The 57,545-nt window shown below is 71.8% G+C and carries 51 protein-coding genes, 1 tRNA gene and 1 pseudogene (2 of these 53 running past the window's edge); 14 read left to right on the forward strand and 39 right to left on the reverse strand.

Features of this window, described 5'->3' with window-relative positions; all coding sequences use genetic code 11:
* The 8 genes from rpmF to ABID81_RS01115 form a co-directional block, all read right to left on the reverse strand.
* Positions 1-119, reverse strand: the 5' portion of a protein-coding gene (gene rpmF / locus ABID81_RS01080) for a 50S ribosomal protein L32 (protein ID WP_043593937.1). It extends 85 nt beyond the left edge of the window; only the first 119 of its 204 coding nucleotides appear in the window; its start codon is at positions 117-119; its stop codon lies beyond the left edge, outside the window.
* 71 nt (positions 120-190) lie between these two features.
* Entirely contained in the window at positions 191-712 is a 522-nt protein-coding gene (locus tag ABID81_RS01085) for a YceD family protein (protein ID WP_488628691.1), read from the reverse strand.
* 77 nt (positions 713-789) lie between these two features.
* Positions 790-3,105, reverse strand: a complete 2,316-nt coding sequence (locus tag ABID81_RS01090) for a transglutaminase TgpA family protein (RefSeq protein ID WP_354593004.1) — start codon at positions 3,103-3,105, stop codon at positions 790-792.
* Positions 3,098-4,381, reverse strand: a complete 1,284-nt coding sequence (locus tag ABID81_RS01095) for a DUF58 domain-containing protein (protein WP_354593005.1) — start codon at positions 4,379-4,381, stop codon at positions 3,098-3,100. The genes ABID81_RS01090 and ABID81_RS01095 overlap by 8 nt, the downstream gene beginning before the upstream one ends.
* 47 nt (positions 4,382-4,428) lie before the next feature.
* Positions 4,429-5,448 carry an AAA family ATPase gene (locus ABID81_RS01100; RefSeq protein WP_488627419.1) on the reverse strand — a complete coding sequence of 340 codons (1,020 nt, stop codon included), beginning with the start codon at positions 5,446-5,448 and terminating at the stop codon, positions 4,429-4,431.
* Between the two features lie 29 nt (positions 5,449-5,477).
* Positions 5,478-5,960 carry a pantetheine-phosphate adenylyltransferase gene (gene coaD, locus ABID81_RS01105; RefSeq protein WP_056257317.1) on the reverse strand — a complete coding sequence of 161 codons (483 nt, stop codon included), beginning with the start codon at positions 5,958-5,960 and terminating at the stop codon, positions 5,478-5,480.
* Between the two features lie 82 nt (positions 5,961-6,042).
* A complete protein-coding gene (locus ABID81_RS01110; protein WP_354593006.1) occupies positions 6,043-8,253 on the reverse strand; it encodes an ATP-dependent DNA helicase RecG in 2,211 nt (736 codons plus the stop codon).
* A gap of 58 nt (positions 8,254-8,311) precedes the next feature.
* Positions 8,312-10,018, reverse strand: a complete 1,707-nt coding sequence (locus ABID81_RS01115; RefSeq protein WP_354593007.1) for an acyl-CoA dehydrogenase family protein — start codon at positions 10,016-10,018, stop codon at positions 8,312-8,314.
* Positions 10,019-10,177: 159 nt separating this feature from the next.
* On the opposite strand from ABID81_RS01115, the gene rsmD reads away from it, so the two are divergent.
* Complete coding sequence (rsmD, locus tag ABID81_RS01120; RefSeq protein WP_354593008.1) at positions 10,178-10,753, forward strand: 16S rRNA (guanine(966)-N(2))-methyltransferase RsmD; 576 nt, start codon at positions 10,178-10,180, stop codon at positions 10,751-10,753.
* A gap of 68 nt (positions 10,754-10,821) precedes the next feature.
* Here the strand turns inward: rsmD and thiL are convergent, their stop codons facing one another.
* On the reverse strand, positions 10,822-11,883 hold the full coding sequence (gene thiL, locus ABID81_RS01125; RefSeq protein WP_354593009.1) for a thiamine-phosphate kinase: 1,062 nt from the start codon (positions 11,881-11,883) through the stop codon (positions 10,822-10,824).
* 24 nt (positions 11,884-11,907) lie between these two features.
* Here thiL and ABID81_RS01130 point away from each other — a divergent pair, with 24 nt between their 5' ends.
* Entirely contained in the window at positions 11,908-12,471 is a 564-nt protein-coding gene (locus tag ABID81_RS01130) for a DUF3515 family protein (protein WP_354593010.1), read from the forward strand.
* 161 nt (positions 12,472-12,632) lie between these two features.
* On the opposite strand, the gene ABID81_RS01135 is transcribed toward ABID81_RS01130, so the two are convergent.
* From ABID81_RS01135 to leuC, 6 genes are all read right to left on the reverse strand, one after another.
* Positions 12,633-13,787, reverse strand: coding sequence for a D-alanine--D-alanine ligase family protein (locus tag ABID81_RS01135; protein WP_354593011.1), 1,155 nt, complete (start codon positions 13,785-13,787; stop codon positions 12,633-12,635).
* A 91-nt stretch (positions 13,788-13,878) separates the two neighbouring features.
* Positions 13,879-14,892 (reverse strand): NAD(P)H-dependent glycerol-3-phosphate dehydrogenase, encoded by a 1,014-nt coding sequence (locus tag ABID81_RS01140; protein WP_354593311.1) that lies wholly within the window; start codon positions 14,890-14,892, stop codon positions 13,879-13,881.
* Between the two features lie 73 nt (positions 14,893-14,965).
* A complete protein-coding gene (locus tag ABID81_RS01145; RefSeq protein WP_354593012.1) occupies positions 14,966-15,748 on the reverse strand; it encodes a lysophospholipid acyltransferase family protein in 783 nt (260 codons plus the stop codon).
* Positions 15,749-15,755: 7 nt separating this feature from the next.
* Positions 15,756-17,123, reverse strand: coding sequence for a UDP-N-acetylglucosamine 1-carboxyvinyltransferase (murA, locus tag ABID81_RS01150; RefSeq protein ID WP_354593013.1), 1,368 nt, complete (start codon positions 17,121-17,123; stop codon positions 15,756-15,758).
* A complete protein-coding gene (gene leuD, locus ABID81_RS01155; RefSeq protein WP_354593014.1) occupies positions 17,124-17,720 on the reverse strand; it encodes a 3-isopropylmalate dehydratase small subunit in 597 nt (198 codons plus the stop codon).
* On the reverse strand, positions 17,720-19,207 hold the full coding sequence (gene leuC / locus ABID81_RS01160; protein ID WP_354593015.1) for a 3-isopropylmalate dehydratase large subunit: 1,488 nt from the start codon (positions 19,205-19,207) through the stop codon (positions 17,720-17,722). The genes leuD and leuC overlap by 1 nt, the downstream gene beginning before the upstream one ends.
* A gap of 220 nt (positions 19,208-19,427) precedes the next feature.
* Between leuC and ABID81_RS01165 the strand changes: the two genes are divergently transcribed.
* From ABID81_RS01165 to ABID81_RS01195, 7 genes are all read left to right on the forward strand, one after another.
* On the forward strand, positions 19,428-20,927 hold the full coding sequence (locus ABID81_RS01165; RefSeq protein WP_354593016.1) for an outer membrane protein assembly factor BamB family protein: 1,500 nt from the start codon (positions 19,428-19,430) through the stop codon (positions 20,925-20,927).
* A complete protein-coding gene (locus ABID81_RS01170; RefSeq protein ID WP_354593017.1) occupies positions 20,924-22,369 on the forward strand; it encodes a PQQ-binding-like beta-propeller repeat protein in 1,446 nt (481 codons plus the stop codon). Before ABID81_RS01165 ends, ABID81_RS01170 begins: the two co-directional genes overlap by 4 nt.
* A gap of 51 nt (positions 22,370-22,420) precedes the next feature.
* Positions 22,421-23,065, forward strand: coding sequence for an alpha-ketoglutarate-dependent dioxygenase AlkB (locus tag ABID81_RS01175; protein ID WP_354593018.1), 645 nt, complete (start codon positions 22,421-22,423; stop codon positions 23,063-23,065).
* An 89-nt stretch (positions 23,066-23,154) separates the two neighbouring features.
* Positions 23,155-24,186 (forward strand): LacI family DNA-binding transcriptional regulator, encoded by a 1,032-nt coding sequence (locus ABID81_RS01180; protein WP_354593019.1) that lies wholly within the window; start codon positions 23,155-23,157, stop codon positions 24,184-24,186.
* A 128-nt stretch (positions 24,187-24,314) separates the two neighbouring features.
* Positions 24,315-25,673, forward strand: a complete 1,359-nt coding sequence (locus ABID81_RS01185; protein ID WP_354593020.1) for an ABC transporter substrate-binding protein — start codon at positions 24,315-24,317, stop codon at positions 25,671-25,673.
* Between the two features lie 116 nt (positions 25,674-25,789).
* On the forward strand, positions 25,790-26,929 hold the full coding sequence (locus tag ABID81_RS01190; protein ID WP_354593021.1) for a carbohydrate ABC transporter permease: 1,140 nt from the start codon (positions 25,790-25,792) through the stop codon (positions 26,927-26,929).
* On the forward strand, positions 26,926-27,909 hold the full coding sequence (locus ABID81_RS01195) for a carbohydrate ABC transporter permease (RefSeq protein WP_354593022.1): 984 nt from the start codon (positions 26,926-26,928) through the stop codon (positions 27,907-27,909). The genes ABID81_RS01190 and ABID81_RS01195 overlap by 4 nt, the downstream gene beginning before the upstream one ends.
* Before the next feature lie 171 nt (positions 27,910-28,080).
* Here ABID81_RS01195 and ABID81_RS01200 read toward each other — a convergent pair.
* Positions 28,081-28,156, reverse strand: a tRNA-Glu gene (locus tag ABID81_RS01200).
* A 103-nt stretch (positions 28,157-28,259) separates the two neighbouring features.
* Between ABID81_RS01200 and ABID81_RS01205 the strand changes: the two genes are divergently transcribed.
* Positions 28,260-28,895: an MBL fold metallo-hydrolase gene (locus ABID81_RS01205; RefSeq protein ID WP_354593023.1), complete on the forward strand. Its 636-nt coding sequence runs from the start codon at positions 28,260-28,262 to the stop codon at positions 28,893-28,895.
* 89 nt (positions 28,896-28,984) lie between these two features.
* Here the strand turns inward: ABID81_RS01205 and serA are convergent, their stop codons facing one another.
* The 17 genes from serA to ABID81_RS01290 form a co-directional block, all read right to left on the reverse strand.
* Positions 28,985-30,574 carry a phosphoglycerate dehydrogenase gene (serA, locus tag ABID81_RS01210; RefSeq protein WP_354593024.1) on the reverse strand — a complete coding sequence of 530 codons (1,590 nt, stop codon included), beginning with the start codon at positions 30,572-30,574 and terminating at the stop codon, positions 28,985-28,987.
* Positions 30,575-30,734: 160 nt separating this feature from the next.
* Complete coding sequence (locus ABID81_RS01215) at positions 30,735-31,160, reverse strand: hypothetical protein (RefSeq protein WP_354593025.1); 426 nt, start codon at positions 31,158-31,160, stop codon at positions 30,735-30,737.
* On the reverse strand, positions 31,157-31,657 hold the full coding sequence (locus ABID81_RS01220) for a hypothetical protein (protein WP_354593026.1): 501 nt from the start codon (positions 31,655-31,657) through the stop codon (positions 31,157-31,159). The genes ABID81_RS01215 and ABID81_RS01220 overlap by 4 nt, the downstream gene beginning before the upstream one ends.
* Complete coding sequence (locus ABID81_RS01225; protein WP_354593027.1) at positions 31,654-32,793, reverse strand: mannitol-1-phosphate 5-dehydrogenase; 1,140 nt, start codon at positions 32,791-32,793, stop codon at positions 31,654-31,656. Before ABID81_RS01225 ends, ABID81_RS01220 begins: the two co-directional genes overlap by 4 nt.
* 175 nt (positions 32,794-32,968) lie before the next feature.
* The gene (gene ilvC, locus ABID81_RS01230; RefSeq protein WP_354593028.1) at positions 32,969-33,994 is read right to left on the reverse strand and encodes a ketol-acid reductoisomerase; all 1,026 of its coding nucleotides are present in this window, start codon (positions 33,992-33,994) and stop codon (positions 32,969-32,971) included.
* 73 nt (positions 33,995-34,067) lie between these two features.
* A complete protein-coding gene (ilvN, locus tag ABID81_RS01235; RefSeq protein ID WP_043593980.1) occupies positions 34,068-34,574 on the reverse strand; it encodes an acetolactate synthase small subunit in 507 nt (168 codons plus the stop codon).
* Entirely contained in the window at positions 34,571-36,463 is a 1,893-nt protein-coding gene (locus tag ABID81_RS01240; RefSeq protein WP_194594207.1) for an acetolactate synthase large subunit, read from the reverse strand. The genes ilvN and ABID81_RS01240 overlap by 4 nt, the downstream gene beginning before the upstream one ends.
* A gap of 95 nt (positions 36,464-36,558) precedes the next feature.
* Positions 36,559-38,271 carry a dihydroxy-acid dehydratase gene (ilvD, locus tag ABID81_RS01245; protein ID WP_354593029.1) on the reverse strand — a complete coding sequence of 571 codons (1,713 nt, stop codon included), beginning with the start codon at positions 38,269-38,271 and terminating at the stop codon, positions 36,559-36,561.
* 53 nt (positions 38,272-38,324) lie between these two features.
* The gene (mnhG, locus tag ABID81_RS01250; RefSeq protein ID WP_354593030.1) at positions 38,325-38,885 is read right to left on the reverse strand and encodes a monovalent cation/H(+) antiporter subunit G; all 561 of its coding nucleotides are present in this window, start codon (positions 38,883-38,885) and stop codon (positions 38,325-38,327) included.
* Positions 38,882-39,145, reverse strand: a complete 264-nt coding sequence (locus ABID81_RS01255) for an MrpF/PhaF family protein (RefSeq protein ID WP_054145652.1) — start codon at positions 39,143-39,145, stop codon at positions 38,882-38,884. Before ABID81_RS01255 ends, mnhG begins: the two co-directional genes overlap by 4 nt.
* Positions 39,142-39,762: a Na+/H+ antiporter subunit E gene (locus ABID81_RS01260; RefSeq protein WP_354593031.1), complete on the reverse strand. Its 621-nt coding sequence runs from the start codon at positions 39,760-39,762 to the stop codon at positions 39,142-39,144. The genes ABID81_RS01255 and ABID81_RS01260 overlap by 4 nt, the downstream gene beginning before the upstream one ends.
* On the reverse strand, positions 39,759-41,396 hold the full coding sequence (locus tag ABID81_RS01265) for a Na+/H+ antiporter subunit D (RefSeq protein ID WP_354593032.1): 1,638 nt from the start codon (positions 41,394-41,396) through the stop codon (positions 39,759-39,761). Before ABID81_RS01265 ends, ABID81_RS01260 begins: the two co-directional genes overlap by 4 nt.
* Positions 41,393-41,905 carry a Na(+)/H(+) antiporter subunit C gene (locus tag ABID81_RS01270; RefSeq protein ID WP_354593033.1) on the reverse strand — a complete coding sequence of 171 codons (513 nt, stop codon included), beginning with the start codon at positions 41,903-41,905 and terminating at the stop codon, positions 41,393-41,395. The genes ABID81_RS01265 and ABID81_RS01270 overlap by 4 nt, the downstream gene beginning before the upstream one ends.
* A complete protein-coding gene (locus ABID81_RS01275) occupies positions 41,902-44,904 on the reverse strand; it encodes a Na+/H+ antiporter subunit A (protein WP_354593034.1) in 3,003 nt (1,000 codons plus the stop codon). The genes ABID81_RS01270 and ABID81_RS01275 overlap by 4 nt, the downstream gene beginning before the upstream one ends.
* 141 nt (positions 44,905-45,045) lie before the next feature.
* Complete coding sequence (otsB, locus tag ABID81_RS01280; protein WP_354593035.1) at positions 45,046-45,822, reverse strand: trehalose-phosphatase; 777 nt, start codon at positions 45,820-45,822, stop codon at positions 45,046-45,048.
* Entirely contained in the window at positions 45,819-47,318 is a 1,500-nt protein-coding gene (otsA, locus tag ABID81_RS01285; protein ID WP_354593036.1) for an alpha,alpha-trehalose-phosphate synthase (UDP-forming), read from the reverse strand. The genes otsB and otsA overlap by 4 nt, the downstream gene beginning before the upstream one ends.
* Positions 47,319-47,425: 107 nt before the next feature.
* On the reverse strand, positions 47,426-48,196 hold the full coding sequence (locus ABID81_RS01290; protein ID WP_354593037.1) for a fructosamine kinase family protein: 771 nt from the start codon (positions 48,194-48,196) through the stop codon (positions 47,426-47,428).
* A gap of 18 nt (positions 48,197-48,214) precedes the next feature.
* Between ABID81_RS01290 and ABID81_RS01295 the strand changes: the two genes are divergently transcribed.
* Positions 48,215-49,255, forward strand: coding sequence for a magnesium transporter CorA family protein (locus ABID81_RS01295; RefSeq protein WP_354593038.1), 1,041 nt, complete (start codon positions 48,215-48,217; stop codon positions 49,253-49,255).
* Positions 49,256-49,338: 83 nt separating this feature from the next.
* A pseudogene (locus tag ABID81_RS01300) lies at positions 49,339-50,046 on the forward strand (sugar phosphate isomerase/epimerase family protein); the annotation flags it as partial.
* A gap of 113 nt (positions 50,047-50,159) precedes the next feature.
* Here ABID81_RS01300 and ABID81_RS01305 read toward each other — a convergent pair.
* Positions 50,160-51,314, reverse strand: coding sequence for an SLC13 family permease (locus ABID81_RS01305; RefSeq protein ID WP_354593039.1), 1,155 nt, complete (start codon positions 51,312-51,314; stop codon positions 50,160-50,162).
* A 122-nt stretch (positions 51,315-51,436) separates the two neighbouring features.
* Here ABID81_RS01305 and ABID81_RS01310 point away from each other — a divergent pair, with 122 nt between their 5' ends.
* Positions 51,437-51,616, forward strand: coding sequence for a hypothetical protein (locus ABID81_RS01310; RefSeq protein ID WP_194594218.1), 180 nt, complete (start codon positions 51,437-51,439; stop codon positions 51,614-51,616).
* An 84-nt stretch (positions 51,617-51,700) separates the two neighbouring features.
* Here the strand turns inward: ABID81_RS01310 and ABID81_RS01315 are convergent, their stop codons facing one another.
* The 5 genes from ABID81_RS01315 to ABID81_RS01335 form a co-directional block, all read right to left on the reverse strand.
* Positions 51,701-52,993 (reverse strand): mechanosensitive ion channel family protein, encoded by a 1,293-nt coding sequence (locus tag ABID81_RS01315; protein ID WP_354593040.1) that lies wholly within the window; start codon positions 52,991-52,993, stop codon positions 51,701-51,703.
* 118 nt (positions 52,994-53,111) lie between these two features.
* Entirely contained in the window at positions 53,112-53,351 is a 240-nt protein-coding gene (locus tag ABID81_RS01320) for a hypothetical protein (RefSeq protein WP_143048533.1), read from the reverse strand.
* 232 nt (positions 53,352-53,583) lie between these two features.
* A complete protein-coding gene (locus ABID81_RS01325) occupies positions 53,584-54,498 on the reverse strand; it encodes a glycine betaine ABC transporter substrate-binding protein (protein ID WP_354593041.1) in 915 nt (304 codons plus the stop codon).
* Positions 54,499-54,573: 75 nt separating this feature from the next.
* A complete protein-coding gene (locus ABID81_RS01330) occupies positions 54,574-55,530 on the reverse strand; it encodes an ABC transporter permease (RefSeq protein ID WP_354593042.1) in 957 nt (318 codons plus the stop codon).
* Positions 55,527-56,798: a quaternary amine ABC transporter ATP-binding protein gene (locus tag ABID81_RS01335; RefSeq protein ID WP_354593043.1), complete on the reverse strand. Its 1,272-nt coding sequence runs from the start codon at positions 56,796-56,798 to the stop codon at positions 55,527-55,529. The genes ABID81_RS01330 and ABID81_RS01335 overlap by 4 nt, the downstream gene beginning before the upstream one ends.
* Before the next feature lie 480 nt (positions 56,799-57,278).
* Here ABID81_RS01335 and ABID81_RS01340 point away from each other — a divergent pair, with 480 nt between their 5' ends.
* On the forward strand, positions 57,279-57,545 hold the start of the coding sequence (locus tag ABID81_RS01340) for an amino acid permease (RefSeq protein WP_354593044.1). It continues 1,272 nt past the right edge of the window; only the first 267 of its 1,539 coding nucleotides appear in the window; its start codon is at positions 57,279-57,281; its stop codon lies beyond the right edge, outside the window.

Below are 57,545 nucleotides of genomic sequence, written 5' to 3' on the forward strand. Positions count from 1 at the left end.
AGGCTGTAGGTGACCTTGCCGTTCTCGATCGTCTTGACGAGCTGGACCGGCGTGGCCTTCCACTGCGAACGACGAGCGTGCGTGTTCGAGCGTGACTGTTTGCGCTTCGGGACGGCCATGGGTTTCTCTTCTCTCTGTCGGCGCCCTCACGGGTGCCTGGGTCTGACGGTGGTGGGTGACGCGGTGGTGTTCAGTGCTGCGCGTCGGGCGAGTGCGGGTCGTCTCGACCTGCGCTCTGTGACGTGCCGTCGGCGGGTGCCGATTCAGCCTGGAACCCTGCCAGGGCCGACCAGCGGGGGTCGACGATCTCGCGGGGCTGGTAGTCGGGGATGTCGTCCACGCGCTCGCCCGTTTCGGGGTCGAGGCCCGGACAATCCGGCCGACAGACCGGCTGGAAGGGCAGTGACAGAACCACTGCGTCTCTGACCACTGGTTCAAGATCCACGTGATCGTCTTGAACCTGATAGTCAAAAGCTTCGTCGACATCGTACGCGAAAAGCTCGGCGAAATCGACTTCGACCGGCTCGGCGATGTCGCGCAGGCAGCGGCTGCACTCGCCGACGGCCGTGCCCGACACGTGGGCGGACACCAGGATGCCGTCGTGCAGCCCCTCGAGCTTGACGTCGAGCTCGAGCTCGGCACCCTTCGGCACCGCGATCTGGCCCTCGCCGAGCTTCTCGGGCACGACGACCTCGAGTTGGTGCTCGCGCATCTCGCCCGGACGGTGCACGAGGTCGAACACCGGCACGGTGTAAGGGGTCTTGGTGAAATGAGGCACGGAGAGGGAGTTTACGCCGTCGAACCGGACGTCGCCTCCGTGCCGCCGACGAGCGACCGGGGGGCGATCGTCGCCGCGACCCGCTCCCCGAGGGACGAGGAGGCGCGGAGCCCGTCGATCACGCGACGCGCGTCCACCTGCACCCGGCGCGCCGCCGGCTCGGCCCCGAAGCGCTCCGCCTGCAGGGCGTCCAGCAGCGCGGTCGTCGCGACCCGCGCCTCCTGCGCCCTCGACGCCCGGCCGGACGCCGGTGCCGCAGCGGCGTCGCCCGCCGGGGCGGCGTCGACCTGCCCCAGCCGTCGGAGCAGCAGGTCGGCGACGGCCGGCGGCGTGAGCCCCGACGTCACGGGCACGCCGAGGTCTCGGGCCGTGTCGACCACCTCGTGCCAGGCGTGCAGCGCCAGGTCGGGAGGCGCGGCGGACAGCCGTCGGCGTCGGCGACCGGCACGCAGGCCGGAGGGCACGACCAGGCCCGCGAGCAGCAGGGCGGCGAGCACCGAGAGCCCGACGGCCGGGACCGGCCCGACGCCGGCACCCGAGCCGGCGGCCCCCGACGTCGGGGTGGCGCTCGTGCCGGGGGCCGCCGTCGTCGGGGCCGTCGTCGCCGAGGGACCCGTGCTGGCGTCGGGAGCCGTGCTGGCGTCGTCCGAGGGGACGTCGCTCGGCTCGACGCCGGTCTGCTGGAGGTACTGCTGGGGGGCGCCGAGCCCCACGGTCGGCTCGAACGGCACCCAGCCGAGGCCGGCGAAGTACAGCTCGGGCCAGGTGTGCAGGTCGTCGCTGCTGACCTGGAAGGCCGCGTCGTCGCCGACCCCCTGGAGGTCCCCGGGCAGGAACCCGACGGCCACGCGCGACGGGATGCCGAGCGTGCGCGCCATCACGGCCATGGCCGAGGCGAAGTGCACGCAGTAGCCGCTCTTCACCTGCAGGAAGGTCTCGATCGCGTCGAGACCGCTGCCGTCGTAGCCGCGGTCGACGGGCGTGTCCTCGGAATAGGTGAAGTCGCCGTCACGGAAGTAGTCCTGCAGCTCGACGGCGGCGTCGAACGGGTTGGCGGCACCCGTGGTCACCTGGGCGGCGAGGTCGGTGACGGCCTGCGGGACCTCGTCGACCGAGAGGTAGGCCGACATGTCGGGCCCGGAGTCGTCGAGCGAGGCGACGACCTGCTCGGGGCTGGGGTCGACCGGACGACTCGTCACCTGGTACTCGAGCCCCTGGGTGCCCTCGGAGTCGCTGCGGACCGTGACGCCGCTCTCGTCGACGAACCGCCACTGGTCGTCCAGGCCCTCGATGCTCGTGGGCGGGACGGGCACCGGCAGGTACGGGCTGCGCAGCGCCCCGACGGTCACGTCGGTGGTGACCTCCCGTCGGGCGGTGCCCGGGTCGATGCCCGGGGCGTCCGGCAGGGCGTCGAGGGTGTTCAACGGATCGAGCTGGACGTCGGCGGGGCTCCAGGACCGGCCCGAGAAGTCGACGAGGTCGACGAGCTTCAGGTACTGGCCCTGCGCGTCGTCGGTGCGGTACGACAGGACCGTTACCGGCGCGCCACGCCGGAGGTCGTCGCCGAGGTCGATGATCGGGTTCACCCCGGTGGCGAGGCCCGTGCCGGTGCCCGACCCGGTCAGCGGCGCCACGCCCGACAGCGGGACGACCGCGGTCAGCAGGCCGGCGACCGCCACCGACGCCGCGGCGCCGACGAGGCCCGCCCGCGACGGCCGTCGACCGGTCGACACCATCAGCAGCACCAGGTAGGCCAGCACCGTCGCGACGACCCACGGCCAGCTCGTGGCGACGTTCGGCACGAAGGTCGGCACGGCCAGCACCAGCGCCGGGAACAGCCCGGTCGTCACGGTCAACTGGCCGACGCTCGACAGCAGGTCGGTGACCACGGCGACGACGAGGACCGAGACGGCCACGGTGACGAGCAGGCCGTCGTTCACCTCGACCGGCGCCGACCCGTCGACGATCGCGGCGTTCGCCTGAGCCGACAGCTCGGGGAGGCGCGCGAAGGTCGCCCCCGTCGGCACGACGCCCAGCAGGGCCGTGCCCCCCGAGGCGAAGGCCGTCGTGACGAGGGCCCCCGCGACGGCGCCGACGACGACGCCCACCCAGGACGCGGCCCCCAGGGACCGCAGGGTCAGCGACGCACCGAGGACGACACCCGAGACGACGGCACCGGCCACCCACCAGCCGACCCCGACGAACACGGGGTGCAGGCTGGCCAGCGAGAGGACGAGCACGAGCCAGAGCAGCACCGAGGTCTGCCACCGCGTCGTGGCCCCCGGCTCCGCCCCGAAGAAGCCCACGCGAGGCGTCGGGTCAGTCATCGAGCACCCCCGCGCCGGCGATCAGTCGCCCGACGTCGTCACTCGAGTCGGCTTCGACGACCCGCCACCCGGCGTCCACCAGGGCACCGGCCACCTCGTCGGGGCCCAGGACGCGACCGTCCGCCCGGTCGGTGCCCTCGACGTCCCGCGCGGGACGGGAGGTGAGACCGGCACCGAGCGGCAGGGCGGGTGTCACGACGACGGCCACGGCCGACGACCCGACGGCCCGCGAGGCGACGAGCAGGTCGAGTTCGAGTCGGCGGAGCCCGGACACCACGGCGACCACGGGTTCACGCGGCGACGGGGTGGGCGCGGGCGCGCCGAGGTCGTCGTCCAACCGGAGGTCGGCGAGGTCGTCGAGGAACGCCGTGGTCGAGTCGGGGTCGTGCCGGGCGACGAGCGACCCGCCGGGTGTCGCGAGCACGGTGAGCGACCCCGCGTGACCGACCTCGACCGCGACCGTCGCCGCGAACGACACCGCCCACTCGAAGGCGTCGCTGACGAGCGGGATCGCCGGTGCCGCCGGGCCGGACCGGCGGCCGGTCGACGGCGGCACGGTCGGCCGGGCGTCCGACCAGCCCTCGGCGGCGACCGCGATGACCACGCGGGCGCTCGGCAGCCCGTGCTGCTCTTCTTGACGGACCATGAGTTCACCGTGGCGGGCCGTGGCCTTCCAGTGCACGCGCCGCATCGGGTCGCCCCGGCGGTACTCGCGGGTGACCGGGTCGTCCTCACCGCCGGCCAGGCTGTGCTCCCGCTGCCGCCTCGACCCGTCGCCGAGCGCCCGGGACTCCCGACCGAGCCCGACCTCGACGACCTCGGGCACGACGACGAACTCGGCCGCGCCGTCCGCCACGACGCGACGTCGGGCGACGCCGTACGACTCGACGAGGTCCACGTGCAGCGGTCCGATGCGGTGGCGTCCGCGCGGCAGGTCGTGGTGACGGAAGACCGCCGAGGAGGCGCGCCCCGGCACGAGCAGGACGGCCGCGGCCTCTGAGTCGCCCAGCCGTCCGAACGGCAGCTGCTCGCGCATGCGCACCGTGCCGGACGTCCGGCCCCCGCGGGGCAGGACCGACACCGTCTCGACGGCGGACCACCCGGCCACGCCGCGGTCGGGCGAGAACCGGCGGGCGACCCGGACGTCGGCCGTCCGGAAGAGCAGCGACACCGTGACGGCGACGATCAGCACGACGAGGGTGGTGCCGGCGAAGACGAGCGCCGGGGCCTGCAGCAGCCACCCGACGAGCACGACGAGCACCCCGGCGGCGAGCACGCCGACGCCACGGCCGGTCGGCCTGGGGACCCCACCCCGCTTCACGGTCAGCGGGCGTCGGCCGGGTCGCCGAGCGGCACGGCCGTCCGTTCGACGACGTCGGCGACGACGTCGTACGCGGCCGAGACCGCCCCGGCACCCGCCCGACCGGCGAGGATGACCCGGTGCCCGAGGACGGGGCCGCTGAGGGCGTCGACGTCGTCGGGGACGACGTAGCCGCGACCGTTGAGGGCGGCCCACGACTTGGCGGCGCGCATCAGCTGCAGCGTCGCCCGGGGGCTCGCCCCGAGGCGCACGTCGGGGTGCACCCGCGTCGCCTGGACGATGCGGACGGCGTACTCCTCGACGGCCTCGGCCGTGTAGACGGTGCGCACGGCGGCGATCATGCGGGTGAGCTCGTCGAGGGAGACGAGCGGGCGCAGGGTGTCGAGGGGGCTGACGCGCTCTCGCTGCTGCAACATGCGCAACTCGCTGCGGGCGTCCGGGTAGCCCAGCGAGATGCGGGCCATGAACCGGTCGCGCTGGGCCTCGGGCAGGTTGTAGGTGCCCTCCATCTCGACCGGGTTCTGCGTCGCCACGACGAGGAACGGCGACGGCAGCGGGTGGGTGGTGCCGTCGACCGTCACCTGGCGCTCTTCGAGGCTCTCGAGCAGGGCCGACTGCGTCTTGGGCGAGGCACGGTTGATCTCGTCGCCGATGACGACGTTCGCGAACACGGGGCCGGGCTTGAACTCGAACCCGCCGCTCTGACGGTCGTAGACCGACACGCCCGTGATGTCGCTCGGCAGGAGGTCGGGGGTGAACTGGATGCGCGTGACCGTCGCGTCGACGGCCTTGGCGAGGGCACGGGCGAGCTGGGTCTTGCCGACCCCGGGGACGTCCTCGATGAGCAGGTGCCCCTCGGCGAGCAGCACGGTGAGGGCCGTCGAGATCGCGCCGTCCTTGCCGTCGATGACGGTGGCGACGGCCTCGAGGATGCCGCGGGCCCGCCGCTGGACCTCGTCGAGCGACATCTCGGACCCGGCTCGGACGGCGGGGTCGACGGTCGGGTCGTTGGTCGTGGTCATCGCGTCGTCCTCGGTCGGGTCGGTCGGGGTCAGGTGGTGCTGAGGTACGCGGCGACGGCCTCGGGCACGTACGGCGACACGTCGCCGCCGAGGGACGCGACCTGCCGGACCAGCGAACTCGAGACGTGCGCGTGGGCGGGGTCGGGCAGCAGGAACACGGTCTCGACGCCGGCGAGGCTGCGGTTCATGATCGCCATCGGGGTCTCGTACGCGACGTCGACCTGCGAACGGATGCCCTTGACGAGCACGCTGGCGCCGACCTCGGTGCAGTAGTCGACCAGCAGCCCGACGCTCCAGCTGTGCACGGTGACGGTGTCGGGCAGACCCGCGGCGCGCAGCGAGTCGCCGAGCAGAGAGACGCGCTGCGCCAAGGGCAGCAGGGCGCTCTTCTCGGGGTTGTGCACCACGAGGACGTGGACCTCGTCGAAGATGTTGGCGGCCCGGGCGATCACGTCGACGTGACCGAGGGTCACGGGATCGAACGAACCCGGGACGACGGCGATCCTGCTCATCCGGTCACTGTATCCCGCCGACCCCGGACGCACACCCAGGGCGGACCCACCGTCGAGGACGCGTCACGCATCGTCGGCCGGCTCAGTTCTTGCCCATCGCCTCGCGACCGCGGTCGTCCAGTCGCCGGGCGATGGCCGCGGCGAGCGCGGGATGGTCGACGAGGCGGGGATCGGCCTCGAGCACCTCGGCCGCGTGCTCTCGTGCGAGCCCGATGAGGTCGCCGTCGCGGGCGACCCGCAGCAGGCGCAACGAGGAGCGCCCGCCCGACTGGAGGTTGCCCAGCACGTCGCCCTCGCGGCGGAGGTCGAGGTCGACCTGGGCGAGCTCGAACCCGTCGAGCGTCGCCGCGACCGCGTCGACCCGCTCGCGCGCCACCGTCTCGGCCTCGGCGTGGGTGACGAGCAGGCAGAGCCCCGGGTGGCCGCCTCGCCCGACGCGACCCCGCAGCTGGTGCAGCTGAGAGACGCCGAACCGGTCGGCGTCGAGCACGACCATGGTCGAGGCGTTCGGCACGTCGACCCCGACCTCGATGACCGTGGTGGCCACGAGCACGTCGATGTCACCGGCGGCGAACCGGCGCATGACGTCGTCCTTCTGGTCGGACGACATGCGGCCGTGCAGCGGTTCGACGCGCAGGCCCTGCAGCACCGGGATCGTGGGCACCCGGGCCATGACCCCCTCGACGCTGGCCCGTTCGGGTGCCGGCGCCTCGGACGCGCCTCCTCCGGGCGGATCGTCGTCGGACGCCGCGTCGACCTCGGGCGGGTCACCCGGTTCGGCCGTCACCGCGTCGATCGCCGGGCAGACGACGAAGACCTGTCGCCCCTTCGCGACCTCCTCGGCCGAGCGCTGCCAGATGCGACCGCCCCAGGTCGGGTGGTCGGCGAGCGGCACGACGAACGACTCGATGGCCTGGCGCCCCTTCGGCAGCTCGGCGATGGTCGAGACGTCGAGGTCGCCGAACACCGTCATGGCGACCGTCCGGGGGATGGGCGTGGCGGTGAGGACGAGCACGTGCGGCGGCGTGGCCCCCTTCTTGCGCAGGGCCTCGCGCTGGTCGACGCCGAAACGGTGCTGCTCGTCGACGACCACGAGCCCGAGGTCGAAGAACTCGACGGCCTCGCTGATCAACGCGTGCGTGCCGACGACGACGTGCGCCTGACCGCTGACGATCGACAGCAGCGCCTTCTTGCGTTGCGCCACGGTCATCTGGCCGGTCAGCAGGGTCGGTCGCAGCCGGGCGGCCAGGTCGGGCCCGAGGGTCGCCGTGATGGACCGCAGGTGCTGGGCCGCGAGCACCTCGGTGGGGGCGAGCAGGGCAGACTGTCCCCCGCTCTCGGCCACGGCGAGCATGGCCCGCAGGGCGACGAGGGTCTTGCCCGAGCCGACCTCGCCCTGGACGAGGCGGTTCATCGGGACCTCGGCCTCGAGGTCGCGGGTGATCTCGTCACCCACGAGTCGTTGGTCGCCCGTCCGCTCGAAGGGCAGCGCGGCGTCGAACGTCGCCAGCAAGCCGTCGGGGGCGGCCCGACGGGGCGTCGCGGCGGAGCGGCGCACGAGCGCCCGTTGCTGCAACAACGCGCTCTGCAGCACGAAGGCCTCGTCGAACCGCAACGTGTCGCGGGCCGTGAGGTGGTCACGGTCGGTCTCGGGACGGTGGATGCGCTCGTAGGCCTCGGACACCGGCATCAGGTCGAGCTCGGCCCGCACCGACGCCGGCACGGCGTCGTCGATCGGCGGCAGGCCGTCGAGCAGGACCTCGACCGACTTCTGCACCTGCCACGAGGCCACGGAGGCGCTGGCCGGGTAGATCGGGATCGGTTGCTTCGCCCACTTCTGGGCCTGCTGGTCGCCGACGCCGGCGACGGCCTCGTGCGAGGCGTCGAACAGCTCGTAGTCGGGGTGGGCGAGCTGACGGAGCCCCCGGTAGTCGCCGACCTTGCCCGCGAAGATGCCGCGGGCACCCGGCACGAGGTCCTTCGCCCGCCAGGCCTGGTTGAAGAAGGTGAGCGTCAGGATGCCCTGCCCGTCGCCGATGCGCACCTCGAGGATCGACCCACGGCGGGCGCGCATGGTGCGCTCGCGCACGTCGAGCACCTGCGCGACGATCGTGACCGACTCGCCGAGCGGCAGCTGGTCGAGGGCCGTGAGCTCCCCGCGCCGGGCGTAGCGCCGCGGGAAGTGCGTCAGCAGGTCGCCGACGGTGCGCAGGCCGAAGGCCTTCTGCAGCGCGGTGGCCGTCCGGCCGCCGAGGGCCCCGGCCAGCGACGCGTCGAGGGGTGAGTCGGGCACGGACACCACGCTAGTGCCCGCCCCCGACGGCGACCCTCGCGGACGCGGGCTGCGAGCGTCAGAGCGAGAAGGAGTACCCGCCGGAGGCGCGGGTCGCGGTGGCGAGGTCGGCCGTGTGCCGGTCGTCGTTCACCTCGAGGGCCCGCAACAGGCGCCCCACCTCGCGGGCGGACTGCTTGCAGAAGCCGACGGCCAGGTGACGCTCCGCCTCGGAGTCGGCCCGCGCCTCCTGCAGGGCCGTCGAGGCCCGCGAGAGCACGGCCGTCTGCGCGTAGACGCCGCTCGCCGCGTCGGCGAGGCGCTTCTGCACGAGCTGCTTCTCCTGCACCTTCTTGCCGTGCTTGCGGAGCGCCCCCTCGGTGCGCTCGCGCAGCCGCGACACCTGGTCGCCCAGCTCTGCGGCCTGCTTCGCGAGCGCCGGGTGGACCCCGACCGGGCGGTCGGGCCTGATGCGGCGCTGCACGCGGCCGGCGACGTACGGTGCGAGGACCCCGAGGGCCCGCCCGGGGTCGCCGATGCTGAGGGACGCGACGTCGGGCAACTCCTCACTGAGGGTCTTGAGGCCGTTGAGGGCGACGAACGCGCGCAGGACGTCGTTGGCCCCCTCGAAGATCGGGAAGATCCGGAAGTCGCGCAGCGCCTTCGACAGCGGGTGGTCCGCCATGTAGGCCTCGCCGCCGTGCAGCTGCACGGCCCGGTTCAGCGCGTACCAGCCGGTGTCGCTGGCGGCGACCTTGGTCATGGCCGACTCGAGGGCGAAGTCGGTGTCGCCCCGGTCGACGAGGCCGGTGGTCAGGTACGACATCGACTCGATGCCGTAGATCTGGCGCGTCATCCAGGCGAGCTTGTCGCCGACCATCTCGAAGTCGGCGAGCGGCCTGCCGAACTGGTGTCGCGCCTCCGTGTGCTCGAGGCTCAGCTCGAGGAACCTCTTCATGCCGCCCGCGATGGCCGTCCCCATCGACATGCGGCCGTTGTTGAGCGTGTTGACCGCGATGCGGAAACCGTCGCCCGGCTCGCCGAGCAAGTTCTCGGCGGGCACCCGGACGTCGGTGAAGCGCACGCGCTGCAGGTGGTTGGCCTTGAGGCCGTGGGTCTCGAAGCGCGGACCGGTGCTCAGCCCCTCCGTGCCCTTCTCGACGATCAGCGCGACGTGGCCGAGGTCGCTCTGCGCGAAGACCGTCAGGACGTCCTTGTCGCCGTTGCCGATCCACCGCTTCTCGCCGTTGAGCACCCAGCTGCCGTCGGCCTGTCGTTCGGCCCGGGTCTCGAGGGCGTAGGCGTCGCTGCCGACGTTCGGCTCGGTGAGCACGAAGGCGGCGAGCTTGCGGCCGCTGGCGAGGTCGGGCAGCCAGCGCGCCTTCTGGTCGTCGGTTCCGTAGAGGTGGAGCGGCTTCGTGCCGATCGACTGGTGCACGCCCATGACCGTGGCCAGGGTGCCGTCGACCCGCCCGAACTCCTCGTACACGCGGCAGTAGGCGCTCTGGCCGAGCCCGAGGCCGCCGTACTCCTCGGCCACGAAGAGCCCCATCAGGCCCCGCTCGCCCAGCTCGCGGACGGTGTCGTCACCGATCCAGCCCTCGCGTTCGGCCTTCAGCGGGTCGTAGCCCGCGAGCACCTCGCGGGCCGACGCCGACACCGTCTCGACCTTCGCCTTCTCGGCCGCGGTCATCCCCGGGTAGGGGAAGACGAGCTCGGAGGCGATGCGCCCCGCGAAGAGCGACTTGGTGAACGAGGGCCGGACGGTTCGATCGACGCTGGTCATGGCACCGATGCTGTCGACGCCGCCGGGCGTGGACAACTCGGTTGTGCAGGTCCGACGAGCGGGCGGGGCGGGCGAGGGCGATGCGTTGTCGGGATGCTCGAACCGCGCGCGCACCCGACCCGGGCGGGCGGCCCGCGGCGACCTGGCATGGTTGACCCCATGTCCCGCATCATCTCCGGCTTCGCCGACAACCTCTCGCTCGTCGTCCCCAAGGTCGGGACGCGCCCCACGAGCGACCGGGTGCGCGAGGCGCTCTTCTCGTCGCTCGACGCCCGCGACGAGATCCGCGGTCGGCGCGTGCTCGACCTCTACGCCGGCACCGGTGGGCTGGGGCTCGAAGCCGCGTCGCGCGGGGCCGCGTCGGTCGTGCTGGTCGAGAAGGCACCGGCCGCGGCGAAGGTGCTGCGCCGCAACGTCGAATCGGTGCTCGCCCGGGCGCCCCGCCCGCCCCGAGGCACTCCCCCGCGCGTCGACGTCGTCGCCCAGCCGGTGCGGTCGTACCTCGAGGGCGGGTCGGCCCTCGTCGACCTCGTCTTCTTCGACCCGCCGTACGAGCTGTCGGCGGCCGACCTCACCGCCGACCTCGTCGCCCTGCTGCCCTCCCTCGACGAGCAGGCCCTCGTCGTCGTCGAACGCGCGTCCCGCGACGGCGAGCCCGGCTGGCCGGACGGCCTCAGCCTCGACGTGAAGAAGCAGTACGGCGACACGACCGTCTGGTTCGCGCTGCGCGACTGACCGGCGGTCCGGACCCGCCGAGCCGCGCCTCCCGGGCCCTCCCCGCCGGGGAGGCGCGGGTCGACTCGTCAGCCCTGTCCGCCGCCCCAGAGGCGGTACGGGTCCCACCCCCCGGCCTCGCCGAGGTCGGAACCGTCGAGGGTGACCCGGGGCGCGCCTCCTGCGAGGTCGCGGACGGTGCCGACGGCGCGGAAGCCGCCCGGCAGCGGCACGCCGGGCGGGAACGTGGCGAGGAGCGAGTGGTCCTCGCCACCCGAGAGGGCGACCCGCACGTCGTCGCCCAGGGCGGCGGACGTCAGGTCGACCACGACGCCGCTGCCGCGGGCCACGCGCCCCGCGTCGAGGGCGAGGCCGTCGGACAGGTCGAGCATCGCCGTCGCGCCCGCGATCGCCGCGGAGCGACCGTCGGCGACGGGTGGCGTGGGGGCGAGGTGCCAGCCGACGTCGGGGTCGCGGGCGCGGAGGGCCGCGGCACGTCCGGCGTCGGGCCGCCCCTCGTGGTCGACGCCCAGGCCGAACAGCAGGTCGAGCCCCCGCGCGGACCGGCCGAGGGCCCCGGAGACCGCGACGACGTCGCCGGGCCGGGCGCCGTCCCGCCGCACCGGGACGCGCCCCTCGAGGTCGCCGAAGGCCGTCACCGCGACCGTGAACGTGGGCGAGACGGACAGGTCGCCGCCGACGACGCCGGCGCCGGGGGCCATGAGCGCGCACCCCTCGCGCAGGCCGTCGGCGAACGCCTCGAGCTCGGCCACGGACGTGTCACCGGGCACCGCGAGGGCGACGACGAGGGCCGTCGGCCGAGCACCCATCGCCGCGACGTCGGACAGGTTCGAGGCGGCCGCCTTCCAGCCGAGGTCGCGGGGCGTCGACCAGGCACGACGGAAGTCGGGGCCGTGCACCATCAGGTCGGTGGTCACGACGAACCGGCCGTCGGGGGCGGACACGACGGCCGCGTCGTCGCCCGGGCCGAGCAGCGTGTCGTCACCGAGCGGCAGTCGAGGGAGGATGCGGGCCAGGGTGGCGAGCTCGCCGACGCCCTCGACGGTGTCGTCGATGTCGCCGATGTCGGCGGCGTCGGCGGTGGGCGCGTCGGCGCCGGCCGGGCGGGGGTCCGTGGAGCGTCGTTCCATGTGCTGAACGGTAGCCTGGATGCGATGTCGAACCCGTCCTCGCCCCGCGCCCCGCGCCTCCGTCCCCGCCTCCGCGTGGCGGCCCTGTCGCTCGTCGTCGTGGGCCTCGCGACGACCCTCGTCGGCTGCGCCCAGGCCGTGCCGATGCAGCCCGCCGACGGGGCGAACGACCCCTCGTGCGCCCAGGTCACCGTCCACCTGCCCGAGGTCGTCGACGACGGGCAAGGCCGCCGCGAGACCGACGCCCAGGCCACGGGCGCCTGGGGTTCGCCGACGAGCGTGCTGCTGCACTGCGGCGTCGAGACGCCCGCGGTGTCCGACCTGCCCTGCTACGACGTCCAGGGCGTCGACTGGCTGGTCGACCAAGACCCCGACGACGCCGAGACCTCGATCCTCACCACGTACGGCCGCCAGCCCGGCGTGCAGGTGATCGTCGACACCACCAAGGCCAACGGCGGCAACGTGCTGCGCGACCTGGCCGACGCGGTCGGCTACCTGCCGAACGACGGCAAGGCGTGCGTCGGCGCCGGCGACCTGCCCGGGTCGGCCGGCTCGGCCGACGACCCCTCCGCGACGCCGACGCCCTGACGCCGGCCGGGCCGCGCGCTCGTCACGCCGCGGGCCCCCGCCTGCCCGCCGCACGCCGCGTCCACGCCGCGCCGCGCCACGCCACGCCACGAAGTACACACGCCGCCACGAGATCTCGTGGCGGCGTGTGCATATCGTGGCGTGGTGCCTGCGGAAGGCGGTCAGCGCTCGGTCTCGAGGCCGAGCACGATCAGCTCGTCGATCAGTTCGGGGTAGCTGAGGCCGCTCGCGAGCCAGCAGGCGGGGAACATCGAGATGGGGGTGAAGCCGGGCATGGTGTTGATCTCGTTGATCACCCAGCCGGCGTCGGTGAGGAAGAAGTCGACGCGCGCGAGGCCGGTGCCGTCGATGGCCTCGAAGGCGAGGGCGGCGAGCCGCTGCATCTCGGCCAACTCGTCGGGCGAGAGGTGCGCGGGGCAGACCAGGTCTGCTCCGGGTGCGCCGAGGTACTTCGACTCGAAGTCGTAGAACGTGTCGCCCGCGAGGACGATCTCGCCGGCGACCGAGGTGCGGGGCGCCGCTCCCCCGCGCCCGCCGAGCACGGCGCACTCGATCTCGCGTCCGACTACGGCGGATTCGACGAGCACCTTGTGGTCTTCCGCGAAGGCCTTGGCCATGGCGCGGTCGAGGTCGGAGGCCGAGTCGACGCGCGAGACCCCGACGCTCGACCCGGCCCGGGCGGGCTTGACGAACACGGGGTAGCCGAGCGCCTCGACGTCGGCGGCGACACGCTCTCGCGCGGCCTCCCAGTCGCGGCGGCGGACGGTACGCCACGGGGCGACGGCCACCCCGGCCGCCTGCAGGACGGTCTTGGTGAAGTGCTTGTCCATGCCGAGCGACGAGGCGAGCACACCCGCCCCGACGTAGGGCAGGCCCGTCAGCTCGAGCAGGCCCTGGACCGTGCCGTCCTCACCGAAGGGACCGTGCAGGATGGGGAACACCACGTCGACCTCGCCCAGCAGGCGGGTGGTGCCGTCCGCCTCGGTGACGGTCAGCTCACGGGTGGTGGCCGACTCGGGCCAGTGCACCCGGGTGCCGTTGTCGACGACCGTCGGCAGGGTCTCGGCGTCCAACGCGAACCGCGACGCGTCGTCCGGCTGCAGGGTGAAGGCGCCCTCGGCCGTGATGCCGACCGGCACCACCTCGTACCGCTCGCGGTCGATCGCCGAGAGGACTCCCCCGGCCGTCGCGCAACTGATCGAGTGCTCGCTGGACCGACCGCCGAACAGGACGACCACGACGGTCTTCGGCGTGCCGAGCGACGAGGAGGCGGTCGTGGCGGGGTGGGTCGTCGGAGTCGGGTCGTTCGTCGCCATGGAGGGGCCTCTCTTCGGTGTCACGGCCCACGGGCCGACCCGCGGTGGCGGGCTCTGGTCGTCGCACGCCCCGGCGGTGACGACCTCGCGGTCACTCGCCCTGCGGCTCGTCCGTCTCGGTGAGGTGCGGGGCGATGTTGCGCGGGTCCAGCGTACCGGCGAGCACCTCGGCCACCTGCTGGACGATGGGCATGTCGACGCCCCGCGACCGGGCCAGTTCGAGGATGGGGGCCACCGATGCCAGTCCCTCGGCGGTCTGGTTCATCTGACGCACCACGTCGCCGAAGGCGTAGCCCTGGCCGAGCAGCCGGCCGGCCGTGTTGTTGCGCGACAGCGGCGACTCGCAGGTGGCGATGAGGTCGCCCAGCCCGGCGAGCCCCGCCAGGGTCTCGGCCTTGGCCCCGAACGAGACGGCGAACGCGGTCATCTCGGCCAGGCCCCGCGTGATGATCGACGCCTTCGTGTTCTCGCCGTAGCCGACCCCGTCGACGATGCCGATGGCGACGGCGATGAGGTTCTTCAGCACGCCCCCGAACTCGGTGCCGATCACGTCGGTGTTGACGAACGACCGGAAGTACGGGTTGGTGGCGGTGGCCGCCACCGAGGTGGCGGTCTCGAGGCTGTGGGACGACACCACGGCGGCCGTCGGCTGACGCTTGGCGATCTCGAGCGCGAGGTTCGGTCCGGACGCGACGGCGATCAGGTCGCGCTCGATGCCCAGCTCGGCCTCGATGACCTCGCTCATGCGGAGCCCGGTGGCCTTCTCGACGCCCTTCATCAGGCTGACGACCGGCACCCCGCCGGGCACGAGGCCCCGGATGGCCGTGAGGTTCTCGCGCAGCGTCTGGCTCGGCACCGACAGGTAGACCTGCTCGGCCCCGGCGAGGGCCTGCTCGACCGACGGGGTGGCGACGAGCGTCCGGGGCAGGTTGATGCCCGGCAGGTAGTCGCTGTTGCGCTTGCTCTCGGTGATCTCGCGGGCCACCTCGGGGCGGCGGGCCCACAGCGTGACGTCGGCGCCGCCCTCGGCGAGCACCTTCGCGAAGGTCGTGCCCCAGCTGCCCGACCCGAGCACGGCGACCCGACGGGGGATCGCCTCGCGCATGACGATCGAGATCGCCTCGGTCGTGACCGCCCCTTCGCCGAGGGCCTCGATGGCGCCTTCGCGCGATTCGGAGCTACTCAAAGCGGCCCGTCTCCTTCTGGTGGTTCTTGGCGGGGTTCCACCGCTCGGCCGGAGCCTCGTCGTGCCGCAACCGCTCGACCAGCACGGTGATGGCGTCCATCACGAGAGCCGTGGCCGCCGTGACGGACGCCTGGTCGAGGGGCCGGTCGCGGTAGGCCGAGAGGTCGACGGGGTCGCCGATGACGACCGTGATGCGCTTGCGGGGGAAGGCGTGCAGCCTGCTCGAGTAGCGCCCCATCAGGTGCTGACTGCCCCAGTGGGCCATGGGGATGAGCGGGACGCCTGCCGCGAGGGCGAGGCGGACGGCCCCGCTCTTGCCCTTCATCGGCCAGAGGTCGGGGTCGCGGGTCAGCGTGCCCTCGGGGTAGACGATCACGCCGCCTCCGCTGGCGACGAGGGTGCGCCCCGCCGCGAGGGGGTCGTTGTCGTGGGTGCGTCCGGCCCGTTCGACCGGGATGTGCCCCATGGCGTGCATCATCCGGCCGAAGACCGGCACACGGAACAGGGAGGCCTTGGCCAGGAACCTCGGAACGCGACCGAGGGCCCACATGACCCGCCCCACCACGACCGGGTCGATGTTCGTGTAGTGGTTCGGCGTCAGGACGAACGCACCCTCGGCCGGCAGCTTGTGACCGTCGACGATGTCGATCGAGGCCATCAGGTCGAAGAGCGGTGCCGCGGGCGTCGCCAGGGTGCGGAAGAAGGCGCCCTTCTCCTTGCGACGCCCTCGCGCCGGGACCGGGACGACGGGGGCGTCGGGGTCGGCTGTCGACACCGGCCGATCAGCCCTTGAAGTCGAAGTCGGCGCCGAGCTTGCGCAGCTTCGCGATGAAGTGCTCGTACCCGCGGCTGATGATGCCGACGTTGCTGATCTTCGACTCGCCCTCGGCGGTCAGGGCCGCGATGAGGTGGCTGAACCCGCCGCGCAGGTCGGGAACGCGGATGTCGGCACCGTGCAGGGCCGTCGGGCCGTTGATGACGGCGGCCTGTTCGAACTCGCGACGAGCGACGCGACGGTCGTGGTCGGGCAGGCCGTCCTTGTGCACCGTGATGTCGGCACCCATGTCGTTGAGCGCCTCGGTGAACTGGAAGCGGTTCTCGTAGACCGTCTCGTGGACGACCGAGGTACCCTGGGCCTGCGTGAGCGCGACGATCAGGGGCTGCTGCCAGTCGGTCATGAAGCCCGGGTGCACGTCGGTCTCGACGACGACCGGCTTGAGCTCGCCACCCGGGTGGAAGAAGCGGATGCCGTCCTCGTGGACGTCGAAGTCGCCGCCCACCTTGCGGAAGACGTTCAAGAACGTCATCAGGTCTTTCTGGTCGGCACCCTCGACGAAGATGTCGCCCTTGGTCGCCAGTGCGGCCGAGGCCCAGCTCGCGGCCTCGTTGCGGTCGTTGATGGCCCGGTGCGTGTAGCCCCGGAGCTTCTCGACGCCCTCGATGAAGATGACGCGGTTCGGCTCGACCGAGACGACCGCGCCCATCTTCTGCAGGATCGCGATGAGGTCCATGATCTCGGGCTCGATCGCGGCGTTGCGCAACTCGGTAACGCCCTTCGCGAGCACGGCGGTGAGCAGCACCTGCTCGGTCGCCCCCACGCTCGGGTAGGGCAGCTCGATGTTGGCACCGCTCAGCCCGTTCGGGGCCGTGAGGTGGATGCCGTTGTACGACTTGTCGACGACGGCGCCGAAGGCCCGCAGGGCGTCGAGGTGGAAGTCGATCGGTCGGTCACCGATGCGGCAGCCGCCGAGGTCGGGGATGAAGGCCTCGCCGAGGCGGTGCAGCAGCGGACCGCAGAACAGGATCGGGATGCGGCTCGACCCGGCGTGGGCGTCGATCTCGGCGAAGTGGGCGCTCTCGACGTTCGAGGGGTCGAGGATCATCTCGCCGCGGGCCGGATCGGTGATGCGCACGCCGTGGACCGAGAGCAGCCCCCGGACGACGTTGACGTCGCTGATGTCGGGGACGTCCTTGAGGATGCTCGGGGTGTCGCCCAGCAGCGCCGCGACCATCGCCTTGGTGGCGAGGTTCTTCGCGCCCCGCACCTCGATGCGTCCGATGAGCGGCTTGCCACCCCGGATGACGATCTCATCGGAGGTCAGCCCCACACGGGCACCTGCTGCTGCTGCGTCTTGGACGAGAGAGTTCACTTACTTCACCGGCAATGTCTTCGGGCGCCAGGCGGCGCGGCGGGTTTCGAATTCTGTGATGGCCGCTTCGTCGCGGAGGGTCAGGCCGATGTCGTCGAGGCCTTCGAGGAGACGCCACTTAGTGTAGGCATCGACTTCGAATCCGACGGTGAGGCTGCCGACCGTGGCGGTCTGCGCCTCGAGGTCGACCGTGATCTCGACGCCCGGGTGCTGGTCGATCTCGGCCCAGATCCGCTCGACGTCGTCTTCGGCGACGGCCGCGGCGAGCAGCCCCTGCTTGCCGGAGTTGCCGCGGAAGATGTCGCCGAAGCGCGAACTGATGACGACGTCGAACCCGAAGTCGCGCAGGGCCCAGACGGCGTGCTCGCGACTCGATCCGGTGCCGAAGTCGGGGCCCGCGACGAGGACGCGCGCACCCTGGAACGCCGGCCGGTTCAGCACGAACTCGGGGTCGTTGCGCCAGCCGAAGAACAGGGCGTCCTCGAAGCCGGTCTTCGTGACCCGCTTGAGGAACTGGGCGGGGATGATCTGGTCGGTGTCGACGTTCGAGCGCTTAAGGGGCGCGGCGACACCCCTGACGGTGGTGAACTTCTGCATCAGAGGGCCCCTGCTCGTGCGGTGCCGTCGGCAAGGACGGGTTCGGCGGTCGAGCCGGCGTCGGCGGGTGCCGCGGCGTCGTCGGCCTGGAGGTCCCACGGCGACGAGAGGGTGCCGCGGACGGCGGTCGCCGCGGCGACGAGCGGCGAGACGAGGTGCGTCCGACCGCCCTTGCCCTGGCGACCCTCGAAGTTGCGGTTCGACGTCGACGCGCAGCGTTCGCCGGGGGCCAGCTGGTCGGGGTTCATGCCGAGGCACATCGAGCACCCGGCGAACCGCCACTCGGCGCCGAAGTCGGTGAACACCTTGTCGAGCCCCTCGGCCTCGGCCTCGAGCCGGACCCGGGCCGAGCCCGGGACGACCATGACGCGGACGCCCTCGGCCTTCGTGCGGCCCCGGATGATCGACGCGAACGCCCGCAGGTCTTCGATGCGGCTGTTGGTGCACGAGCCCATGAACACGGCGTCGACCGGGATGGCCTTCATCGGGGTGCCGGCCTCGAGGGCCATGTACTCGAGGGCGCGCGTCGCTGCGGCCTTCTCGTTCGGGTCGACGACGGCCTCGGGATCGGGCACGGAGTCGCTCAGCGACACGCCTTGACCAGGGTTGGTGCCCCAGGTGACGAACGGCTCGAGGGTGTCGGCGTCGAGGAAGATCTCGGCGTCGAAGACCGCGTCGTCGTCGGTGGGCAGGGTGTCCCAGTAGGCGACCGCCTCGTCCCAGTCGGCGCCCGACGGAGCGTGCGGCCGACCCTGCAGGTAGTCGTAGGTGGTCTGGTCGGGTGCCACCATGCCCGCGCGGGCGCCGGCCTCGATCGACATGTTGCAGATGGTCATGCGCCCCTCCATCGAGAGGGAGCGGATCGCGCTGCCGCGGTACTCGAGCACGTAGCCCTGCCCCCCGCCGGTGCCGATCTGGGCGATGACCGCCAGGATGATGTCCTTCGCGGTGACGCCCGGCCGGAGCGTGCCCTCGACCGTGACCGCCATCGTCTTGAACGGCTTGAGCGGCAGCGTCTGCGTCGCCATGACGTGCTCGACCTCGCTCGTGCCGATGCCGAACGCCATGGCCCCGAAGGCCCCGTGCGTCGACGTGTGCGAGTCGCCGCAGACGACGGTGATGCCCGGCATCGTGAGGCCGAGCTGAGGGCCGACGACGTGCACGATGCCCTGCTCGGCGTCACCCAGCGGGTGCAGGCGGACGCCGAACTCGGCCGTGTTGCGGCGGAGAGTCTCGATCTGGGTCCGGCTGGTGAGGTCGGCGATCGGCTTGTCGATCGCCAGGGTCGGCGTGTTGTGGTCCTCGGTCGCGATGGTGAGGTCGGTGCGACGCAACGGCCGACCGGCCTGACGCAGACCGTCGAACGCCTGGGGGCTGGTGACCTCGTGGACGAGGTGGAGGTCGATGTAGAGAAGGTCGGGGGCGCCGTCTTCGCCCTTGACGACGACGTGGTCGTCCCACACTTTCTCGGCCAGCGTCCTACCCACGGGCACGCCCCTTCTGCTCTGTCGACGTCGAGATGATCCGAGGAGTCTACGCCAGTGCCTCAGGCGCCTCCTCCGTCGATCGAGGGGTGGAACCCCACCCCGGCGACGGCCATTCCCGATGCGCCCGACGGTCGCGGCGAGCGCCCGGGACGGGGGCTCCGAATAGCATGACGACACCCGTCGGTCGGACGACGGGTGCGCTCGACGAGGAGGCCGACCCATGAGCCACCCCGACCGCGCCCGTGACCACCCCCGGGAGGCGCGGGTCGCCGGCCGCTGGCACCGCGCCTCCCCGGCTCGTCGCCTGGCCTCCGTGCTGGGCGCCCTGGTCGTGGCGACCGCGCTCGTGGCCGCGGGGGCGGTCTCGGTGGCACCCGACTACGGCGACGGCCGCCCCTGGACCGGGCTCGCCGTGGACGACCTGAGGCGGTCACCGGACGCGACCGGCTGGACGCTCGACCTCGCCGCGACCCTGGCCCCGGACGCCCCCCGACGGTGTCTCAACTTCTGGACGTCCCCGGCGGTCGACGGGCTCGTGGCCGTCGGCACCTCGGTCGACCTCGACTTCGGCGACGCCCTGGGGTCGCCGGCGTGTCGCTCATACGCCTCGGAGGCGACCACGAGCCTGATCGCCCTGGTCGAGACGGCCACGGGCACCGTCCGGTGGGTGCACGACCTGGCACGGGACGTGCCCGACACCGACGCGCTGAGCATCCCGGCGACCCAGGTCGTGCCCGCCGCGGGACGCGTGCTCGTGCAGACCCAGACCACGGGTGCCACGGTGCTCGCCGCGCTCGACCTGCGGGACGGGTCGCTGGTCGAGTCGACGCGTGGCCGGCGAGACCTGCCGAGCGTCAGCGTCGACTCGCGCGGGCCGCTGCAGCTGCGCACCTTCTCTGGCATCGCGGGGTCGGGCGACCGGTACCAGCTGGTCGAGGCCTCCCGCCTCGACGACCCGGTGTGGGAGGGCGGCGTCGACTCGGGCAGCACGCCGGCGCTGCTGGACGCCGGGGCCCTGGTCTCGCAGGGCGGCGAGACGGTGTTCGTCGACGGCACGACGGGCCGGGAGCGACCGTTCGCGGCGTCCCCCGACGTGATCGCGGTCCCCCCGGCGGGAGCCGTCGTCGCGACGGACGACGGCCGTCGCGTCGTCGCCTTCGGCATCGAGTTCACGCGGGCGAACGGCACGGTGTCGGCCCTCGACGAGAGGGGAGACGCCGTGTGGAGCCGCCCGACGAGCGGGCGTCGGCTGGCCGTCACGCCGTCCTGCCTGGTCGTCGTCACCCGCGACGACACGGCGGCGGAATGCCTCGACCCGCGCGACGGCGACGTGCGGTGGGACACCGACCTGGGCGCGCCGTTCGCGGTCGAGGCGGTGCCGGGCCAGCGGGGCGACGAGGTGTTCGTCGTCGTGCAGCGAGAGGGCGGGTCGCGGTTGCTCGCCCTCGACGGCACGGACGGGCACACCCGGTTCAGCTCGGCCGTGGGGCTGCTCGACGACCTCTCGGCGGCGGGCCGGTCGGTCCTCTACCTCGAGACGGACGACGGCCGGTCGTCCGGGCGTGACGTGGCCGCCCTCGACCTGGCCGACGGGCGTCCCCTCTGGTCGACGTCGACGTCCGGCACCGTGGTGTTCTGGGGCGGACACCTCGTGCGCATCGACGAACGGGGCGTGGCCCGGCGCCTCGTCGACACCGCCCGCGTCGGGGCGACCTCGTGAGGGCGGGACGGCGCCTGACGGTGGCCTACGCGGCCCTGGCACTGGCGACCCTCGTGACGACGGTGGTCGTCGCGCCGACCCAGCCCGGGTACGGCGGCGAGGCCCCCTGGCAGGGCGTCGCCGTCGACGACCTCAGACAGCAGCCGACCACGTCCGGCTGGCGGGTCGACCTGCGGGCAGCCCTCGCCCCCGGCGCCCCGGCCGAGTGCCTGCGGTACCGGTCGACGCCCGTCGACCAGGGGCTGGCCCTCGTCAGTGCCGCCGGGGCCTGGACCTACGGCTTCGCGAACGACGGCGACTGCGCCACGCCGACCCAGGGGGTGGGCACGCGCATCGGTGCGCTCGACGTCGACCGGGGGGCGTTCCGCTGGGTGCACGACGTCGCCGACGACGTCGAGGCGACGGGGCTGACCGGCCCGGCCCTGGTGTCGTCCGTCTCGACGGTGGACGGCACCGGGCTCGTGCTCGTCCGCGCGACCGTCGACGGCGAACAGGTGCTGACGACCCTCTCGGTCGAGACCGGCCGGCCGGTCGACGTCGTCGCGACCGGTACGGCGGGCGACGGCGACCAGTTCCAGACCGCGGGCGCCGTCGTGGTCACCGGTCGGCAGCAGGGGGTCGGCGGCGTCTACCGGTACGAACTGCGTGACGCCCGCGACCTCGGCCGGGTCGTCTGGAGCGGCGCCGCCTCGACCGCGGGCGTCGCGCTGGCCCTGAGCGACCGCCTCGTCGTCGCCCGGGCCGGCGGGTCGGTGCAGGTCGACCTGGCCACGGGCGTCGAGCGACCGTGGGCCGCAAGGCTCGACCGCCTGGTCGGCTACGTCGTCCACGACGACGTCGTCTACGCCCCCCGAGGAGGCGCGGCCACCGGACGAGGAGACGCCGGCTTCGTCGCGTTGGCCGCCGACGGCGAACGCCTCTGGAGCTCGGACCGCGACGTCCGGGGCGGGTACTCGGTGACCCGGACCTGCCTCGCCGTGACCGACGTCCGGTCACGGACCGTGACCTGTCTCGACCTCGCCACGGGCGAGGTGCGGTGGCGTGACCCGGCGTCGAGTTCCTCCGCCGTGGACGGCCTGCCGGGCCAGACCGACGACCGGGTCTTCGCGACGGCGACGGCGGCGGGGCCCGGCCCCGTCGTCGTCCGCGTCCTGGACGGGACGACCGGCTCGGCGGGTGCCCGGGTCTCGCTGCCCGACGGGGCGGTGCTCGCCGCGGCGGGCCGCACGGTCGGCTACGCCCTGGCCTACGGCAGTTCGGGCGGGCGGTCGACCCTCGTGGCCTTCGACCTCTCGAGCGGACGTCCGTTGTGGCAGCACGCCGCGCAGCTGCAGGTCTACGCCTGGGCGGGCCGGCTGGTCGACGTCGACGTGGACGGGGTCGCCCGCGAGCTCGTCGCGCCCGACCGGGTGGTGGTCCAGCCGGGCTCGACCGGGGCCTGACCACGCCACCGCGTTCGAACATGCGTTCGATCCGTGACGTAGGCTGTCGGCATGAGCCTCGCCTTCACCGCCTCGCTGTTCGACGGGCTGTCCGACGGGCCCGACCTGGCGCCGCTCGCCGGGCGGGTCGACCACCTCGACCTGGGCGAGGGCGCCTGGCTCGACGTCGTCCCGGCCTGGGCGTCGCAGTCGGACGCCCTGTTCGAACGCCTCGTGACCGACGTCCCGTGGCGGGCCGACCGACGACAGATGTACGACCGCGTGGTCGAGGTGCCTCGACTGGTCTCGTCCTACGACGCGGGCGACCCGCTGCCCGACCCCGTCCTGGCCAGGGCCCGCGACGACCTCAACGCCTACTACGCCGACGAGCGCGGCGCCCCGCCCGAGCAGCGGTTCGAACGGGCCGGGCTCTGCTTCTACCGCACGGGCGACGACAGCATCGCCTGGCACGGCGACCACGTGGGGCGGACGATCGACCGCGACACGATGGTCGGCATCCTCTCCCTCGGGGCGCCGCGCACGCTCGCGGTGCGCTCGCGCGCGACGGGGACCACCCGACGGTTCCCCCTCGGCCATGGCGACCTCCTGGTCATGGGCGGCAGCTGTCAGCGCACGCACGAACACGCCATCGCCAAGACGAAGAAGGCCGTCGGGCCGCGCATCAGCGTGCAGTTCCGGCCGATGTGGCCCGCCTGAACCCGCCCGGCGGGCGAGAGGGTCGCTGAGCGGGCCGGACGCCGGTCGCTCGTATGCTGTCCTCACGATCGACGACGAGGTGGACGAGGATGCCGGCAACCCGCGACGACGTGGCGCGTCTCGCGGGCGTCTCGTCGAGCACCGTCTCGTACGCCCTCAGCGGCCGGCGGACCATCTCGGCCGCCACGCGCCAACGCGTCGAGCGGGCGATGGCCGAGCTCAACTACACGCCCAACGCGTTCGCCCGCGGGCTGGCGGGTGCCCGGGGCGGCATCCTCGCGCTGCACTACCCGTACGGCCGCCGCGGGGTCACCTCGTCCGAGTTCGAGTACGTCGCGGCCGCCACCGACCGGGCGAGGCACCGCGGGTACCACCTCCTGCTCTGGTCCAACCCCATCGACGACGTCGAGGGCCTGGGCAGCCTGGTGAGCGAGGGCCTCGTCGACGGCGTCATCCTGATGGAGCTCACGGCGCACGACGACCGTGTGGCCGTGCTCTCGCGCTCCCGCCTCCCCTTCACCAACATCGGCCGCCCGGACGAGGCCGACGGGCTCTGGTTCGTCGACGCGGACTACGAGGCGCTGGTCCGCGTGGCCGTCGACCACGTCGCCGACCTCGGGCACCGGCGGGTCTTCTTCCTCAGCCAAGCCGTCCAGTCGCCGGAACGGGGCTCCGGTCCGCTCGCGCGGGCCACCGCGGCGCTCGCGCGGCCCGCGCGGGAACGGCGGCTCGAGGTCGAGACGCACCTCGCCGAGAACTCCGTGCCGGGAGGTCGTGAGGCGTTCTCGGCGTTCGACTCGTCGCCGCTCCGGCCGACCGCCGTCATCGCGTTCAACGAGATGGCCCTCGCGGGCTTCGTGCAGGCCGCCGCGACCGCCGGTCGGCTGATCCCTGCAGACGTGACGGTGGTCGCGCTGAGCATCGGCGACCTGGCCGCCGAGATGACGTCTCCCCCGCTCACGACGGTCACCCCTCCGGGTGCGGAGATCGCCGCGGCCGCCGTCGACGACCTGGTCGACCGCATCGAGGGTCGCCGCGTCGAGGCGCCGCAGGTGCTCGTCAGGCCGCGGCTCACGGTGCGCGGGACGTCGGGCACCGCCTCGCGAGGCGACCGCCCGTAGCAGACGCGGTTGCGCGCCTCCTGCGAGTGTGTGACACTCATCGTCGACGCGCGTCGACGACGACGCGCGGCGGACGACGCCGACAGCACGGTCGTGGTCCGCCCTGGCAACTCAACGAGGAGAAACCCATGCGAGCATCCCTGCACCGCCGTTTCACGGGGCCCCTGGCCATCCTGGCGGCGTCGAGCTTCCTGTTGGCCGGATGCTCCGGCACGGCCGACCCCAACGACCCCAACGCCGGAGGCGCGGGTGCCGGAGACGTCGGGACGGCCGACGGCGTGGTCAACGTCTACGGCACGATCAACGGCGACGAGGCGACCCTCCTCGAGAAGTCGTGGGCCGACTGGGAGAAGGCCAACGACATCGACATCAAGTACACGGGTGACAAAGAGTTCGAGAAGCAGATCGGCATCAAGGTCCAGGGCGGCGACACCCCCGACCTGGCGATCTTCCCCCAGCCCGGGCTGCTGGCCGACACGGTCGCGTCCGGCAAGGTGCAGGAGCTGCCCGCCGACGCCCTCGCCAACGTCAAGGAGGGCTGGTCGGAGGACTGGCAGAAGTACGGGCAGGTCGACGGCACCCAGTACGGCGCCCCGCTCATGGCCAGCGTCAAGGGCTACGTCTGGTACTCCCCGGCCAAGTTCGAGGAGTGGGGCGTCGAGGTGCCCAAGACCTACGACGACCTCGTCGCCCTGTCGAAGACCATCCAGCAGAAGACCGGCGGACCGTCGTGGTGCGCCGGGTTCAACTCGGGCGAGGCCTCCGGCTGGCCCGGCACCGACTGGGTCGAGGACCTCGTCCTGCGCGAGGCCGGACCCGACGCGTACGACTCGTGGGTCGCGGGCGACACGAAGTTCACCGACCCCGAGATCAAGGACGCGTTCGACTCCGTCGGCGAGATCCTGCTCGACCCCGACCTCGTCAACGCCGGCTACGGCGACGTGAAGTCGATCAACTCGACGGCCTTCGGCGACGTCGCCACCAACGTGGCGAACGGCAGCTGCGCCCTGACCCACCAGGCCTCGTTCTTCGAGGGCTTCCTCACCGCCGCGAACAACGCGTCCGGTCAGCCCGCCACGGTCGCCGAGGACGGCGACGTCTGGGCCTTCCTCACCCCGCCGATGAAGGAGGACGACCCCGCCGCCGTCACCGGTGGTGGTGAGTTCGTCGCCGCGTTCTCGAACGACGACGACACCGCCAAGGTCCAGGCCTACCTCGCCAGCGCCGACTGGGCGAACAGCCGCGTCTCGCTGGGCGGCGTCATCTCGGCCAACAAGGGCCTCGACCCCGAGAACGCCGGCAGCGACCTGCTGAAGGGCGCCGTCGAGATCCTGCAGGGCACCGACACCACCTTCCGCTTCGACGGTTCCGACCTGATGCCCAAGTCCGTCGGTTCCGACAGCTTCTGGAAGGGCATGGTCGACTGGATCGACGGCACCGACACGGACTCGGTGCTGAAAGAGATCCAGGCCGGCTACACCTCGTAACAGCCGCGTCTCAGGGGCCACCGCGAGTCGGTGGCCCCTGACCCCGCGCCCGACCGCCGTCCCCGGCGGCGGTGGACGGTCGCGCCCTGTTCGGACCCGAACGTGAAAGGACAGAGATGTCCAGCTTCTTCCAGTGGTTGGCGGGAATCCCGCCCCTGGCCCAGATCCCCCTGATCCTCGTCGCCTTCGCCGCCCTCGTGGCCGTCGTGCTCGTCTTCGTCGAGTTCGCGCCTCGACGCGGTCCGCAGTACACGATCATCCGCCTCGCGGTCTGCGTCGTCGTCCCGGTGGTCGTCCTCCTGGCCTTCGGCCTCTACAACTCGGTGATCTGGGTCGCCGCGATCGCCGCCGTCCTCGGCGGTGGGCTGTTCCTGCTGGACTACCGCTCGAAACGCGGCGCCGGCTACTCGCTCCAGCTCATCGCGTTCATGACGCCCGCCGTGTTCTTCCTGATCATCGGGCTCATCTACCCGACGATCACCACCGCCGGGCAGGCCTTCATGAAGAACGACGGCTCGGGCTTCGCCGGGCTCGACAACTTCGTCTGGGTCTTCACGAGCCCCGACGGCCTGACCGCCTTCGGCAACACGCTGATCTGGGTGCTGCTGGCCCCGATCACCGCCACGGCGATCGGCCTCGCCTACGCCGTCTTCATCGACAAGAGTCGCGGCGAGAAGTTCTTGAAGCTGCTCGTCTTCATGCCGATGGCCATCTCGTTCGTCGGCGCCTCGATCATCTTCAAGTTCTTCTACGACATCCGCCAGGGCGACCAGATCGGCCTGCTGAACGGCATCCTCGTCGCCTTCGGCGGCCAGCCCGTCGACTGGCTCGGCCTCGAACCGTGGAACACCCTGCTGCTCGTCGTCGTGCTCATCTGGACGCAAGCCGGCTTCGCCATGACGGTGCTGTCGGCGGCCATCAAGGGCGTCCCGGCCGAACAGCTCGAGGCGGCGTCGCTCGACGGCACCAACGGCTTCCAGGCGTTCCGGCACATCACCGTGCCCGGCATCCGCACGACCATCATCGTCGTGCTCACGACGATCTCGATCGCCTCGTTGAAGGTCTACGACATCGTCTCGGCCATGACCGGCGGCCGCAACGACACGACCATCCTCGCGTTCGAGATGGTCCGGCAGTTCCAGCTCGGCAGCCGCACCGGCTACAGCTCGGCCCTGGCGGTCATCCTGTTCGTCCTCGTCCTGCCGATCGTCGTCTACAACGCCCGCCAGATCCAGAAGCAGAGGGAGATCCGATGAGCGCCACACCCACCCCGATCGGGGTCGCCGTCGGCTCGGGCACCGAGCGTCAGCTGAAGCGAGGCGCCGCCCGCATCGAGAGCTCGAGCGGCAAGCTCAAGCGCGGCACGACGAGCCGCGGTGCCACGATCGCCGCCCTGGTGATCGCCGTCGTCTGGACCCTGCCCACCGCGGGGTTGTTCATCTCGTCCTTCCGGCCGGCGAACGACATCAAGACCACCGGCTGGTGGACCGTCTTCGCCAACCCCGGCTTCACGTTCGACAACTACGTGAACGCCCTGAACTCGGGCGACAGCCTCACCCTCGGCAAGGCGTTCCTGAACTCGTTGGTCATCACCCTGCCCGCGGCGCTCATCCCCATCACGATCGCGAGCCTCGCGGCGTACGCCTTCGCCTGGATCGAGTTCAAGGGCCGCAACACGCTCTTCGTGCTCGTGTTCGCCTTGCAGATCGTCCCGATCCAGATGGCACTGGTGCCGTTGCTCCGACTCTTCTCGGACGGCCTGCGGATCGGCGGGCTGTACATCTTGCCGGGGCTCGGCGTGAACGGCCTCGACGGGTCGTACGCCAAGGTCTGGATCGCCCACACGATCTTCGCCCTCCCCCTCGCCATCTTCATGCTGCACAACTTCGTCTCGGAGATCCCGGCCGAGGTGATCGAGGCCGCCCGCATGGACGGCGCCGGCCACGGCCAGGTGTTCTTCCGGATCGTGCTCCCCTTGTCGATGCCCGCGATCGCCTCGTTCGGCATCTTCCAGTTCTTGTGGGTGTGGAACGACCTGCTCGTGGCGACCGTCTTCACCTCGGGGCAGGGGTTGCCGATCACGAAGGCCCTGCAGGACCTCTCGGGATCGTACGGCCAGTCGTGGGAGCTCCTGACGGCCGGGGCGTTCATCTCGATCATCGTGCCGCTGATCGTCTTCTTCGCCCTGCAGCGGTTCTTCGTCCGCGGCCTGCTGGCGGGCGCGACCAAGGGCTGAGACGACCCACCCGTTCGGCGACGGCCCGACGACGTCATCACGACGGAGTCGGGCCGTCCGTCGTCGTCGTGCCGGTGCCGGTGCCGGTGGCCGGAGCCGGTGCCGCCGCCGATGCAGATGCCGCAGACGACGAAACCGCCCGGCTGGAGCCGAGCGGTTTCGTGGTGGTTGTGGTGACCCCAACGGGATTCGAACCCGTGTTACCGCCGTGAGAGGGCGACGTACTAGGCCGCTATACGATGGGGCCGTATTTGCAACTCGTCGAGTATGCCACACCGCGCCAGCCCGTCACAAATCGAGGCCCCGTCGTGCCGGGTCGGCCCCCCGCCGACCCGCGTACAGTCGCTCTCATGCGCCTCACGAAACTCGAACACGCCTGCCTGATCCTCGAGAAGGACGGCCGCAAACTCGTCGTCGACCCGGGGTCGTTCACGAGCCCCCTGGTCGACCTGCACGACGTCGACGCGGTCGTCGTCACGCACGAGCACGCCGACCACTGGACGCCCGACCAGCTGACGAACCTGTCGGCGACGAACCCGTCGGCCACGATCTACGGGCCCGAGGGCGTGGCCACCGCGGCCGAGGGCTTCGACGTGCACGTCGTCGCCGAGGGCGACACGGTCGAGGTGGGCCCGTTCACGCTCGCGTTCTACGGCTCGCGTCACGCGGTCATCCACGAGAGCATCCCGGTCATCGACAACGTCGGCGTGCTGGTCGACGGGTCGCTGTTCTACCCGGGCGACCAGTTCACCGTCCCGCCCGTGCCCGTCGACGTCCTCGCCGCGCCCGTCGGGGCCCCCTGGCTCAAGGTGGCCGAGGTCATCGACTACGTCGCGGCCGTCAAGCCCCGCCTGGCGTTCCCCACCCACGAGCAGACCCTCTCGGCGCCCGGGCTCGGCATGCACTTCGAGCGGATGCAGGCCTCGGCCCGGTCGGTCGGCGGCGACGCCGTGAAGCTCGAGGCCCACGAGTCGCTCGAGCTCTAGCAGCGCACACCGGGCGCCGAGCTCCCGACGACGAACCGCCCCTCCCCCGGCACGGCCGAGGAGGGGCGGTTCGTCGTCGGGCGCGACGTCTAGAGCGTGACGTCGATCTCGCGCAGCACCTGCGCGTCGATGGCCACGCGGACCTTCTCGACGAGCTCGTCGGGAGCCGGGCTGTCGATGGTCAGCACGCTGAGCGCCTGGCCGCCCGCGCTCCGGCGGGCGATCTGCATGCCGGCGATGTTGATGCCGGCGTCGCCGAACTCGCGGCCGTAGACCGCGACGATGCCGGGGCGGTCGGTGTAGACCATCACGAGGTGGTGCGCCGCGAGGGGCACCTCGACGTCGTAGCCGTTGATCTCGACGATCTTCTCGACCTGCTTGGTGCCGGTCAGCGTGCCCGACACCGAGATCTGCGAGCCGTCGCTCAGCGAACCACGCAGGGTGATGACGTTGCGGTACTCGTCGCTCGTGGGGTCGGTGAGCAGCCGCACCGTGATGCCACGCTGCTCGGCCAGCAGCGGCGCGTTCACGTAGCTGACCGACTCGCTGACGATGTTGGTGAAGATGCCCTTGAGCGCCGCCAGCTTGAGCACGCTGACGTCGAACTCGACCAGGTCGCCGCGCACCTCGACGTCGACGCTGGTGAGCGGGCTGTCGGCGAGCCCCGAGAAGACCTGGCCGATCTTCTCGACCAGCGGGATGCCGGGGCGGACGTAGGGGTCGATCACGCCACCGGCCACGTTCACCGCGTCGGGGACGAGTTCGCCCCCGAGGGCGAGGCGCACCGAGCGGGCGACCGAGACGCCGGCCTTCTCTTGCGCCTCGTCGGTCGAGGCGCCGAGGTGCGGGGTCACCACGACGTTCTCGAGGCCGAGCAGCCTCTGGTCGACCGGGGGCTCCTTCACGAAGACGTCGAGGCCGGCGCCCGCGATCTCGCCGGTCGTCAGGGCCTCGTACAGGCCGTCCTCGTCGATGAGCCCGCCGCGGGCGACGTTCACGACGAAGGCCGACCTCTTCATGGCCTTCATCTGCTCGAGTCCGATCATGCCCGTCGTCTCGGGCGTCTTCGGCATGTGGATCGTGACGAAGTCGCTCGTGGCGAGCAGGTCGTCGAGCGAGAGCAGCGTCACGCCGAGCTGCTGGGCGCGGGCGGGGGTGACGTAGGGGTCGTAGGCGACGACGTTCACGCCGAACGCCTGCAGGCGAGCCGTGATGAGGGCGCCGATGCGGCCCAGGCCGACGATGCCGACGGTCTTCTCGTAGAGCTCGACGCCGGTGTACTTCGAGCGCTTCCACTGCCCCTGCGCCAGGGCGGAGTGCGCGGCCGGGATGTGGCGCGCGAGGCTCAGGATGTGCCCGACGGTCAGCTCGGCCGCCGAGATGATGTTCGAGGTCGGGGCGTTGACGACCATCACGCCGGCCGTCGTCGCGGCCTTGATGTCGACGTTGTCGAGGCCGACGCCGGCGCGGGCGACGACCTTGAGCGACGGTGCCGCCGCGATGGCCTCGGCGTCGACCTGGGTCGCCGACCGCACGAGGATCGCCTCGGCGTCGGCGAGGGCCGCCAGCAGGGCGGGACGGTCGGTGCCGTCCACCGACCGCACGTCGAAGTCGGGCCCGAGGGCCTCGACGGTTGCGGGTGACAGTTCTTCTGCGATCAACACGACGGGCTTGGCCACGGGGCGGACGTCCTTCTCTGGGTGGTGTTCGGTGAGGGGCCGCGACGCGCCGTGGGCGCGGCTGCCCTCGACTCTATCGACTCGCCCGGTCTGTGACGTCCACATGACGCGGTGGTGCCGAGCGCCGTCGGCGACCCGACCCGCGCCTCCTCGGCCGGGGTCAGACGGTGGTGACGTAGGCCGTCAGCGTGAGCGACACGGCCGCCACGAGGCCGAGTGCGGCGAAGAGCACGAGCGTGAACTTCCAGAGCTCGTGGCGACGCCCGACGACGATCGCGCCGACGAAGGCCAGCGGCGGCACGACGACACCGACCACCAACGGCACCCAGGGCGGCTGGACGATCAGCCCGTCGAGCCCGTTCTCGCGGTAGAAGTCGTTGTTCTGCGTGAAGACCTGCGGCACGAGCACCAGGTTCGAGATCGCCTCGAACAGGTCGAACGCGAAGGCCGCCGCGAAGACGATCGCGACCGCCAGGTAGAAGAAGAAGGAGGCGCGGCCCGGCTCGCTCGCGTCGCCGGCCGTCACCGAGACGGCGTCGTGGTCGTGACCGGCCCCGGGCACCGCGCCACCGTCGAGGCCGGTCATGCCGAGCCCCCGATCACGAGCGGCCAGGGCGCCACCAGGAGTGCGCCGAGGGCCATCACGGCGAGTCGACGTCGGGTGCGGTGCGTGGGGACGAGCACGATGACGGCGACGAACCAGGCCAGGGGTGCGGCCACGGCGAAGAGCTCGCCGAGGTTCCACATGACGGACGAGATCGCGTCGGTGAACGGGTTGGTGAAGTCGCCGACGGCGACGATCCAGCCGGCCGCCCAGAGCAGGAAGACCCCGCCGAGCACGCCGTGCACGACGAGCGACGCCGAGCTCATGACGGCGGGCCCGTCGTCGGTCTCGCCGTCGTCGATCTCGTCGTCGGGCTCGACGTCGCCGTCGGGCCCGTCGTCGCCATCCCGCGACCGGACGCGTCGCACGCGGGCCGAGGGGGCCGGCCCCTCGACGTGGCTGGTGTCGGCCTCGTCGCCCCAGGTCAGGGCGTCGTCGGGCTCGCCGTCCACCGGCACCTGTGGTCCGGCTGGCGTCATGCCGTGAGCTTGGACGAGACCGCCGCGAGCAGTGCCGGGTGCAGGGGGTGGTCCTCCTGGACGCCCGTCAGCGTGCGCGTCAACTCGTCGGCGCCGAGACCGGAGCTCAGCAGCGACTGCAACTCGACGCTCTCGACGTCGTCGGGCACCGAGAAGTCGAGGGCGGCGCGCACGGCCCGCACGAGGGCGTCGTAGGGCAGACCCCGCTCGGCGGCCTGGGCGGCCGGCCCGACGAAGCGTTCGTTCCGGCTGAGCTTGCGCAGCGGGTTGCGACCGACGCGCTCGGTGGTGTCGGGGAGGTGCGGGTTGGCGATGCGGACCAGGTTCTTCTCGATGTACGCCTGCTGCTCGTCGGCGTCGAGCCCGTGCTTGGCGACCAGGAGCGCCTTGGTCTCGGCCAGCACCCCACGGACCTCGGTCATGACCTCGGCGTCGTCGAGTGCCTCGCGGATGCTCGCGATGCCCTTGCGGAACCCGTGGTAAGCGGCCGCGGCGTGGGCCGTGTTCACCGTGAAGAGCTTGCGCTCGATGAAGGGCTCGAGGTCGGCGACCCAGGTGACCCCCTGGATCTCGGGACGGTGCTCGCCGAAGGGGGTGCTCTCGACGACCCACTCGAAGAACGACTCGATCGTCACGTCGAGCGTGCCGCCGGCCTGCTCGGGGACGATGCGGTCGATGGCGCAGTTGGCGAAGACGGCGTTCTCGGCCGGGTCGTGCTCGCGGACGACGACGGCGAGGGAGTCGGTCGCGTTGATGGCGTTCTCGCAGGCGATGACGGCCAGGGGTGCCAGGTCGGCCGGACGCTCGGCGAGGCCCTTCGCGATGACGGGGGCGACGAACGGCAGGATGCGGGCCCCGACCGCGGTCGTCACGACGTCGGCGGTCGCGATCTCGGCGACGAGGGCGGCCTCGTCGGTGCGACTGTTGATCGCCCGGTAGCCGTCGACGACGGTCGTGCGACTGTCTTCGCCCACCTCGTGGACCTCGAACGACGGGTGCGACTGCAGCGCCCCGATGAGGTCGTCGTTCACGTCGGCGAAGACGACCTCGTAGCCGCTCGCGTGGAGGAACTGGGCGACGAAGCCCCGACCGATGTTGCCGGCGCCGAAGTGCACGGCCTTCTTGCTGTGAGCCATGCCTTAGATCATGCCACGAGGTCGTCGGGCCGACCGACGGCGAGAGGGCCCCGCACCGGGTGGTGCGAGGCCCTCACGGGTGGTTCGGGTGTGACGCCGGTCAGCGCGCAGCGCTGCCGTCGCCCGTCGGCGGAGCCGACCGACAGGGCCCGCGTCGCCCTGGACTACGTCGTCGTCAGCGCGCAGCGCTGCCGTCGACGTAGTCCGAGTCCTGCTGCTTCCAGGCGAAGAGGGCGCGCAGCTCTTGGCCGGTGGCCTCGATGGGGTGCTCCTCGCCCTTCTTGCGCAGCTGCTGGAACTCGGGGGCGCCCGCGTCCTGGTCGTCGATGAAGCGCTTGGCGAAGGCACCCGACTGGATGTCGGCGAGAACGGCCTTCATGTTCTCCTTCACGTCGGGCGTGATGACCCGGGGGCCCGAGACGTAGTCGCCGTACTCGGCGGTGTCGGAGACGCTCCAGCGCTGCTTGGCCAGGCCGCCCTCCCAGATGAGGTCGACGATCAGCTTGAGCTCGTGCAGCACCTCGAAGTAGGCGATCTGCGGCTGGTAGCCGGCCTCGGTGAGGGTCTCGAAGCCGTACTGGATCAGCTGCGAGGTGCCACCGCAGAGCACGGCCTGCTCGCCGAAGAGGTCGGTCTCGGTCTCTTCGGTGAACGTGGTCTTGATGCCGCCGGCACGCAGGCCGCCGATGCCCTTCGAGTACGACCAGGCGAGGTCCCAGGCCGAGCCCGAGGCGTCCTTCTCGACGGCGACGATGACGGGGACGCCGCGGCCGGCCTCGAACTCGCGACGCACGGTGTGGCCCGGCCCCTTGGGGGCGACCAGCAGGACGTCGACGCCCTCGGGCGCCTCGATGTAGCCGAAGCGGATGTTGAAGCCGTGACCGAAGACGAGGGCCTTGCCGTCGGCGAGGTTCGGGGCGATGTCGTCGGCGTAGACGTGGCGCTGAACCTGGTCGGGCGCGAGGATCACGATGACGTCGCCCCAGGCCGAGGCCTCGGCGGGCGTCTGCACGGTGAAGCCGGCCTCTTCGGCCTTCGCACGGCTCTTCGACCCCTCTTTGAGCCCGACGACGACCTCGACGCCCGAGTCGCGGAGGTTCAGCGCGTGGGCGTGGCCCTGCGAGCCGTAGCCGATGACGGCGACCTTCTTGCCCTGGATGATCGACAGGTCGGCGTCGGTGTCGTAGACGATTTCAGTCACGGTGGTGGTTCTCCTTGGGTGTTGACGATGGGATGTCGGGACGAGGAGGCGCGGGTGGCGCCCCCTCGCGGGTTCAGTTCTTGAAGACGCGGTCGGTGATCGACTTCGCGCCGCGCCCGATGGCGAGCAGGCCCGACTGCGAGATCTCCTTGATGCCGTAGGGCTCGAGCACGCGCAGCAGGGCCGTCGTCTTGCCCGTGTCGCCGGTGACCTCGATGACGAGGGCGTCGGTCGAGACGTCGACGACCGAGGCCCGGAACAGGGTCACCGCCTCGAGCACCTGCGAGCGGGTGGTGTTGTCGACGCGCACCTTGATCAGGAGGTGCTCGCGCTGGACGGACTGCGAGTAGTCGAGCTCGACGATCTTGATCACGTTGATCAGCTTGTTCAGCTGCTTGGTGACCTGCTCGAGCGGGAGCTCTTCGACGTCGACGACGACCGTGATGCGGCTCAGCCCCTCGACCTCGCTCTTGCCGACGGCGAGGCTCTCGATGTTGAACCCGCGCCGGGCGAAGAGCCCGGCGACGCGGGTCAGCAGGCCGGGCTTGTCTTCGACGAGCAGGGACAGGACGTGGCTCATGCGTGTTCTCCGGTCATGTCGCCGTCGCGGGTGGTGTCGGAGGCGCTCGTGCCGGGCGCCTCGTCGTCCCACTCGGGAGCGAGGGCACGGGCGTGCTGGATCTCGGAGTTCGAGACCCCCTGCGGCACCATCGGCCAGACCATCGCGTCGCGGCTGACGACGAAGTCGATGACGACCGGACGGTCGTTGGTCGCGAGGGCGAGTTCGATGGCGGCGTCGACCTCGTCCTCGGTGCGGACGCGGATGCCCAGGGCGCCGTATGCGTCGGCGAGCTTGACGAAGTCCGGCACCATGCGCGTCTCGTGACCGGTGTTGAGGTCGGTGAACGAGTGGCGGCCCTCGTAGAAGAGCGTCTGCCACTGCCGCACCATGCCGAGCGACGAGTTGTTGATGATCGCGACCTTGATCGGGATGTCGTTGATGACGCAGGTGGCGAGCTCCTGGTTGGTCATCTGGAAGCACCCGTCGCCGTCGATGGCCCACACCACGCGGTCGGGCTGGGCCACCTTGGCGCCCATGGCGGCCGGGACCGAGTAGCCCATCGTGCCCGCGCCTCCGGAGTTGAGCCAGGCGTGCGGACGTTCGTACTCGATGAACTGCGCGGCCCACATCTGGTGCTGGCCGACGCCGGAGGCGTAGATCGCCTCGGGGCCGGAGAGCTGCCCGATGCGCTGGATGATCGCCTGCGGCGACAGCAGGCCGTCGTCGGGCTGGGTGTAGCCGAGCGGGAACTGCTCGCGGAGCCCGTCGAGGTGCTCCCACCAGGCCGCGATGTCGGGCTTGACGCCACCCGTGACCTCGGCGAACGCGCTCGTGAGGTCGGGGATGACGACCTTGGCGTCACCCACGATCGGCACGTCGGCGATGCGGATCTTCGAGATCTCGGCCGGGTCGATGTCGACGTGGACGACCTTCGCGCCGGGCGCGAACAGCTCGGCCTTGCCGGTCACCCGGTCGTCGAAGCGCGCACCGAGGGCGATGATGAGGTCGCTCTCCTGCAGGCCGAGCACGGCGGGCACCGTGCCGTGCATGCCGGGCATGCCGAGGTGCTGCGGGTGGGTGTCGGGGAACGCACCGCGGGCCATCAGGGTGGTGACGACGGGAGCCCCGGTGAGCTCGACGAGCGCCTTCAGCTCGGCCGAGGCGCCGGCGCGGATCACGCCGCCGCCGACGTAGAAGACCGGCTGCTTCGCGTCGGCGATCATCTGGGCCGCGGCGGTGATCTGCTTGCCGTGGGCCTTGGTGACGGGCCGGTAGCCGGGCAGGTCGACGACGGGCGGCCAGACGAAGGGGGCGCTGTTCTGCTGTGCGTCCTTCGTGATGTCGACCAGCACCGGGCCGGGGCGACCCGTGCTCGCGATCTGGTAGGCCGCCGCCAGCGTCGCCGGGATGTCCTCTGGCTTGGTCACCAGGAACGAGTGCTTCGTGATCGGCATGGTGATGCCGACGATGTCGGCCTCCTGGAAGGCGTCGGTGCCCATGAGGGTCGAGAAGACCTGCCCGGTGATGGCCAGCAACGGCATGCTGTCCATGTACGCGTCGGCGATGGCCGTGACGAGGTTCGTCGCACCGGGACCGGACGTCGCGATCGCGACGCCGACCCGGCCCGACGCGGCCGCGTAGCCCTCGGCGGCGTGACCGGCGCCCTGCTCGTGGCGGACCAGGATGTGCCGGATGGCGGTCGAGGCCATCAACTCGTCGTAGAACGGGATGATGGCACCGCCGGGCAGCCCGAACACGTCGGTCACGCCGAGGTGCTCGAGCGACTTGAGGATGGCGCCCGACCCCGTCAGCACGGGAGGCGCGGTGGGCGACCCGACGGACGCACCGGCGGCGGGCCGGGCCGTCCGCGTCGCGGTGCCGGGTGTGGGGGTGGACTCTGCAGGCATCGGTGCCGGTTCCCTCTTCGTGGTCGGTGATCGATGGTGACGGTGCGGCTCTCGCCGCGCACGGGTGTGACGCGCCGAGCGTGCCCGGCGGGGCGTCAGTAGGTGACGGCGCCCTCGGCCGCGGAGCGGACCTGGCGCGCGTACTTCGCGAGGACACCGCGGGTGTACCGCGGGGGAAGCGGTGCCCAGCCGTCTCGGCGGGCGTCCAGCTCTGCGGCGTCGACGAGTAGGTCGATCGAGCGAGCGGCGATGTCGACCCGAATCAAGTCACCATCGCGCACGAAGGCGATCGGACCGGAGTCGACCGCTTCGGGTGCTATGTGGCCGATGCACAGGCCGGTTGTGCCGCCTGAGAATCGTCCGTCCGTCAACAGTAGTACATCTTTGCCGAGCCCAGCGCCCTTGATGGCCGCCGTGATGGCGAGCATCTCGCGCATGCCGGGGCCGCCCTTGGGGCCCTCGTAGCGGATGACGACGACGTCGCCTGCCTCGATGCGCCCCTCGGTCAGGGCGTCCATCGCCCCGCGTTCGCGCTCGAAGACCTTGGCCGGCCCCTCGAACACCGAGGCGTCGAAGCCGGCGGTCTTGACCACGGCACCCTCGGGCGCCATCGAACCGCTCAGCACCGTCAGGCCGCCGGTCGCGTGGATCGGGTCGTCGAGCGTCCGCAGCACCTCGCCGTCGAGCGGCTTGGGCTGGATCGACGCGAGGTTCTCGGCGACGGTCTTGCCGGTGACCGTCAGGCAGTCGCCGTGCAGCAGACCCGCGTCGAGCAGGGCCTTCATGACGACGGGCACGCCGCCCATGCGGTCGACGTCGTTCATGACGTACTTGCCGAACGGCTTGAGGTCGCCGATGTGCGGCACCTTGTCGCCGATGCGGTTGAAGTCGTCGATGGTGAGGTCGACCTCGGCCTCGTAGGCGATGGCGAGCAGGTGCAGCACGACGTTGGTCGAGCCGCCGAACGCCATGGCGACGGCGATGGCGTTCTCGAAGGCCTCCTTCGTCAGGATGTCGCGCGTCGTGATGCCCTGACGGAGCATCTCGACCACGGCCTCGCCCGAGCGGTGGGCGAAGTAGTCGCGACGGCGGTCGGCCGAGGGCGGCGACGCCGAGCCGGGCAGGCTCATGCCGAGGGCCTCGGCCACGCTGGCCATCGTGTTCGCCGTGTACATGCCGCCGCAGGCCCCCTCGCCGGGGACGATCGCGCACTCGATGGCCTTGAGGTCGTCGTCGCTCATGTTGCCGGCCTTGTGCGCGCCGACCGCCTCGAACGAGTCGATGATGGTGACGTTCTTCTCGGTGCCGTCGCTGAGCTTGACCCAGCCGGGGGCGACGCTGCCCGCGTAGAGGAAGACGCTGGCGAGGTCGAGCCGGGCCGCGGCCATGAGCATGCCGGGCAGGGACTTGTCGCATCCGGCGAGCAGCACCGACCCGTCGAGTCGCTCGGCGTTCATGACCACCTCGACGCTGTCGGCGATCACCTCGCGCGACACGAGCGAGAAGTGCATGCCCTCGTGCCCCATCGAGATGCCGTCGGACACCGAGACCGTGCCGAACTGGAGCGGGTAGCCGCCCCCGGCGTGGACGCCCTCTTTGGCGCCCTGGGCCAGCCGGTCGAGCGACAGGTTGCAGGGGGTGATCTCGTTCCAGCTGCTGGCGATGCCGATCTGCGGCTTGCTCCAGTCCTCGTCGCCCATGCCGACGGCACGGAGCATGCCTCGCGACGTGGTGGCCTCGACGCCGTCGGTGACGACGCGGCTGCGGGGTTTGATGTCGATCCCGTCCGGGGTGGGCTTCTCTGGCATGGGTCGAGTTTAGGGCGTGGGCGGGCCCGTTCGGTCCACCGTCGGCGGCGGCGTCAGAGCTCGCCCGGCTCCCCCGACGCGTCGGCGCCCGACCGGGTGCGGCGCCCTTCGTGGTCGCGCCCCGCGTCGTCGCCCTCGCTGTCGTCGAGGCCGGACGGGTCGCCCACGCGGTCGAGCTCGACCGCGAGGGCGTCGGCCGACCCGACGGGAAGGTCGGACACGTCGAGGTCGGCGACGTCGCCCTCGGTCGTCTCGGCGATCTCGCCGGCGGCACGCGCCACGGCGTCGTCGAGTTCGTCGACCACGAGCTGCTCGCGCAGCAGGTCGCCGTTGCGGTACCCCGCCCGACCGATCATGTGTGCCGAGATGGGGGCGGTCAGCATCTGGAAGACCAGGACGACGAGCAGCGAGGCGATCGTGCCGACCGTGTGCTGGTCGAGCGCGATCGCGGCGAGCACCAGGATGAGACCGAAGATCTGCGGCTTCGTGGCGGCGTGCATCCGCGACAGGGCGTCGGGGAACCTCAGCAACCCGATGCCCGCGGCCAACGAGAGCAGGGCGCCCGCGATCAGCATGATCGAGGCGGCGACGTCGTAGACGGACTCGGGGATCACGAGGGGTCCTGCTTCGACACGTAGCGCGCCACGGTGATCGACCCGAGGACGGCCGTCAGGGCGAGGGCCAGGATCACCGGGATCGTCCGGGTGTGGCCGTTGAAGACCATGTCGGCGGCGAGGACGCAGATCAGGGTCGTGAGCAGCATGTCCGACGCGATCATGCGGTCGAGGATCGACGGCCCCCGCACGATGCGGATGACCGAGGCGAGCCCGGCGAACGCGAAGAGCGCGCCGACGACGTAGGCGACGACGGTCACGAGGGGCCTCCTTCGTGGGACGAGGACGGGCTGACCGGGTCGTGGACCTCGGCGGCGGCCGGGGTGCCCTCGGCGATCCGTCGCTGGTCGTCGTCGCTGCCGAGCACGCGCACGAGGCGGGCCTCGACGACGAGGACGCCGGCGCGGACGTCCTCGACGCCGGCGGCGTCCTCGACGGCCAGGGCGTGCAGGTAGAGGATCGACCGCTCGCGGTCGGCCTCGACCACGAGCGAACCCGGTACGAGCGAGATCGCCTCGGCGACCAGGGTCATGATGAAGTCCGAGCGGGTGTGCAGCTGGACGGCCACGATCGCGTTCGAGTCGACCCCGCGCGGGCGCACGGCCTGCCAGGCGACGATGACGGAGGCGCGGACGAGGTCGACCACGAAGTGCGCCAGGAAGACGACGGCGTACCAGAGGTTGAACCGGCCGCTGAGTTCGACCGGCGGCAGGAAGAACACCCGCGTCACGAGGAGCGCCACCGCGACGCCCGTGACGAACGCCAGGACCGTGAACTGGTTCCAGAGGGCCATCCAGAGGACGACCAGGCCGACGAGCAGGGGCAGTTGACGGGCGAGGCTGCGTCCGACCTCGCCGCGGGTGGGGCGACCGGTCACGGGGTGCTCCCCTCGTCGGTGGTGTCGGAGGCGGGTTCGGGCTCGGGCGACGACGGGTCGGCGGTGGTCTCGCCCTGCCCGTCGGGGAACACCGTCCGCACGTAGTCGTTCGACCCGTAGACCCGGCCGGCCGCGCGTTCGGCGACGCCGTAGAGCGGGCCGGCGGCGAAGGTGAGGACGAGCGACACCAGCACCATGCCCGCCGTCGCGCCCACCATGGTGCGCGGGTTGGTCCGACGCTGCTGGACGGCCACGCGGCCCGGCGCCTCCTCGAGGTGCTCGGTGAACGGCGACTCGTGGTCGTCGACGTCGGCCTTGGGTCGCCAGAACGCGAGGTTCCAGGCCCGCATCAAGGCGTACAGGGTGAGGAGCGAGGTGAGGGCCCCGGCACCGATCAGCACGTAGACCAACGGATCGTCGAGTCGCGCCCCGGCCTCGAAGAGCGCAACCTTGCCGATGAAGCCCGAGAACGGCGGGATGCCGCCCAGGTTGAGCGCGGGGATGAAGAACAGCACGGCGACGATCGGCGCGGCCTTGAGCAGCCCGCCGAGCCGGGTGATCGACGCCGTGCCACCCCGCCGTTCGATGAGGCCCGCGCCGAGGAAGAGCGTCGTCTGCACCGTGATGTGGTGCACGACGTAGTAGATCGTGGCGGCCAGGCCCTCGACCGTGCCGAGGGCGATGCCGAAGATCATGTAGCCGATGTGGCTGACCAGGGTGAACGAGAGCAGTCGCTTGATGTCCGCCTGCGCCACCGCGCCGAGGATGCCGACGGTCATGGTCAGCAGGGCGATGATCAACAGGTACACGTTGACGTTGCTCTCGACGAAGAGGACCGTCTCGGTGCGGATGATCGCGTAGACGCCCACCTTGGTGAGGAGGCCGGCGAACACCGCCGTGACCGGGGCCGGGGCCGTCGGGTACGAGTCGGGCAACCAGAACGACAGCGGGAAGATCGCCGCCTTGATGCCGAACGCCGTCAGCAGCATCACGTGGATGATCGTCTGGACGTCGGGCGGGATGGTGTCCATCTTCTGGGCGATGTCGGCGATGTTGACCGTGCCGAGCGCGCCGTAGATCATCGCGATCGAGGCCAGGAAGAGCACCGACGAGACGAGGCTGACGACGATGTAGACGACGCCCGCCCGGATGCGCTGCTCGGTGCCGCCGAGCGTGATCAGGACGTAGCTGGCGACGAGCAGGATCTCGAAGCCCACGTAGAGGTTGAAGAGGTCGCCGGCGATGAAGGCGTTGAACACCCCGGTGGCGAGGATCAGGTACGTCGGGTTGTAGATCGAGACGGGCGCCTCGCCGTCACCGTCCGCCTGGCCCTGCCCGACCGAGAAGACGAAGACGGCCAGCAGGACGATCGACGAGATGCTCAGCATGAGCGCCGCGAGCCGGTCGACGACGAGCGTGATGCCGAACGGGGCCTGCCAGCCGCCCACCTGGACGGCGATGGCCCCCTCGGAGTCGACCACGACGAGCAGCACGAGGCTGATGACGACCACGAGGGCCAGCGCGACGATCGACACGATCGCCTGCAGGCGGGGCCGGCGGCCCGCGATGAGGGCGGCCGCGGCCCCGAGCAGCGGGATCAGGACGACGAGGGGGACGAGGTAGCTGGAGGTCATGCTCGGTCTCCCTTCTCGTCATGGTGTGCTCGCTCGCGCTGCGACGCCCGGTCGCCCGACGGGACGGCCGCCTCGGCCCGGTCGCCGAACTCGCTCTCGCCACCGGCCTCGTCGTCGCCGTCGCCCTGCTCGGACTCCTCTTCGGCCGGCACGCCGCGACGACCGATCTCGAGGTCTTCGGCGTCGTCCGCGAGGGTGTCGCCCTGGGCGAGACGCCACGACCGGTAGATCAGCGCCAGCATGAAGGCCGAGATGCCGAAGGTGATGACGATCGCCGTCAGCACGAAGGCCTGGGGCAGGGGGTCGGCGAAGTCCGCCGGGTCGGCCTGCCCGTCGACGATCGGGGCGGCACCCCGCCGACCGGACGTGATCAGGATGAGGATGTTCGTCGCGTTGCCCACCAGCAGGAACCCCAAGAGCACGCGGGTCATGCTGCGTTCGAGCAGCAGGTAGACGCCGCAGGCGTAGAGGGCGGCCATGACGACGATCAGGACGAGTGAGACGCTCATGCGTCACCCCGCCCGTTCGGGGACGTACCGGCGACGGACACGGGGAGCGGCTCCTCCTGGGGCTCGGAGACCTCGCTCGGGTGACCGAACGCGTCCTCTTCTTCTTGGCGGTCGACCTCGGCCCCGAGACTCCGCAGGACGTCGAGCACCAGCCCGACGACGACGAGGTAGACGCCGACGTCGAAGAACGTGCTCGTCACGAACTCGACGTGACCGAGCAGCGGCACCTCGGCCTCGAACCAGGTCGACGTGAGCGCGTCCACGCCGAAGAAGAGAGGCACGAGGGCGGTCGCGGTGACCGTCAGCAGGCCGGCGCCGAGCAGCTTCCCGGCGTCGAGGGGGGCGGCCGCACCGAGCTCGTAGCGGCCACCGGCGAGGTATCGGGCCACGAACGCGAACCCGGCGACGAGACCGCCCGCGAAGCCGCCACCCGGCGTGTTGTGACCGGCGAAGAGCAGGTAGATCGACACGACGATGATGGCGTGGAAGATCAACCGGACCACGACCTCGAGCAGGATGGAGCGGTTCTGCGGCGCGAGCTTGCGCCCGGCCAGCAGCCAGGCCCGGCGGTCGCCCTCGGTGCTGTCGCCGATCTGGGCGGTCGTGCCCCCGACGGGCACCACCGGTGCCGGCTCGCGGACCGGACGGACGCGCGCCAGGAACCGTTGGGCGCGGGTGCGTCGCTCGGGCCGGGGCAGCACGTCGGCGCGCGAGGTGAGGAACACCAGGCTGGCGACGCCCGTCGCGGCGACGATGAGGACGGCGATCTCGCCCATGGTGTCCCACCCACGGATGTCGACGAGGGTGACGTTGACGACGTTGCGCCCGTGTCCGCCGTCGACGGCCAGCTCGGGGAACGCCCCCGAGATGGTCGCACCGGGCCGGGCGCCGAGGGCGACGACGGCGATGGCGGCCATGACCGAGCCGACCGAGACGCCGATGACCGCTCGGGCGACGCGGTGCGTCCGGCCGTTGCGCTCACCCAGACGGGCGGGCAGCCGGCGCAGCACCAGGACGAAGGCGATGAGCGTGATGGTCTCGATGAGGGCCTGCGTGAGGGCGAGGTCGGGAGCGCCGTGCAGGGCGAACAGGGCCGCCATGCCGTACCCGGTCACGCCGACGAGGACGACCGCCTGGAACCTCTTGTTCGAGAGCGCGGACGCGATCGCCCCGATGATCATCAACCCGCCGATGGCCAGCTGGGCCGGGTAGTCCCAGAGCACCGCGGTCGTCGGCCAGCTGCGGTTGATCGCCAGGGTCACGACGGAGGAGGCGATGAAGACGATCAGGATGGTCGCGAGGTAGAAGGGCAGCGACCCGCGCTGCGTCGTGGCCGTCGTCCGCGAGGCCGTCCGGTCGATGGTCGCCATGATGCGGACGTACCCGTCGGAGGCGCGGGGCAGGAACGAGACGGCCTTCTGCACCTGCGCGACCCGGTCGCGTTGCCAGAACAGCAGGGCACCGACCGCGAGCGAGACCGCGGTGAAGCCGAGCGCGGGCTCGACGCCGTGCCAGAGCGCCAGGTAGTACGGCTCGTGTCCGCCGTCCCCGGCGGGCAGGGTGTCGGCGTACCGGGCGAAGACCGGGCCCACCTGGTACGAGACCAGGCCGAGCACGAGACCGGCCACGGCCAACACGATCGGCGAGAGCAGGAAGTCGACGTGCTCTCGCACGAACTCGACGGGCCCCACGCCTGCTTTCCGGCCGAAGGCCCCCCAGAGGAAGCGGAGGCTGTAGGCCGTCGTCAGGATCGAGCCCACCACGACGCCGACCAGGGCGACGACGCCCCAGACCGACCCCGTGACGGCGTCGTCGTAGAGGGCCGTGAGGACGGCCTCCTTCGCGACGAAGCCGAAGGTCGGCGGGACGCCGGCCATCGACGCGAGGGCGAGGACGGTCACGACGAGCAGGAGGGGCGCCTGTCGGCCCAGACCGCAGAGCTTGCGCAGGTCCCGCGTGCCCGTCCGGTGGTCGATGACGCCCACCACGAGGAAGAGCGTCGACTTGAACAGGGCGTGGGCGACGAGCAGGGCGAGGCCGGCGAGGGCGGCGTCACGGGTGCCGAAACCGACGACGACGGTGAGGAACCCGAGCTGGCTGACCGTGCCGTAGGCCAGCACGAGCTTGAGGTCGTGCTGCCGGAGGGCGCGGTAGCCGCCGAGGACCATGGTGACGACCCCGACGGTCACGATGATCGGTTGCCAGCCCGGCTGGTCGTGGTAGCCCGGGGCGAGACGCGCGACGAGGTAGATGCCCGCCTTGACCATCGCCGCGGCGTGCAGGTACGCGCTGACGGGGGTGGGCGCGGCCATGGCCGCCGGCAGCCAGAAGTGGAACGGCACGAGCGCCGACTTCGACAGCGCGCCGACGAGCACGAGCACGACGGCCACGGTCACGACGGTGCCCGACGGCGGTTGCTCGACGAGCTGCGAGAGCGAGCTCGTGCCGCCCTGGACGGCGAGGATCACAAGCCCGACGAGCATGGCGAGGCCGCCGGCCGTGGTGACGATCAGGGCCTGCAACGCCGCCCCGCGGCTGGCCTGCTTGGCGGTGTAGTGCCCGATCAAGAGGTACGAGAAGACGCTCGTGGCCTCCCAGAAGACGAAGAGCACGAAGACGTCGTCGCTGGTGACGAGACCGTACATGGCCCCGGCGAAGGCGACGAGCACCGCGGCGAAGCGGGCGCGGCCCGCCTCGTCGCGGGTGAAGTAACGGGCGCAGTAGACGAGCACGAGGCCGCCGACGCCCGTGACGACGAGGGCCAGCACCCAGGCGAGCACGTCCATGCGCAGCGTGAGCGAGATGGCCAGCTGGGGGATCCAGGGGACGGCCTCGACCGGCACCTCGCCCGAGAGCACCGCCGGGCCCTGCAGGGCCGTGAAGACGAAGGCCGCGAAGGGCACGAGCGACGCCCACACGAAGAGCGAGCGACCCAGTCGGCCACCGACGCAGGCCACGACCACGGCCGCCACGGCGAACGCCGTCAGGACTACGATCACGATGACCTCCGTCGGCTGGCGACCTCGCCTGACCGTCTCGGGCGAGCGGTGGCGGGGAGTCGCGGCGGGGTGTACAGACTACCTTGCGGTCACCTGGGAATGCTCAGATCAGAGCATCACACTCGTACAAAGCATGCGGCGTCAGGCATGCCCCAGGTGCTCGCGCAGACCGGCCAACTCGGCGAGCAGGTCGGCCACGGCCGCGGGGTCGGCGACGCGGTGCATCGCCCGGGTCTCGCCCGGCCCGACCTTGAGCGAGAGGTCGCCGTCGCCGAGTGCCCGGAAGCCGTCCTCGTCGGTGACGTCGTCGCCCGCGTAGAGCACGCCGGTGGCACCCACGACCTCGCGCAGTCGCTCGATGCCGTCGTCCTTGCCCGTGGCGCGCACGGCGAACTCGAGGACGTTCTTGCCCACCCGCTCGTGCATGCCGCCGAGGGCGCCGACCGCCTCGCGCGCGGACGCGTGCACCGCCTCGGTCGTCGCCTCGTCCGCCAGCCGGGTGTGGAGGGCCAGGCCCGCGGGTTTCTCTTCGACGAACACGCCCTCGTGCCCCTCCGCGACGCGGTGCACGGCCTCGGACAGGCGGGCCCTGGCGGCCCGTTCGTCGTCGCTCAGCGACGTCTCGTGGCCGTCCACCCGCACCTCGATGCCGTGCGATCCCACGAGCAGGACCTCGTCGGGCGTCCGGCTGACCTCGGCGAGGGACGCGAGATCTCGCCCCGACACGAGGGCGACGGTGGTCTGCTCGAGGGCCGAGAGGCGCCGGATGGCGTCCATCGCCTCGGGCAGGGCCCTGGCCTGCAAGGGCGCGTCGACCTCGGGGGCCAGCGTCCCGTCGAAGTCGAGGGCCACCAGGAGACGCGGGGTCGTGGCGAGGCGACCGAGCGCGTCGCTCAGGGCCAGGGCGTCGGCGGTCACGAGGCGTCACCGCCCGTCGAGCCGTCGGCGGGCACGGGCGTGATCTGCTGCCCGGGACGGACGTTCTCGAGTGCCTGCAGGAACGACGCCGACCACTTGGCCACGTCGTTCTCGAGCACCCGGCGACGCAGCGCCCGCATGCGCGTGGTGCGGTCGCGCTTGGGCATCTCGACGGCCCGCATGATGGTGTTCTTCAGCCCACCGATGTCGTGGGGGTTGATCAGCAGGGCGCTCTTGAGCTCGTCGGCGGCGCCGGCGAACTCGCTGAGCACGAGCACCCCGTCGTTGTCGCGGCGCACGGCCACGTACTCTTTGGCGACGAGGTTCATGCCGTCGCGCAGGGCCGTGACGAGCATGATGTCGGCCGCCAGGTATAGCGCCACCATCTCTTCGCGCGGGTACCCGTGGTGGTGGTAGCTGATGGCCGTGTGGCTCATCGTCCCGTAGTCGCCGTTGACGCGACCGACGGTCAGCTCGATCTCGTCGCGCAGCAGCTTGTAGGTCTCGACCCGCTCGCGGCTCGGGCTCGCGACCTGCACGAGCGTGGCGTCCTCGACGCTCAGCCGGCCGTCGGCGAGCAGCTCGCCGAAGGCCTTCATCCGGTGCCGGATGCCCTTGGTGTAGTCGAGCCGGTCGACGCCCAGCATGATCGTCTTGGGGTTGCCGAGGCCCTCGCGGATCTCGCGGGCCCTCGCCTGGACGTCGGGTCGCGCGGCCAGCTCTTCGTAGCTCGCGGCGTCGATCGAGATGGGGAAGTGCTTGGCGAGCACGCGGCGCACCTTCGTGCCGCGGCGCGAGACCGGTGCGGACTCGTCGTCGACGGGCACCTCGATGTAAGGCCGGGTCGTCGAGTACCCGAGCAGGTGCCGGACGGCCCGCGAGAAGTTCGACGCGTCGTCGGCCCGCTGGAACCCGATGACGTCGGCGCCGAGCAGGCCCTCGACGATCTGCTGACGCCACGGCAGCTGCGAGAAGATGCCGAGCGGCGGGAAGGGGATGTGGTTGAAGAACCCGATGGTGACGTCGGGGCGGGCCTCGCGCAGCATCTTCGGCACGAGCTGCAGCTGGTAGTCCTGCACCCAGATGGTGCCGCCCTCTTCGGTGACCTCGGCCGCCCGGTCGGCGAACCGCTGGTTGACCTGAACGTAGGACTCCCACCAGACGCGGTGGTACGTGGGCGCGGCGATGACGTCGTGGTACAGCGGCCAGAGCGTGTCGTTGCTGAAGCCCTCGTAGTAGCGCTGGACCTCGTCGGCGCTGAGCGGGACGGGCACGATCTCGATGCCGTCGGACTCGAAGGGCTCGAACTCGAGGTCGGGCTGCCCGGCCCAGCCCACCCAGGCGCCGTCGTTGGCCTTCATGACCGGCTCGAGGGCGGTGACGAGACCGCCGGGCGAGTGCTGCCACGACGCGGAGCCGTCGTCGGCGATGACGCGGTCGACGGGCAGGCGGTTGGAGACGACGACGAAGCCGTAGCGTTCGGGGGTGTCAGGCATGGGGGTGGATCAGCTCCTGTGGGTCGCCCGCACGGACGCGGGACGGCCAGATTATCAGCGGCACCCCAGGCACCTCCCGGACGGTCGCGTACCCCGGGGCGCCGCGGTCAGACCAGGCGCAGGGTCGCCTGGGCCGCACGGACCAACGCCACGCCGTAGCTCGGCCCGTGACCGGCGGCGTGCACGGCCAGCGGGTGCAGCTGGTGCAGCGGCACGCGCCCACGCCACCCCTCGCGCAGCGGCGAGCGCGCGTCGTACCCGGCCAGCACGTCGTCGAGGTGCGGGCAGCCGAACAGGGCCAGCATCGCCAGGTCGGTCTCGGGGTGGCCGCCGTGGGCGGCCGGGTCGATCAGCACCACTCCCCCGTCGTCGAAGAGCACGTTGCCGCTCCACAGGTCGCCGTGCAGCCGTGCCGGAGCGGCGTCGTCGTCGAAGGCGCCCTCGGCCACGACGCGGCAGGCGCGCTCGATGGTCTCGAGGCCCGCCCGGTCGAGGGTGCCCGCCCGGACGGCGACGCGGGCGTAGGGCAGGACGCGCTGCTCGGCGTAGAAGGCGCCCCAGGTGGGCTTCGGGCGCACGCTCATCGCGCGGCTGCCGATGAAGCACGGCCCCGTCCACCCCCGGGGAGGCGCGCCGAACGCGTCCGCGCCGCTCGCGTGGGTCACCGCGAGCGCCGCGCCGAAGGCCCGCGCGGCCTCGGCCGTCGGACGGACCTCGTGCACGGGGTCGAGGTCGATGCGCCCCGGGGACGCGGCCTGCACGCCCACGGTGCGCGCGCCTCCACGGGGCGTGGCCTCGGCGAGCCAGGCGAGCCCGGCGGCCTCGGCCTCGAAGAAGCCCGCGGGGGCGCCGGCCCGCTGCTTCGTGTACGTGGTCACGGGAATAGCATGCGCCTCATGACCGACACCCGCCCCCCACGCACCGAGGGCTCCCCCGCCACGGCCGACGGGGGCACCCCGTCCGGCACCACCACCATCACGCGGGCCTACCGCGACGGCGAGCTGGTCGCCCACGGGTTCCCGTTGCACGAGGTGAGCGACCACCTCGAGACCGAGGGGTGCCACGTCTGGGTCGACTTCACCGACCCCACCGCCGACGACCTCGCCGCCCTCGAGGACGAGCTCGGCCTGCACGAGCTCGCGGTCGAGGACGCGCTGCAGGACGGGCAGCGCCCCAAGATCGACCGGTACGACGGGCACCTCTTCGCGGCCCTCTACGACGTGAGGTTCGACCGGGCCACCGGCGTCCTGACCCCGAGCGAGGTCAAGGCGTTCATCTCGGGGCGGGCGCTCGTGACGATCCACCACCCCGAGTTCGACGTCTCGCGACTCGAGACGACCTACGACGAGAACGCCGACCTCGCACCGCACGGCGTCACGTACCTGCTGTGGGGGCTGCTCGACTGCGTCGTCGACCGGCACTTCGAGGCGACGGACGCCCTCGACGACGAGATCGAGGGCATCGCCGAGGACCTCTTCGACCCCAAGCCCCGGACGATCGACGTGCAGAAGCGCTCGTTCGCCCTGCGCAAGAGCCTCGTCCAGCTGCGTCGGGTGGCCTCGCCGATGCGCGAGGTCCTGAACACCCTGCTGCGCCGCGACCTGAAGGAGGTCGACGCCGACATGCAGCCGTACTTCCAGGACGTGTACGACCACGTGCTGCGCGTGGCCGAGCAGAACGACTCGCTGCGCGACCTCGTGTCGACCATCCTCGACACCAACCTCAACCTGCAGTCGAACCGCATGAACCTCATCATGAAGAAGGTCACGAGCTGGGCGGCGATCATCGCGGTGCCCACGGCGATCACGGGCTTCTACGGCCAGAACGTGCCGTACCCCGGGTTCCAGTCCCCCGCCGGCTTCGTCACCTCGTGCGTGCTGATCGTCGCCATCGGCGGCGTGCTCTGGTGGCAGTTCAAGCGCCGCGACTGGTTGTAGCCCGGCGTTCGCGCACCGTTCACCGCCGGGGCGTCGTCCGGGGCCCGCGCCGGTCGTAGCCTGGCCGCGTGATCACGGTCGGAATGAGCACGTCCTGCGTCTTCCCGCTGTCGACCGACGAGGCCTTCCGGCTGGCGCGGCTCACCGGATGCGACGGGGTCGAGGTGATGGTGACCGCCGACCGATCGACCCGCGACGCCGGGCTGCTGCGGGCCGCGACCGCCCGCTGGGGCCTGCCGGTGCTCTCGGTGCACGCGCCGGTGCTGCCCGTGGCGCACTTCGCGTTCGGCCGTGACCAGGTCGACAAGCTGCGCCGGTCGGCCGAGCTGGCCCTCGCGCTGGGCGCCGCGACCGTCGTCGTGCACCCGCCGTTCGCCTGGCAGCGGTCGTTCGCCGCGCGCTTCGTCGACGTCGTCCGCGAGGTCACCGAGGCGACGGGCGTCGTCCTCGCCGTCGAGAACATGTTCCCGCTGCGTCTCGGTCCGGTCGGCCTCGACCCCTACCGTCCGGGCCACGACCCGTCGTCGGTCGACGTCGACGCGGCCACGCTCGACTTCTCGCACGCCGCCGTCGCCGGCCGGGACGCGCTCGACCTCGCCCTCGCGCTCGGACCGCGGCTGCGCCACGTCCACCTCACCGACGGCCTCGTGTCGGCACGCCCGGGCGGACTGCACGACCAGCACCTGGTGCCGGGGCACGGCACCCAGCCCGTCGCCGAGGTGCTGACCCACCTGGCCCGGACGGGGTGGTCGGGCACCGTCGCGGCCGAGGTGCACACGCGGGGAGACGAGGAGGCGCGGGTCGCGTCGTTGACGGAGACCGTCGCGTTCGCGCGTCGTCACCTCGCGACCGCGCCGTCGTCGGGCACGACCGCCCCACCCACGGGCCGACCCGCCCGGGGGCGTCAGGCGAGCAGCACCGTCGCCACCACCGCGAGCGGCACGGCGACGACCGCCACGCCGAGGCCGGCCGACATGAAGCGGCCCCACGACACCTCGACGCCCATCGACGACAGCCTCGAGTGCCAGAGCAGCGTCGCGAGCGACGCCCACGGCGTGACGAGGCAGCCGATGTTGACGCCCACGAGCACCGCGACGAGCCGCAAGGGCGACCCGGCGACGGGCTCGAGGGCGAGGTAGGCCGGCAGGTTGTTGGCCACGTTGGCGGCGACGGCGCTGCCACCCGCCAGGCGCAACAGGTCGGGCAGCTGGTCGCCCGTCCCGACGACGGCCCCGAGCAGGTCGGCGAGCCCCAGCGAATGGGCGGCTTCGACGACCAAGAACAGACCCCCGGCGAAGAGCAACGTCCCCCACGGCACGAGCCCGAGCCGCAGGACCTCCCGGCGCCTGACCGCCGTCGCCACGACGAGCACGAGCGCCGCGACCGCGGCCGGGATCCACACCTCGAGGCCCGAGACCAGGGCCGGCACGAGCAGTCCGGTGGCGACCGCCGCGACGCCGAAGAGGACGCGGTCGGCGACCGGTTCGGCCGACGGCGCGTCGAACCGGCCCATGAGCTGACGCCGGTAGCGCAGTCCGATCGCGACGACCGGCACGACCACCCCGACGACCGCCGCCGGGGCGACCAGCGCGGCGAACTGCACCGGCGCCGGTGACCCGAGCTCGTGCAGCGCGAGCAGGTTCGTCAGGTTCGAGACCGGCAGCAACATCGAGGCGCAGTTCGCGAGCCACACGGTCGTGAGCGCGAAGGGCATCGGCGGCAGGCCCGCGTGTCGCGCGACGATGACGACCACGGGCGTCAGCAGCACCGCGGTCGTGTCGAGCGACAGGAAGACCGTGCACAGCACGGCGAGGGCGACGACGAAGAGCCACAGCACGAGCACCCGGCCGTGGGCGAGACGGGCCGAGGCGGAGGCCAGCCAGGCGAAGAGCCCGGCCTCGGCGGCCAGCTCGGCGACGACGGTCAGGCCGACGACGAAGCCCAGCACGGGGGCGACGCGTTCGACCAGGGCCAGCAGTTCGTCGGCGGTCAGGACGCCGGTGACCACGGCGACGAGGCCGAGCACCACGAACACCCCTCCGAGCACGGCAGTGCGCACGGCATTCTCCTTCGACCGCGGGACGCACCGGCACGGGTCGCCGGGCAGCTCAACCTACCCCCACCCGGACTCGCCGGGCGCCACGCGGTACCGTGGGCGAAACGACCCCTGGGAGCCCCACCGTGCGCAAATTCCTCTTCAACGGCGCGATCATCAGCGCGATCTTCTCCGGCATCAGCCTGCTCAAGAGCCTCAGCGCCGGCCCGCGCGACTGGCGTCTCGCCCTCATGGCGATCAGCTGGGCGGCGTCCACCGCGATCGCCGTGGGCAACGTGCTCGAGGCCGCGAACGACGACGACTGACGTCGGGCCGAGACACGGAGGAGGCGCGTCCCGCTCTGGTGGGGCGCGCCTCCTTCGCCGTGTGGCCGGGTCGTGACCGACGCGTCAGCGTCGGCCGCCGACGCCGGGCGTCGGGCCCTCCGGGGCGCCGTCCGGGCGACCCGTCGGTCGCCCGTCGGGACGACCGGCGACGTGCGGGTCGTGCTCGGCCTCGGCCCCGAGGCTGGCCTCGTACTCGGCGATGTCGTGGAGCGGGATGGCCGCCGTGAACAGCGCCGTGCGCTCGGAGCCGGCGTTGTCGCCGCTGAACAGGCCCGAGGCGTCCGAGGTCGACCGCGCGGCGCGACCCGTCGGGACGGGTTCGGCCTCGACCATCTGCACGCGGGTCCGAGGGATCGACTGCGGGCTCTTCGCGTGCAGCCAGGCGATGAGGTCCTCTCGCACCAGGCACCGGAGGTCGAACAGGGTCGCCGCGTCCCTCGCGGTCACGAGCACCCGCACCCTGACGTAGCCGGCCTGCGCGTCGGTCACCTGCAGCACCTTGGTGCGCCCGTCCCACAGGTCGGTGCCCGCGAGGATCACGTCGAGCTCCCTCCGCATGGCCCCGGGGTCGACGCGCCAGTCGAGGTCGAACTCGACGGCGCCGAGCAGCTCGCTGTTGCGACGCGTCCAGTTCTCGAACGGCGTGGTCGTGAAGTAGGTCGAGGGCAGCACGAGACGACGGTCGTCCCAGACGTGCACGACGACGTACGACAGGGTGATCTCCTCGATCAGCCCCCACTGCCCCTCGACCACCACCACGTCGTCGATGCGGATGGCGTCGCTGAAGGCGAGTTGGATGCCGGCGAACACGTTGGCGAGGGTCGACTGCGCCGCGAGGCCGGCGACGACCGAGACGAGGCCGGCACTCGCGAGGACGCTGGCTCCCACGGCCTCGACGCCCGGGAAGCCCAGCAGCACGGTGCCCGCGGCGAGGATCACGATGAGGGCCACGGTCAGGCGCCGCAGGATGAGCACCTGGGTGCGCACCCGGCGGGCGACCCGGTTGTCGGGGGTGTCGACCCGGTAGCGCGAGAGCCCGAGGTCCTCGAAGAAGATGGCGAGTGCGCCGACGAACCAGGCGACGACGACGATGATCGCGCAGCGGAACAGTTGCGACACCCAGCCCTCGCCCGGGTAGTCGGCCGGCAGCAGCGAGTCGAACGACGTGGTCAGGGCCACCACCAGCAGGACGACGAGCAGGGTGACGCGGAACGGCCGGCGCATGCGCTTGACGAAGGCCTGGGCCCACTCCTTGCGCTTGGCGACGACCCCCACGACGGCGCCGACGACGGCCGAGACGACGAAGGTGAGGACGACGGCGGCGACGAGCGAGATGACGAGCTGGATCCAAGGCATCCGTCGATGCTGACGCATGACGCACGGCGGCGTCGCGGCCAGGGGGCCCGGGCGACGGAACGGTGAGGCGATCCACAGCTTGCTGTCACCCGCGCGTCATGCCGGCACGGGCGATGCGTCAGATGGAGCGCTTGCGCTGTCGCAGCGCCTCGAGGGCGAGCCCCTCGGAGGGGTAGCGTCCGACGACCTCGCCCCAGCGGGGGTCGGCTCCGCGCAGGGCGACGAACGTGCCCTGCTCGGCCCGGACGTGGCCGAGGACGCGGTCGGGGGTCGACACCTGGACGAGGTCGGACGAGACGGTGCGCGTGATGACGCGGGCCATTCTCCTCAGGACGTCGGTCGGTGCGGTGGTGCTCACGGGTGGTGCCTCTCGTGGTGCGGTGTGCTGGTGCGGTGGTGCGTCGATCGGGTGACGCCCGTCGACGACGCTACCCGCGCCTCCCGGGGCGTGACCTCGGGGTTCGCTGTGCGTCGGGTGTCGTCCGGCTGTGGTTTCGCCCGGCCGGCGTCACCCGACCGCCTCCGGGCGGCGGCGCGTCGACGCCCCGGGCGAGCGGTGCTCGGCCGGGGCGTCGTCGTGCGGGGTCGGGTCAGCTGGTGAGGCCGTCGACGTAGTCCTGGTTCTCGGAGATCCACTTCTCCACGACCGGGGCGTAGTCGTCGCCGTCGACCTCCTCGCCGTTGAACATGGCGTTCTCGAGCGACGACAGCGTCTCGGTGTCCATCGTGAAGCCCTGCAGCCACTCGGTCAGCTGCGGGAAGTCCGCGGTGAAGCTCTTGCCGCCGAACGAGTGGATGCCCTCGGCGTCGCCCAGGGTGCCCTCGGGGTCGGCGAGGTCCTTGATCGGGAACGCGTCGTAGGCCCAGTGCGGGCTCCACAGCGTCACGGCGATGTCCTCGCCGGCGTCGGTCGCGCTCTTCAGCTCGGTGAGCATGGCCGCCGTCGACGAGGTCTGCAGCTGCATGTCGCCCAGACCGTACGTCGGGATGGTCTCGTCCTGCACGGCCGCCGTCAGGCCGGCGCCCGGCTCGATGCCGACGATCGTGCCGCCGAACAGGTCGGCGTTCGCCGCCAGTTCGTCGAGCGAGTCGATCGGGGCGTCCTCGTTGACGGCGACGGCGAGCTTGGCACCGTCGTTCCAGGCGCCGAGGTCGGTCAGGTCGTCGCCGTACTGCTCGATGTACGACGCGTGGGTGGTCGGCAGCCAGGTGTCGAGCACGACGTCGTAGTCGTCGGTGGTGAGGCCGCTGTAGACGGGGGCGACGTCCGCCGGCTTGAGGTTCACGGTGTAGCCCTTCTCCTCGAGGACGGTCTTCCACAGCCACGAGGCCGCGATGCCCTCGTCCCAGCCGTTGAAGACGGCGAGGTCGACGACGGCCTGGTCGCCGTTGTCGAGCGTCTCGCCCGCGGCCGACGAGCTGCTGCCGGGAGGCGAGCAGGCGGCCAGGCCGAGGACGGCGGTGGTGCCGAGGGCGATCGATGCGGCGATGGTGCGCTTCTTCATGTGGTCCTTTCGGGTGGTGCAGGAGGCGCGGGTGGGGTGTGCCGGGGCGGCACCCGTCCCGCAGGTGATGGGGGTCTAGGCCGAGGCCGTCGCGGGTTCGCGGCGGTCGGCGGGAGGCAGCGGCTGCTCGGCCCCTGCCCGGTCGGGGGCCGGGGCCGGCGGGACGGACCGGCGGTTCCCCGCACGGGCCACCCGCCGGCTGTGACGGTCGGAGCCGAGGGCCGCCGTCATGCGGTCGAGCACGATGGCGAGGACGACGACCGAGACGCCGGCCTCGGCGCCCAGCCCCACGTCGATGCGGTTGAGGCTCGCGACGATGTCGCCGCCGAGCCCGCCCGCGCCGACCATGCCGGCGATGACGACCATCGAGAGCGAGAGCATGATCACCTGGTTGACGCCGGCCATGATGCTGGGCTTCGCGAGCGGCAGCTGGATCTGTCGCAGGATGCGCCACGGCGACGAACCGAACGCCTGGCCGGCCTCGACCACCTCCTTGTCGACTCCGCGGATGCCGAGCTCGGTGAGGCGGACGCCGGGGGCCATGGCGAAGACGATGGTCGCGACGATGCCGGGCACGACGCCGACGCGGAACAGCAGCAGGGCGGGGATCAGGTAGACGAACGCGGGCGTCGTCTGCATGAAGTCGAGCACGGGTCGGATGATCTGCGACGCGACGGTCGACTTCGCCGCGAGCACCCCGAGCGGGATGCTCAACGCGATGGCGAGCGTGCTGGCCACGAGCACGAGGGCGAGGCTCGACATCGCGTTCTCCCACTGGTTCACCGAGCCGATGAACAGCAGGCCCACGGCCGTGCCGACCGCGAACCTCCAGCCCTTCGCGACGAAGGCGAGGGCCGCGATGACGATCACGACCGCCCAGAACGGAGGCGCGCTCAAGAAGTACGCGACCCACTCGTAGAAGAAGGAGAACACCAGGCGGACGACGTCGAAGAAGCCGCCGAGGTTCGTCGTGACCAGGTCGACGACGTCCGAGACCCAGGAGCCGAAGGGGATGCGCAGGTACTCGTTCATCGGGTGGCTCCTTCGAGGGTGGCGTCGAGCTCGACGTCCGAGATGCGGGTGACGGGTTCGAGCACGGGGACGGGGGAGGTGGTCGTGTCGACGTTGCCGAGGGCCGCGAGCAGCGTGACGCGCGGGATGACGCCCAGCAGACGGTCGGCGTCGTCGACGACGGCGATCGGCAGCGGGCTCTCGACGGCGAGCTCGAACAGGTCGACGAGGGCCGCGTCGGGCCCGACCTTCGAGAACTCGGCGTTGACGACGGCCGCGAGGTCGGTGTCGTTCGCCTTGACCTGCCGCATGACGTGGCGGTCGCGCACCCAGCCGAGCAGCTTGCGGTCGCGACCGGTGACGAAGAGGGCGGCGGTCTGCAGGTCGCGGAGCGACCGCAGGGCGCCGCGCGGACCGACCGTCAGGGGGACGACGGCGCGGGCGGGCTCCATGACGCTCGCCGCGGTGAGGACGCGCGCCCGGTCGACGTCCTGCACGAACTGGGCGACGTAGTCGTTGGCCGGGTCGGTCAGGATGTCCTCGGGCGTGCCGATCTGCACGATGCGTCCGTCGCGCATGACGGCGATGCGGTCGCCGAGGAACATCGCCTCGTTGAGGTCGTGGGTGATGAAGACGATGGTCTTGCCGAGCTTCGCCTGCAACTCGACGAGCTGCTCCTGCATCTCGCGCCGGATCAGCGGATCGAGGGCCGAGAAGGCCTCGTCCATCAGCAGGATGTCCGTCTCGGCGGCGAGGGCGCGGGCGAGGCCGACGCGCTGCTGCATGCCGCCGGAGAGCTGGCTCGGCAACTCGTCCTCCCACCCGGCGAGCCCGACGATCTCGGTGACCTCGCGGGCCTTGGCGAGGCGCGTCGCCTTGGCGACGCCCTGCACCTCGAGGCCGTAGGCGACGTTGTCGAGGACGGTCCGGTGCGGCAGGAGGGCGAAGTGCTGGAACACCATCGAGACGTCCTTGCGACGCACCTCGCGGAGCCTCTTCGCCGGGACGTCCGAGATCCGGGCACCGGCGACCTCGACCGAACCGGAGGTGGGCTCGAGGAGTCCGTTGAGCATGCGGATGAGCGTCGACTTGCCCGAGCCGCTCAGCCCCATGACGACGAAGATCTCTCCGGGCTGCACGTCGAACGAGGCGTCGATGACGGCGGCGGTGCCGAGGCCCGCGGCCTCGGTGCGCGAGGCACCGGCCTCGAGTCGGGCGACGGCGTCCTCGGGTCGGCGACCGAACACCTTGTACAGGTTCCGGGCACGCACGGCAGGCGTTGTGGTCACAGGTGTCTCCAGGCACGCCGAGGGGGCACCGGCCGCTCGGGCCGGCTCGCCGTCGGCGGCGATCGGGTCGGGCGGACGGGTCGACGACGCGTGCGGATCGTGTCGGCTCAAGCCCACCGTGGTGTCACGGGGCGAACCTGACCTCCGCCGGGTCGGTCATGGGACCGGACCCTCGCGCCAGCAGACCGTACGACGACCTTCGTCCGACCGGGTCGGACCATCGGGCGGCGCGTCCTGATGATGACGGGCCCGGTCTCCCGGGCCTCGACGAACGTAGCCGACATCTGTCGTCGATCCCAACGGCGAACGGGCACGGAGGGGGCGCAGGACCCCACCTTCGACGGCGTGTCGCCCGGAGGCACGGGGATCGTGATCGTTTCGCATTCGTTACCCGGCCGTGAATCGACCCCGCGCCTCCTGGGGGTTCGCCCGGCGGCCGGTCGCCACGCGGCCGGACCGGATAGGGGCTACGGTCGACCGATGACGAGTCCCACGAACGGGGGCGGCGACGCCTCGACCGAGACGCACCTGCCCCAAGACTTCTCACACGAGCAAGAGGGCTTCCAGCACGGGCTGAAACCCCGCCAGCTGCAGATGATCGCCATCGGCGGCGCGATCGGCACGGGTCTCTTCCTCGGCGCCGGCGGCCGCCTGGCGTCGGCCGGCCCGGCGCTCGCGATCGTCTTCGCGATCTGCGGCGTGTTCGCCTTCTTCATCCTGCGTGCGCTCGGCGAGCTGGTGCTGCAC

This window comes from Frigoribacterium sp. PvP054 (genome assembly GCF_040547465.1).
GTDB lineage: Bacteria > Actinomycetota > Actinomycetes > Actinomycetales > Microbacteriaceae > Frigoribacterium.

Excerpts from the sequence above, each read along its gene's own strand:
- ABID81_RS01085 (WP_488628691.1), bottom strand. The coding sequence starts at position 712 with ATGCGCGAGCACCAACTCGAGGTCGTCGTGCCCGAGAAGCTCGGCGAG.
- ABID81_RS01090 (WP_354593004.1), bottom strand. The coding sequence starts at position 3,105 with ATGACTGACCCGACGCCTCGCGTGGGCTTCTTCGGGGCGGAGCCGGGG.
- ABID81_RS01100 (WP_488627419.1), bottom strand. The coding sequence starts at position 5,448 with ATGACCACGACCAACGACCCGACCGTCGACCCCGCCGTCCGAGCCGGG.
- coaD (WP_056257317.1), bottom strand. The coding sequence starts at position 5,960 with ATGAGCAGGATCGCCGTCGTCCCGGGTTCGTTCGATCCCGTGACCCTC.
- ABID81_RS01115 (WP_354593007.1), bottom strand. The coding sequence starts at position 10,018 with ATGACCAGCGTCGATCGAACCGTCCGGCCCTCGTTCACCAAGTCGCTC.
- rsmD (WP_354593008.1), top strand. The coding sequence starts at position 10,178 with ATGTCCCGCATCATCTCCGGCTTCGCCGACAACCTCTCGCTCGTCGTC.
- thiL (WP_354593009.1), bottom strand. The coding sequence starts at position 11,883 with ATGGAACGACGCTCCACGGACCCCCGCCCGGCCGGCGCCGACGCGCCC.
- ABID81_RS01130 (WP_354593010.1), top strand. The coding sequence starts at position 11,908 with ATGTCGAACCCGTCCTCGCCCCGCGCCCCGCGCCTCCGTCCCCGCCTC.
- ABID81_RS01135 (WP_354593011.1), bottom strand. The coding sequence starts at position 13,787 with ATGGCGACGAACGACCCGACTCCGACGACCCACCCCGCCACGACCGCC.
- ABID81_RS01140 (WP_354593311.1), bottom strand. The coding sequence starts at position 14,892 with ATGCGCGAGGCGATCCCCCGTCGGGTCGCCGTGCTCGGGTCGGGCAGC.
- leuD (WP_354593014.1), bottom strand. The coding sequence starts at position 17,720 with ATGCAGAAGTTCACCACCGTCAGGGGTGTCGCCGCGCCCCTTAAGCGC.
- ABID81_RS01165 (WP_354593016.1), top strand. The coding sequence starts at position 19,428 with ATGAGCCACCCCGACCGCGCCCGTGACCACCCCCGGGAGGCGCGGGTC.
- ABID81_RS01175 (WP_354593018.1), top strand. The coding sequence starts at position 22,421 with ATGAGCCTCGCCTTCACCGCCTCGCTGTTCGACGGGCTGTCCGACGGG.
- ABID81_RS01180 (WP_354593019.1), top strand. The coding sequence starts at position 23,155 with ATGCCGGCAACCCGCGACGACGTGGCGCGTCTCGCGGGCGTCTCGTCG.
- ABID81_RS01185 (WP_354593020.1), top strand. The coding sequence starts at position 24,315 with ATGCGAGCATCCCTGCACCGCCGTTTCACGGGGCCCCTGGCCATCCTG.
- ABID81_RS01190 (WP_354593021.1), top strand. The coding sequence starts at position 25,790 with ATGTCCAGCTTCTTCCAGTGGTTGGCGGGAATCCCGCCCCTGGCCCAG.
- ABID81_RS01195 (WP_354593022.1), top strand. The coding sequence starts at position 26,926 with ATGAGCGCCACACCCACCCCGATCGGGGTCGCCGTCGGCTCGGGCACC.
- ABID81_RS01205 (WP_354593023.1), top strand. The coding sequence starts at position 28,260 with ATGCGCCTCACGAAACTCGAACACGCCTGCCTGATCCTCGAGAAGGAC.
- ABID81_RS01215 (WP_354593025.1), bottom strand. The coding sequence starts at position 31,160 with ATGACCGGCCTCGACGGTGGCGCGGTGCCCGGGGCCGGTCACGACCAC.
- ABID81_RS01220 (WP_354593026.1), bottom strand. The coding sequence starts at position 31,657 with ATGACGCCAGCCGGACCACAGGTGCCGGTGGACGGCGAGCCCGACGAC.
- ABID81_RS01225 (WP_354593027.1), bottom strand. The coding sequence starts at position 32,793 with ATGGCTCACAGCAAGAAGGCCGTGCACTTCGGCGCCGGCAACATCGGT.
- ilvN (WP_043593980.1), bottom strand. The coding sequence starts at position 34,574 with ATGAGCCACGTCCTGTCCCTGCTCGTCGAAGACAAGCCCGGCCTGCTG.
- ABID81_RS01240 (WP_194594207.1), bottom strand. The coding sequence starts at position 36,463 with ATGCCTGCAGAGTCCACCCCCACACCCGGCACCGCGACGCGGACGGCC.
- ilvD (WP_354593029.1), bottom strand. The coding sequence starts at position 38,271 with ATGCCAGAGAAGCCCACCCCGGACGGGATCGACATCAAACCCCGCAGC.
- ABID81_RS01265 (WP_354593032.1), bottom strand. The coding sequence starts at position 41,396 with ATGACCTCCAGCTACCTCGTCCCCCTCGTCGTCCTGATCCCGCTGCTC.
- ABID81_RS01270 (WP_354593033.1), bottom strand. The coding sequence starts at position 41,905 with ATGAGCGTCTCACTCGTCCTGATCGTCGTCATGGCCGCCCTCTACGCC.
- otsA (WP_354593036.1), bottom strand. The coding sequence starts at position 47,318 with ATGCCTGACACCCCCGAACGCTACGGCTTCGTCGTCGTCTCCAACCGC.
- ABID81_RS01295 (WP_354593038.1), top strand. The coding sequence starts at position 48,215 with ATGACCGACACCCGCCCCCCACGCACCGAGGGCTCCCCCGCCACGGCC.
- ABID81_RS01315 (WP_354593040.1), bottom strand. The coding sequence starts at position 52,993 with ATGCCTTGGATCCAGCTCGTCATCTCGCTCGTCGCCGCCGTCGTCCTC.
- ABID81_RS01325 (WP_354593041.1), bottom strand. The coding sequence starts at position 54,498 with ATGAAGAAGCGCACCATCGCCGCATCGATCGCCCTCGGCACCACCGCC.
- ABID81_RS01330 (WP_354593042.1), bottom strand. The coding sequence starts at position 55,530 with ATGAACGAGTACCTGCGCATCCCCTTCGGCTCCTGGGTCTCGGACGTC.